The organism is Neptunomonas sp. (assembly GCF_016744175.1).
Classification (GTDB): domain Bacteria; phylum Pseudomonadota; class Gammaproteobacteria; order Pseudomonadales; family Balneatricaceae; genus Neptunomonas.
The window spans coordinates 1-44,013 of sequence record NZ_JADGEV010000032.1; the positions used below are offsets into that span (position 1 = coordinate 1).

Annotated in this window: 35 protein-coding genes; 12 read left to right on the plus strand and 23 right to left on the minus strand. The window is 42.4% G+C overall.

The annotated features are described in order from the left end of the window. Both ppnN and cobB read right to left on the minus strand, forming a co-directional pair. Positions 1 to 1,289: nucleotide 5'-monophosphate nucleosidase PpnN (gene ppnN, locus QZZ55_RS13985; RefSeq protein WP_293267955.1), on the minus strand; the 1,289-nt coding region annotated here is incomplete at its 3' end. 123 nt (positions 1,290 to 1,412) lie between these two features. After that, the gene (gene cobB / locus QZZ55_RS13990; protein ID WP_293267956.1) at positions 1,413 to 2,117 is read right to left on the minus strand and encodes a Sir2 family NAD+-dependent deacetylase; all 705 of its coding nucleotides are present in this window, start codon (positions 2,115 to 2,117) and stop codon (positions 1,413 to 1,415) included. A 108-nt stretch (positions 2,118 to 2,225) separates the two neighbouring features. On the opposite strand from cobB, the gene QZZ55_RS13995 reads away from it, so the two are divergent. The 4 genes from QZZ55_RS13995 (at position 2,226) to QZZ55_RS14010 (ending at position 7,124) form a co-directional block, all read left to right on the plus strand. Continuing rightward, on the plus strand, positions 2,226 to 3,611 hold the full coding sequence (locus QZZ55_RS13995; RefSeq protein ID WP_293267957.1) for a PhoH family protein: 1,386 nt from the start codon (positions 2,226 to 2,228) through the stop codon (positions 3,609 to 3,611). Between the two features lie 103 nt (positions 3,612 to 3,714). Continuing rightward, a complete protein-coding gene (locus QZZ55_RS14000; protein WP_293267958.1) occupies positions 3,715 to 4,554 on the plus strand; it encodes a GGDEF domain-containing protein in 840 nt (279 codons plus the stop codon). Next, complete coding sequence (gene yidD / locus QZZ55_RS14005; RefSeq protein WP_293267959.1) at positions 4,555 to 4,830, plus strand: membrane protein insertion efficiency factor YidD; 276 nt, start codon at positions 4,555 to 4,557, stop codon at positions 4,828 to 4,830. It abuts the gene before it with no gap. 95 nt (positions 4,831 to 4,925) lie between these two features. Further along, on the plus strand, positions 4,926 to 7,124 hold the full coding sequence (locus tag QZZ55_RS14010; RefSeq protein WP_293267960.1) for a hypothetical protein: 2,199 nt from the start codon (positions 4,926 to 4,928) through the stop codon (positions 7,122 to 7,124). A 50-nt stretch (positions 7,125 to 7,174) separates the two neighbouring features. On the opposite strand, the gene QZZ55_RS14015 is transcribed toward QZZ55_RS14010, so the two are convergent. Beyond that, positions 7,175 to 7,978 carry a mechanosensitive ion channel domain-containing protein gene (locus QZZ55_RS14015; RefSeq protein WP_293267992.1) on the minus strand — a complete coding sequence of 268 codons (804 nt, stop codon included), beginning with the start codon at positions 7,976 to 7,978 and terminating at the stop codon, positions 7,175 to 7,177. A gap of 214 nt (positions 7,979 to 8,192) precedes the next feature. Between QZZ55_RS14015 and QZZ55_RS14020 the strand changes: the two genes are divergently transcribed. Continuing rightward, positions 8,193 to 8,765, plus strand: coding sequence for a TIGR04211 family SH3 domain-containing protein (locus tag QZZ55_RS14020; protein ID WP_293267961.1), 573 nt, complete (start codon positions 8,193 to 8,195; stop codon positions 8,763 to 8,765). A gap of 82 nt (positions 8,766 to 8,847) precedes the next feature. Here QZZ55_RS14020 and mqo read toward each other — a convergent pair whose 3' ends face one another. Next, positions 8,848 to 10,329: a malate dehydrogenase (quinone) gene (gene mqo, locus QZZ55_RS14025; protein ID WP_293267962.1), complete on the minus strand. Its 1,482-nt coding sequence runs from the start codon at positions 10,327 to 10,329 to the stop codon at positions 8,848 to 8,850. Between the two features lie 546 nt (positions 10,330 to 10,875). Here mqo and QZZ55_RS14030 point away from each other — a divergent pair. Further along, positions 10,876 to 11,118: a GrxA family glutaredoxin gene (locus tag QZZ55_RS14030; protein WP_293267963.1), complete on the plus strand. Its 243-nt coding sequence runs from the start codon at positions 10,876 to 10,878 to the stop codon at positions 11,116 to 11,118. Positions 11,119 to 11,334: 216 nt separating this feature from the next. On the opposite strand, the gene recD is transcribed toward QZZ55_RS14030, so the two are convergent. The 4 genes from recD to QZZ55_RS14050 are packed head-to-tail and all read right to left on the minus strand — an operon-like array spanning position 11,335 to position 20,311. Next, on the minus strand, positions 11,335 to 13,188 hold the full coding sequence (gene recD, locus QZZ55_RS14035; RefSeq protein WP_293267964.1) for an exodeoxyribonuclease V subunit alpha: 1,854 nt from the start codon (positions 13,186 to 13,188) through the stop codon (positions 11,335 to 11,337). Then, a complete protein-coding gene (gene recB / locus QZZ55_RS14040; protein ID WP_293267965.1) occupies positions 13,185 to 16,730 on the minus strand; it encodes an exodeoxyribonuclease V subunit beta in 3,546 nt (1,181 codons plus the stop codon). The genes recD and recB overlap by 4 nt, the downstream gene beginning before the upstream one ends. Continuing rightward, entirely contained in the window at positions 16,720 to 20,049 is a 3,330-nt protein-coding gene (recC, locus tag QZZ55_RS14045; protein ID WP_293267966.1) for an exodeoxyribonuclease V subunit gamma, read from the minus strand. The genes recB and recC overlap by 11 nt, the downstream gene beginning before the upstream one ends. 31 nt (positions 20,050 to 20,080) lie before the next feature. Then, positions 20,081 to 20,311, minus strand: a complete 231-nt coding sequence (locus QZZ55_RS14050) for a hypothetical protein (RefSeq protein WP_293267967.1) — start codon at positions 20,309 to 20,311, stop codon at positions 20,081 to 20,083. A gap of 191 nt (positions 20,312 to 20,502) precedes the next feature. Between QZZ55_RS14050 and ptsP the strand changes: the two genes are divergently transcribed. Both ptsP and QZZ55_RS14060 read left to right on the plus strand, forming a co-directional pair. Continuing rightward, a complete protein-coding gene (gene ptsP / locus QZZ55_RS14055) occupies positions 20,503 to 22,752 on the plus strand; it encodes a phosphoenolpyruvate--protein phosphotransferase (protein ID WP_293267968.1) in 2,250 nt (749 codons plus the stop codon). 158 nt (positions 22,753 to 22,910) lie between these two features. Then, entirely contained in the window at positions 22,911 to 23,327 is a 417-nt protein-coding gene (locus QZZ55_RS14060; RefSeq protein WP_293267969.1) for a hypothetical protein, read from the plus strand. A gap of 3 nt (positions 23,328 to 23,330) precedes the next feature. On the opposite strand, the gene QZZ55_RS14065 is transcribed toward QZZ55_RS14060, so the two are convergent. Then, complete coding sequence (locus tag QZZ55_RS14065; protein WP_293267970.1) at positions 23,331 to 24,500, minus strand: MFS transporter; 1,170 nt, start codon at positions 24,498 to 24,500, stop codon at positions 23,331 to 23,333. 280 nt (positions 24,501 to 24,780) lie between these two features. Here QZZ55_RS14065 and QZZ55_RS14070 point away from each other — a divergent pair, with 280 nt between their 5' ends. Then, on the plus strand, positions 24,781 to 25,584 hold the full coding sequence (locus tag QZZ55_RS14070; RefSeq protein WP_293267971.1) for a response regulator: 804 nt from the start codon (positions 24,781 to 24,783) through the stop codon (positions 25,582 to 25,584). 77 nt (positions 25,585 to 25,661) lie between these two features. On the opposite strand, the gene QZZ55_RS14075 is transcribed toward QZZ55_RS14070, so the two are convergent. The 8 genes from QZZ55_RS14075 to QZZ55_RS14110 form a co-directional block, all read right to left on the minus strand. Then, the gene (locus QZZ55_RS14075; protein WP_293267972.1) at positions 25,662 to 27,389 is read right to left on the minus strand and encodes a methyl-accepting chemotaxis protein; all 1,728 of its coding nucleotides are present in this window, start codon (positions 27,387 to 27,389) and stop codon (positions 25,662 to 25,664) included. A 252-nt stretch (positions 27,390 to 27,641) separates the two neighbouring features. After that, positions 27,642 to 28,364, minus strand: coding sequence for a SprT family zinc-dependent metalloprotease (locus tag QZZ55_RS14080; protein ID WP_293267973.1), 723 nt, complete (start codon positions 28,362 to 28,364; stop codon positions 27,642 to 27,644). Further along, a complete protein-coding gene (locus QZZ55_RS14085; protein ID WP_293267974.1) occupies positions 28,361 to 30,391 on the minus strand; it encodes a transglutaminaseTgpA domain-containing protein in 2,031 nt (676 codons plus the stop codon). Before QZZ55_RS14085 ends, QZZ55_RS14080 begins: the two co-directional genes overlap by 4 nt. Positions 30,392 to 30,393: 2 nt before the next feature. After that, positions 30,394 to 31,347, minus strand: coding sequence for a DUF58 domain-containing protein (locus tag QZZ55_RS14090; protein ID WP_293267975.1), 954 nt, complete (start codon positions 31,345 to 31,347; stop codon positions 30,394 to 30,396). Positions 31,348 to 31,349: 2 nt separating this feature from the next. Continuing rightward, positions 31,350 to 32,258: a MoxR family ATPase gene (locus QZZ55_RS14095; RefSeq protein WP_293267976.1), complete on the minus strand. Its 909-nt coding sequence runs from the start codon at positions 32,256 to 32,258 to the stop codon at positions 31,350 to 31,352. A 150-nt stretch (positions 32,259 to 32,408) separates the two neighbouring features. Continuing rightward, positions 32,409 to 32,891 carry a peptidylprolyl isomerase gene (locus QZZ55_RS14100; RefSeq protein ID WP_293267977.1) on the minus strand — a complete coding sequence of 161 codons (483 nt, stop codon included), beginning with the start codon at positions 32,889 to 32,891 and terminating at the stop codon, positions 32,409 to 32,411. A gap of 603 nt (positions 32,892 to 33,494) precedes the next feature. Next, the gene (locus QZZ55_RS14105) at positions 33,495 to 34,784 is read right to left on the minus strand and encodes a M18 family aminopeptidase (protein ID WP_293267978.1); all 1,290 of its coding nucleotides are present in this window, start codon (positions 34,782 to 34,784) and stop codon (positions 33,495 to 33,497) included. After that, a complete protein-coding gene (locus QZZ55_RS14110) occupies positions 34,777 to 35,304 on the minus strand; it encodes an FKBP-type peptidyl-prolyl cis-trans isomerase (RefSeq protein WP_293267979.1) in 528 nt (175 codons plus the stop codon). Before QZZ55_RS14110 ends, QZZ55_RS14105 begins: the two co-directional genes overlap by 8 nt. 147 nt (positions 35,305 to 35,451) lie before the next feature. Here QZZ55_RS14110 and QZZ55_RS14115 point away from each other — a divergent pair, with 147 nt between their 5' ends. From QZZ55_RS14115 to rpsA, 3 genes are all read left to right on the plus strand, one after another. Beyond that, the gene (locus tag QZZ55_RS14115; protein WP_293267980.1) at positions 35,452 to 37,527 is read left to right on the plus strand and encodes a carboxy terminal-processing peptidase; all 2,076 of its coding nucleotides are present in this window, start codon (positions 35,452 to 35,454) and stop codon (positions 37,525 to 37,527) included. 18 nt (positions 37,528 to 37,545) lie between these two features. After that, entirely contained in the window at positions 37,546 to 38,319 is a 774-nt protein-coding gene (locus tag QZZ55_RS14120) for a hypothetical protein (RefSeq protein ID WP_293267981.1), read from the plus strand. A gap of 180 nt (positions 38,320 to 38,499) precedes the next feature. Continuing rightward, entirely contained in the window at positions 38,500 to 40,182 is a 1,683-nt protein-coding gene (gene rpsA, locus QZZ55_RS14125; RefSeq protein WP_293267982.1) for a 30S ribosomal protein S1, read from the plus strand. 112 nt (positions 40,183 to 40,294) lie between these two features. Here rpsA and QZZ55_RS14130 read toward each other — a convergent pair whose 3' ends face one another. The 6 genes from QZZ55_RS14130 to QZZ55_RS14155 all read right to left on the minus strand — a co-directional run. After that, complete coding sequence (locus tag QZZ55_RS14130; protein WP_293267983.1) at positions 40,295 to 40,738, minus strand: YcgN family cysteine cluster protein; 444 nt, start codon at positions 40,736 to 40,738, stop codon at positions 40,295 to 40,297. Beyond that, the gene (locus QZZ55_RS14135) at positions 40,738 to 41,025 is read right to left on the minus strand and encodes a YcgL domain-containing protein (RefSeq protein WP_293267984.1); all 288 of its coding nucleotides are present in this window, start codon (positions 41,023 to 41,025) and stop codon (positions 40,738 to 40,740) included. Before QZZ55_RS14135 ends, QZZ55_RS14130 begins: the two co-directional genes overlap by 1 nt. A gap of 6 nt (positions 41,026 to 41,031) precedes the next feature. Next, positions 41,032 to 42,210 carry a ribonuclease D gene (gene rnd / locus QZZ55_RS14140; protein WP_293267985.1) on the minus strand — a complete coding sequence of 393 codons (1,179 nt, stop codon included), beginning with the start codon at positions 42,208 to 42,210 and terminating at the stop codon, positions 41,032 to 41,034. A gap of 9 nt (positions 42,211 to 42,219) precedes the next feature. After that, positions 42,220 to 42,816, minus strand: coding sequence for a recombination mediator RecR (gene recR / locus QZZ55_RS14145; protein WP_293267986.1), 597 nt, complete (start codon positions 42,814 to 42,816; stop codon positions 42,220 to 42,222). Between the two features lie 3 nt (positions 42,817 to 42,819). Next, positions 42,820 to 43,146, minus strand: a complete 327-nt coding sequence (locus QZZ55_RS14150) for a YbaB/EbfC family nucleoid-associated protein (RefSeq protein WP_293267987.1) — start codon at positions 43,144 to 43,146, stop codon at positions 42,820 to 42,822. A gap of 17 nt (positions 43,147 to 43,163) precedes the next feature. After that, a partial coding sequence (locus QZZ55_RS14155; protein ID WP_293267988.1) for a DNA polymerase III subunit gamma/tau C-terminal domain-containing protein occupies positions 43,164 to 44,013 on the minus strand: 850 nt, incomplete at its 5' end.

Consider the following 44,013-nt stretch of genomic DNA (forward strand, 5'->3'; position numbering starts at 1 on the left):
TGATCCAGTGACTGCATAATATCTGTATCCCCTGCCAACTCAAAAGGACCATGTTCCTCAATAGCCAATACGCCTGGTTCTTTTACATTACCGGCCACCACACCAGAGAGCGCCTTCCTAAGCTGAGCTGCCAAAATATAATCTGGCTGGCCTTGCCTAAGGTTTAATTGCGCCATTTCTTCATGTGTAGGCTCAAAAGGTTGCTGAAATTCATGAGGTATATATAACTGCCAGTTGTAATGGTAAGACTCGTCGGTTTTCTTACGATAGGCGAGCACCTTATCTAACCCCTCACTGATTTTTACAGCAACACCATGAGGATCCCCTACTACAATCTCATACCGCTCTGCAGCACGCTCCCCTATTGTGGCCTTAATGAAACGGTCCACCGTTTCAAAATACGCCTCACTACCCGCAGGGCCTGTAAATACAAGAGGGAAAGGAACATTCCTATTTTTAGGATGCAGCAGAATCCCTAACATATAGAGAATTTCTTCTGCTGTACCCGCGCCCCCAGGAAAGACGATGATACCGTGGCCTAATCGAACAAAAGCCTCAAGTCGCTTCTCTATATCCGGTAATGTAACCAGTTCATTGACAATGGGATTAGGCGACTCAGCGGCAATAATTCCCGGCTCTGTTAGTCCAATATAACGCGGTCTTTCTTTACGTTGCTTTGCATGCGCTATGGTTGCCCCTTTCATAGGACCTTTCATTGCACCAGGACCACATCCCGTACAAATATCAAAGGATCGTAAGCCCAGTTCATAGCCTACTTCTTTGGTATAGTCATATTCGGCACGCTGAATTGAATGCCCTCCCCAACACACCACTAAATTGGGCTTAATATGCGGCCTCATGGCCGAAGCATGACGTAAAATATGAAATACTGTATTGGTTATGCGCTCAGACTCAGTTAAACCATCACAACACTGATCAAGCTCATCGCCTACATATAACAGGTCACGAAGCACCGTAAAAAGATGCTCACGAATACCTTGTATAATCTCCCCATCAACAAACGCAGAAGCTGGCGCATTAATCAGCTCTAGTTGAACACCTCTGTGTTTATGTTTAATACGAATATCGAACTCACGAAAGCGATGTAGCACAGTGCGAGTACTATCCAGTTCACTTCCCGTATTTAATACCGCCAAACAACACTGGCGAAATAAGCGATATAAACCTCCTTGGCTCATATCTTGTAATTTAGCAACCTCATGTGGAGAGAGAGTATCCATGCTCTCCAAGGGCGTTACACTTGCATTGATAAAATGTTCAGTGATCATAGACGCCACCCATCCTCAAAAATAAAATCGGAGCAAACACTGCTCTTTATACATCAACATAGTTCACTTTTTATTACAGGTATATCTATAAATAACAAAAACTTATATTTTCTATGCTTTATTTTAGCCTAGTAACTCATCAACAAAGTGTGGTACCTGCTCACTTGCTGGGCCGTAAAAATGAGCTTTAAAATGAGATTCTTTACGTGAAGGCTCTAAATTAATTTCGACCGTATCGGCACCGGCCTCATTAGCCACTTCTACAAAACCCGCTGCTGGATAAACATGACCGGAAGTGCCAATGGATAAAAATAAGTCACATTGACTCAGAGCAGCATATATCTGATTCATTTGCATGGGTTCCTCACCAAACCAAACAATATCAGGCCGTAATGTCCCCTGTAATCCGCAGCAAACACACTTATCTAAAGGACCAATATTACGGCTAACTGAAGACACGAAACCTGTCTGACGACAGCGCACATTAAGTAATTCGCCATGCATATGAATAAGCGCTTCACTTCCTGCTCGCTCATGCAAATTATCAACATTTTGTGTCACAAGGAGAAAATTATCCTTAAAATTATCCTCCAATCTTACAAGTGCTTTATGTGCTGCATTCGGTTGAATGGCATCACTCAACAGTTGCTCGCGCCGGCTATTATAAAACCGATGCACTAACTCAGGGTCTCGGTGGAAACCCTCAGGAGTCGCCACATCTTCTATATGGTGATCTTCCCATAGCCCATCACTCGCCCTAAACGTACGAATTCCTGATTCAGCAGATATCCCCGCCCCCGTTAGAATAACAACTGATTGATATCCCATGTACTTCTCCAGAAAAGTTGACCACAAACGCCGAACATTAGACTATCATGAATATTGAAGGTCTATTAAGTTTGTCATTCTCTGTTTCGGCTATAAAAGGATAGAGCCATGAGCGCAACAAAACTCTATATTCTCGACACTAACGTTCTGCTACATGACCCTAAATGTCTATACGAATTTAAAGAGCAAGATGTAGCAATTCCAATGACCGTTCTTGAAGAACTCGATGATATCAAGGATCGCAAAAAAAACGTCGCACAAGAAGCACGCTATGCTATTAGAGCTATTGATGACATTTTAACCACCGCAACTTCACCATCACAAATAACTAAGGGTGTTCAAATCCCCCTCCCTGGAAAAGATCGTGAAGAGAGGCTTGGTAAGCTCAGTATTTTCCCAGATCATGAACTCACCGCACGACCCGGCTTTTTAACCAGCAACAAAAAAGATAATCTCATTATCAATTGCGCTTTACACCTCCAATCTACTACAACTCATCGGGAAGTTGTCCTCGTCACGAAAGACATCAACATGCGCTTAAAAGCATTAGGCGCAGGCCTTGAACGTGTTGAAGATTATCGTACAGATCAATTGGTATCTGATATTGACTTACTGCCCGCTGGCCACACTCATTTAGATGGAACATTCTGGGAGAAGGTAGATAAAGTAAAAAGCGTTCAGGAAAATGGCCGTACATTCCACTATGTTGATAAGTCCTTAATACCTGATGCATATATTAGTGAATATATCTTTGATGATTCTAAAGACTTTGCAGCCAGAGTTGTTGCCATTAACGACAATGAAATAGTGTTGCTTGATTTAGGCTACGAACACTTAATGCAACAAACCTGCTGGGGTATTTCACCCATTAATATCTTTCAGGCCTTTGCTATGCAGTCTGTTTTAGATCCAAGCATTGACTTAGCAATTCTGAATGGAGCAGCAGGCTCAGGTAAAACATTCATCGCCTTAGCTAGTGCGCTCGAAATGGTTATTGAAGATAAACGTTATAATAAAATTATTGTTACACGTTCAACACCGCCAGTTGCAGAAGATATTGGTTTTTTGCCTGGAACTGAAGAGGAAAAAATGACACCGTGGATGAGTGCGATTAATGATAATTTGGAAGCGATGCACGAAAGTGATGAACGCCCATTAAGCAGTGTAAAATATACTATTGAAAAGGCCAACATCCAGTTCAAGTCCTTAAACTTTATTCGAGGAAGGAGCATTCAGGATGCGGTTGTCATCATTGATGAAGCTCAGAATTTAACGCCATCGCAACTAAAAACGATCCTTACACGCTCAGGTAAAGGAACCAAGATGATCTGCTTGGGTAACTTGGCGCAGATCGACTCCAACTATTTGACCCCTCTTACATCAGGACTAACGTACATTGTCGAACGATTTAAAGGCTTTGATGGTGCAGCCAACGTTCACTTTGAAGGCATCTTCCGCTCACGGCTAGCTGAGTACGCTGAAGAGAATTTATAACAACCCAAGTTGCTGGAGATAAACTCCAGCAACTTCTTCTTATATGTTCATTCCATTTATTAACTCGTATTATGGAAGCATAAAGCAAACACATGGATTTTATATGAGCATTGACACCACATTAGCTGAGCACTCTTCAAACCCGTTAGTTGAGTACAACCCGAATGCCATTCTCGTTGTTGATAATATGAAAATAGCATATGCCAACGAAGCTGCCGGTCATGTCTTTCATACGCAAGTATCTGATCTCACAAACCTGGTTTTTGAAAGCTTAAATCAATCAGAAGAAAGCCTGAGTGCTTTAATACAACATACTCAACAAGCAATCGAATCGAAAAGCTCACACCGGCATCATTTGTCACTCATGAGCGGAGCAGGAATTCGACATTACGAAGCAACCTTTACTTTTTCTCAAGAGATGGTATACATCTTCTTTCAAGATATTAGCTCTCAAGTACAAACAGAGAGCGCACTTCAATCACAAGCAACACACGACCCTTTAACAGGCCTGTTCAATAGACAGCAGCTATTTTTAATGGGGGCTCAAGACATTGCGCGATCTAAACGTTATAAAAACTCAGTATCAATTCTTGTTGTCACCATCGACAATATGCGCCACATCAACCAAAGCTACGGTTATGCGGTGGGTGATCATGTTTTGATCAACATAGCTCGCTCTTTGAAAGACATTTTGAGAGAATCCGATTATGCTGCAAGGTTAGATAATAAGAGCTTTGTTATCTGCCTTATTGATGCAACCCTAGCACAAATAGAAATCGTCACTCAGCGGATTCAAACAGCCGTTACTAATCGAGATATTACGATTGCAGACAGCACTATTCCTGTGGAAATAACCTACGGTGGAGCGGAGCTAGATAGTGAAATCGACCATCAATTTGATGATTTTCTTTTACGTGCGGAAAAAAATTGTACCGAGAGATGAATGGTTAAAAAAGCTATAACTGCAATCTTAACGGGCCTGATTCGTATTTACCAATATGCTATCAGTCCTTTTTTGGGTAGTAACTGTCGTTTCTACCCTAGCTGCTCACATTACATGCTTGAAGCAATTGAAACACATGGTCTATTCAAAGGACTAGGACTTGGCTGTCGTAGGATCCTTAAGTGCCACCCATGGCATGAAGGAGGTATTGACCAAGTCCCCCCCGCCTGTGGTTGCCATAGTAATGAGCAATCAGAGCTTCATACAAAGAAATAGTATTGAAGCCTTCTCATAAAAACACGCTACAATCAGACTATATTTAAGCAAGCACTACCTTCAACAATAGAGCATTTTTTGAAAGGCACATTTTGATGTTTTCGCCCTTAGCTGTCATCTCAACTGTTATTCTTTATATGCTAATGCTATTTGTAGTTGCTCTATTGGTTGAAAGAAGAATTGCCAAAACGGGAACCCCGCTTAAAAGCCCTTGGATTTACGCCCTATCCCTCGCTGTCTTTCATACTTCATGGACATTTTATGGAAGTGTTGGTTTTGCGAGCACCTCAGGCTTACTATTTTTGGGTATATACGTAGGAGCACTTATTGGGATTATCTTCTGGTGGGTCACGCTACGAAAAATGGTCGCCATTAAAGAAACGTTCCGTATCACAAGCATTGCCGATTTCATATCAACTCGGTATCGACGTTCGCAGCGTATTGCAGGGTTAGTAACTCTCATTGCATTAATCGGTATCCTTCCCTATATCGCATTACAGCTAAAAGCCATTGCAAACTCATTTGATATCATCACACATGAACAAGGCTCGAGCTGGGAGTATAGTGGCCTTCTAGCCACACTGTTAATGACAGCTTTTACCATAATGTTTGGTGTAAGGAGGCTGGACCCCACAGAACGCCATCAAGGAATGATTGTAGCGCTGGTCGTTGAAAGTATTGTAAAGCTAGCGGCCTTTGCCTGTGTCGGTCTTTTTGTGTGCTTTATTCTTTACGACGGCTTTGCAGATATTAATGCCCGCATTATCGACGCTGACCTTTCACATATAACGCAGTTTGACGCAACTGAAAATAGCGCAAGTATGTGGCTAACACTCATTGTATTAAGCTTTGCAGGCATCTTTCTTTTACCCCGACAATTCCATGTAGCTGTTATAGAGAACACTGACCAACAGCACATAAAAACTGCGATGTGGTTATTTCCTCTTTATATAATTGCTATAAATATATTTGTTGTCCCCCTAGCAGCCGCAGGCCTGTTAAGCGGGTTACCCTCCGAATCAGCAGACTTCTTTGTCTTACTTTTACCACAACAAGCGGGCTATGACGGCCTCACCATGTTTGCATTTATCGGAGGGTTTTCAGCAGCTACCGGCATGATCATTATTACGACTATGACGTTGGCAACCATGGTCTCTAACCATCTAGTATTACCGGTCATTGAATCGGTTACATCAGCCCAACCATTACGAGCCTATTTATTACAAATCCGCTGGGTGTTGGTTGGTTTAATTCTTGTTTGCAGCTATTGGTTTGAACGAGAATTCAGTGATTCTTACATCTTAGTGGCCATCGGCCTACTATCATTTGCTGCCATTTTACAATTTGCACCTGCAGTTTTTGGTGGGATGTTTTGGCAAAAAGCTAACAGTGGAGGTGCGTTTGCAGGCTTACTCGCAGGCTTTTTTCTCTGGTGCTATACATTAGGTCTGCCTACATTTATCAAACAAGGCTGGCTAAATCCAGAGATTCTAACCCACGGTCCGTGGGGTATTGAGCTATTAAAACCTGAAGCTCTTTTAGGACTCGACGGGCTTCATCCTCTGACCCATAGTGTTATCTGGACTCTGTTGTTCAACGTTAGCTTTTATATTATTGGCTCTCTTATTTACCAACCCCATAAAGATGAAAGAACCCTCACTACTGAGTTTATGGCCGCGTTACAGCCGCTAAAATCTGGCCACAAAGCACGCCCAACAGGATTAGATGCTTATATAACGCTGAGCATAAAAATTGAAGAGGCTAAAAGTTTACTTTCGCAATACCTCACCACAGATAAAGCAAAAGAGTCTGTCTATACCATTGCAGAAGACCTTCAAGTACATGGCCAGACACATATCACAATTATTGAGCTTATTGAATTTCATCGCATGTTAGAGCACTTATTGGCAGGCTCCATTGGTGCTGCAAGCGCGCATAGCGCACTAGAACAAACTATCCGTTATTCAGAACGTGAATCCGGTGACTTAAAAGCGCTACATAGCCACATTGTGAACGAGTTAGGCACACAAAGCTTAGCCAAAAATAAAAATGACGATTTTGAAGATTCACTACCCAATGGTTTCGGTATGCTTTCAGACCTGCAAGCCCAAATCGACACCTTAGAAGAGACGGTTTACAACCAGCAAGAAGAGATCACAACGCTCGAAACCAAGCTTGAAAATCGTCATGAAGAAATCTTCAAGTATAGAATGGAAGCACAGCGGGCTAATCAGGAAAATGAAGAGTTACGAGGACAACTGACTCAACTACCTCGTAACCCATCAATGAAATAATTCGTATAATGATAACCGCGAAATTCGCCTTTGAATTATGTACCAGCTATTCAGCTTTGCTTATGTACATGCACATCCATTTGCGGAAACGGAATAGAAATACCCGCTTCATCAAAGCGCAACTTAACTTTTTCATTGGTGTCCCAAAGAACACTCCAATAATCAGCTGTTTTGACCCAAGGACGCACAACAAAATTCACACTGCTGTCTGCCAGCTCTGAAACCGCGATAACACTTTCTGGTTCTGGTAAAACACGCTCATCCTCAGCAAGAATCTCTGCCAGTAGCTGTTTAGCTTGCAAGAGGTTCGCTTCATACCCTATACCAAACACCATGTCGACACGGCGGGTATCACGTTTCGAATAGTTTGTAATCACACCACTATAGATAGGCCCGTTTGGCACAATAACTTCGCGATTATCACCAGTACGCATCACTGTACTAAAGATAGAAATGCTTTCTACTACTCCAGAAACACCTGCGGCTTCAACAAAATCCCCTTCTCGAAACGGACGAAACACAACCAGTAAAACTCCTGCTGCAAAATTCTTTAGAGAGTCTTGCAAAGATAATCCAATCGCTAAGCCTGCGGCACCCACAATCGCAATCAAAGAAGACGTATTTACACCTAACTGATCAAGAGATGCAACAATGACAAAAAGCAGTAATAAAGAACTTAAGATAGACGATACAAAGTTAATTAACATGTTGTCCATTTTGGACTTTTTTAATAACTTTTTAACAAGTCTCATTACTAGGCCAATAACAATTCGCCCGACAATGAATACAGCAAGTGCCGTTATAATATTAATACCCCAAGGTAAAACGTATTCATTCTGAATATTAATTAACATCTTTGGATCGAGAAATTTTTCCACCTATGACTCCTTCGTCTAATTGGCCTTATACAAGTAGGGCGGCATTATCCCGCTGTAGAGTTAAAAAACCTACCTTTAAAGGAACTTTAATCTAGATTTTCAATCGTATTTTATACAAAATCGTTTACTATAGGTTCTCCTCAGAGATACTCATACAACACATTCATCCGAGACAAAGGCTCTCTGAATAATGAAGAAATATATACTTGCTGCTGCACTTATCTCAGCGACAATGCCCGCTCTTGCAGAAAAAGGTCATATCGCTGATGATGTTTTTGTTTTCGTTCATGGCGGACCTAGCAATCAGTACAAAATTTCTGGTCGCGTTCGAAGTGGGTCATCGATAAATATTCTCAGAAAAAGTTCTGATGGAAAATTTATCCAGATTCGAACATCATCAGGCAAAACAGGCTGGGTTGATGCAAATAATGTTGATAATGGAGACAGCATCCAAATTCGAGTTCCTAAACTTGAATCAGCATTAGATACGAGCCAAGTGCTTGTAAAAGAGCAATCCACTGAGATCCAAACCCTTAGAGGTGAGCTGGATACCTTTAAAACTGAAAATGGCACCTATTCAGATCAACTCACTAAGCTGAATACTGAAATTAAAGATTTAAACCGCCAAATAGACAATATGGATGAGAGCAATCTTATGCGTTGGTTTACATATGGTGGATTAGTTGCTCTAGGAGGGGTTTTATTAGGTTTACTGGTACCTTATTTACCTAAAAAGAAAAAACGTCGTGATGATTGGCTGTAGTTAGCCAATAAGACTCTGAGCATAAAAAAGCCGACTATTGTCGGCTTTTTTTATGTACGGCATTCAGCAAAAAATACCTAAGCTAATCAAGCTCCAACGTTGAAAGTGTATATTGGCGTACACTTTTCAATAACTCAGGATTATCGGGTAGGGATTCTCCAAAAGAGGGAACCATCTCCTTCATTTTACTTTGCCACTCTGGCGAAGCCATGCGCTCAGGGAAACAGCTCCCAACAATGTCTATCATTGTATTGACTGCTGTTGATGCACCTGGAGAAGCACCCAGTAAAGCAGCTAAAGTATGGTCTGCCGAGGTAATTACCTCAGTGCCAAATTCTAACTTCCCGCCCTTCTCTTCATCCTTTTTAATAATCTGAACTCGCTGGCCCGCTTCAGCCAATTCCCAGTCATCATTCTGAGCATCAGGATAGAAGTTACGAAGCGAATCAACACGTTCTTCGTGAGACTGCATCGCCTCGCTAATCAGATAACGTGTAAGATCCATATTGTTCTTACCAACAGACAGCATTGACACTAGGTTATTAATACGGAGGCTTTTTGGTAAATCAAGCATAGAACCTTGCTTTAGGAATTTAGTAGTAAAGCCAGCGAAAGGCCCAAACAACAGTGCTTTTTGCCCACTAATAATACGCGTATCCAAATGTGGGACTGACATTGGAGGGGCACCAATAGGTGCTAAACCATAAACTTTGGCCAAATGCTTATCAACAATTGCAGGCTTTTTACACACTAACCACTGGCCACTAACGGGGAACCCACCATAACCATCGCCTTCAGCAATACCTGATAACTGTAACAAAGGTAGTGCACCACCACCGGCCCCTAAAAACACAAAACGAGAAGAAATCGTTCGCTCAGCACCTGTTTTAGAGTTTTTCAACTCAACATTCCACAACCCATCGTCTTGTTGCTCAAGATCTGTTACAGAATGGCTAAGCATTAGCTCAAAGTTGTCTTGCTGCTCAAGATGTGTCGACATATTACGTGCTAATGACCCAAAGTCTACATCTGCACCATAACGAACTCGCGTCCCTGCTATAGGTTCCATAGGATCGCGGTTTTCAAGAATCAGGGGCATCCATTCACGTAGTACACGAGGATCTTCGCTATATTCCATGTCGGAAAATTGTGGGGACTGACTAAGCGCTTCATAACGCTTACGCAAAAATTCAACATTATCTTCGCCCCAAACAAAACTCTGGTGAGGCGTAGCATGGATAAAGTTTTCTGGTTTTGGCAAAGCACCTTGCTTAACTAAGTAAGACCAAAACTGTAGGCTGACTTCAAACGCGGAATTGATGGCAAAAGCTTTACGAGTATCAATGCTACCATCAGCTTGTTGAGGCGTATAATTAAGTTCGCAATAGGCTGCATGCCCTGTACCGGCATTATTCCAACCATCTGTGCTCTCATGAGCAACATGGCCCAAACGCTCTACCATTACGATATTTATATTAGGGTCAAGCTGTTTCAAAAGCATACCCAAGGTAGTGCTCATTGCACCTGCACCTACTAACAATACATCTGCCGATTTTGCTATCATTTTGATCTTCACCATTTCAAATATAAATATGGGATCTGAAAATCACACCTGGCAGTACTGGCTCTCATAAGCAATTCACTCGGGAACCACACTGTAATGAAACTTTTGGTTTCATCAACAACCGGATGCCTGCCCCAGCATTTTCGTGCCGACTAAAAACATATGAATGTGACAATTTGTCATTCACATGGGACATATTGGCGCGAATTATACGGATTCTTTACAAAAAGTCTTGAAGAATTAGGTCTAGAGTACTGATCAATTCGTAGTATACCTAGCACCAACATACTCATTTTCAACAACCAATCATTCTTGTTAACCTATTAGATTTGTTTACTTTTTCACCAACATTGAATAATTAGTAGATATAACGGTTAAACTAATTAACAAAGAGGATGTCTACAATGTTATCCACAGATTTTGTGGAAGATATAACGACACCTTATGATTAATTTTTCTTATCTATGCTATAGCCATATATAATTAGAAAACATTACTGATGTAGTGTTTCATAATGTTATCAATACTCAACAACAGGATATAGCTATGGAACGTGTCACCATTTTCGGTAAAGAAGGATGTGGTTTTTGCAAAAGAGCAAAGCAGCTTTGTGAAATGAAAGATTTGAACTTCAAATATTTAGACATCCATCAAGAAAATATTAGCCAAGCTGATCTTGAGAAAACGATTGGAAAGCCTGTAGTCACTGTTCCACAGATATTTATAGGACAGGAGTACATTGGTGGTTACACCGAATTTTCAAACAAAGTTGCCGAATTAGGCCTTTAGGGTCTACAGTTATATACAAGAACTGATGAATGAGAAGAGCTATATGATTATTTTAAGCACACTTGCCATCGCCATCATCGCTGTGTACGCAGGGAATATTTTACTAACAGCTAAACGGAACACTGAGATGCGCCCGATTAAGATCCGCTCAGATGACAACCGGACAAAACGTCGCCGCTAAACACCTCCTCATGGCGTTAATGGGGTATCTTTTTGCTATTGGGTATCCCAGACTCTTGCAGCAAGACCACTCATTCTTGTGGTCGGCTTTTCAATGGAAGAAATAATGGTCTTCAACGAGCCATAAAGTGCACAATGTTTCTTTGCTCGGGTAATTCCGGTGTATACCAGTTCACGTCTTATTACCTTGGCTTCTTCGGCTAGAACAAGAGTTACATCGTCAAACTCTGAACCTTGGCTTTTATGTACCGTCATAGCGAACACAGTTTCATGCTGAGGTAACCGACTCGTTGAATAAGAAACCAACTCTCCTCCTTGTTCAAACCATACCTTTAGCTGTTGAGTCTCTGCATCTTCTAAAGCAATCCCAATATCGCCATTATATAAACGCAAAGAACGGTCATTACGTGTAATCATAACAGGGCGCCCAGGGTACCAGCGCCCATTCAAACTGATAAGACCACGGCTTTGTGCTTCTTTCTCAAAATTGTTATTTAAAGCCTCAACGCCAAAAGTACCTTTGCGTAAGCCACACAGAATACGAAAAGCTGAAAACTCTTTCAGTACATCTGTTGGCTCAAAGCCGCTAGCAACAGCTCTCAAGTATCTCTTGTACTTATCCAACATATGTTGGATCAACTGATCATTACCACCTATAGATACGGGTATTCGCTGTAAGTCTTCATACCCTGCGGCAAGAACAGTTTTAAGCTGCTCAGAGTCTCCCATGTTCACAGCACTAGCAAGAGCGCCGATACCACTGTCTTTAGAGAAACGGTAACTATGTTTCAAGAAAGCAACTGAATCCGCAAATGGCTGAACTCTTGTTGCCTTCGCAACGGGTAACTGGCATGTTTGATATAACAAAGCAGCCATAGACTCACTGCCAACTAAGCCTATAGGAATAGAGCACAAATCTCCTAAGACACTCCCCGCCTCTACTGACGCTAACTGCTCTTTATCTCCAATGAGAATAAGCCGTGCATGCTCAGGCAAGGCTGCCAATAAACTCGCCATAAGAGGCAAATCAATCATGGACGCTTCATCAACTACCAGCAAATCAAGATGCAGCGGGTTATCTGCATTATATTTAAAAGTGCTCTGCCCCGGCCTAGCTCCTAACAAGCGGTGTAATGTCGTTCCTTGATCAGGAATCAATTTTTTAATCCCCTCGCTCACTGCAAGTGAATCGCGCGCCATACTGATCGATTCTGATAAGCGTGCCGCAGCTTTCCCCGTGGGCGCTGCTAAACAAATAACGGGGGCACTATCTTGATTATTATGGACTTGCATTTGCAGATAGATGGCTAACATTCGTGTAATTGTCGTAGTTTTTCCGGTGCCGGGCCCGCCACTAATAATAGCTAGTGATTGTAAAACAGCGGTAGCTGCTGCAATTCGTTGCCCATCAGGTTTAAAATCACCTAGCTCACTCTGAACAATGCTATTTTCACCAAAAAGACCATCTAACTTTTCTTTTAATAAGACCGCATTAACGTCAACTAACTTAGCTCTAAGCAGTAAATCTTTTGCTACTTGGCACTCATAGCGCCAATATCGATAAAGATATAAGCGTCTCTTATCCAAGACCAATGGCGTTAAATGCTGACCATTACCTAAGATTTTACTGTCTAATAGTTCTTCTACAGGTTGTGAGGATACGATCTGAAGTGCTTCTTCGCGCAGAACCACAGGCCAAGCAGACCAGATAGTCTCTAAATTCTTTAGATTAATGCAGACATGCCCTTCGCCCAATTGCTGACTAACAAGGGCCGCTAATAAGGCCAAATTTTTTGATAGCTGAGGTTTTTGTTGCACAAGCCAATTAGAAAAATGGATATCCAATGGCCGTAAAAAACCCTGTGTAAGTAGGTCCTCAAGTAATCTCATACACAACCCTTGTTAAACAACCTATCCAGAGCATCTATCAAAGCATAATCAGGTTTAGTATAAAAAACGCCCTGCTGCGTATCAGATAGATTCATTCCACGAATAAACAGATAGTAAACTCCGCCAATGTCAGTTTCATAGTCATAATTTGGTAAGCGATTTTTAAGCAATCGATGCAACGCCAATGTATAAAGAACATATTGTAAATCATATCGATGCTCTATCATCGCTTGCTCCATTGCCGCTTGATTATAATCCTCTGCGCTATACCCCAAATGGTTAGATTTATAATCGACGATATAATATTTGCCCGCATGACGCATGGTTAGATCGACATAGCCTTTTAGCATGCCTTGTAATTCCTCAAACTGCAGCTCTCCAGCACGCACAGCCAATGGATCATACTGACGCAATAACTGATTTAACTGAGTCGCACTAATTCTTGTAAAAGGTAATACAAATTCCATCTCAACCAAGCGATCCTGCAGGTTAATATCCTTTAAGCAACAGCCTGCCTGAAGCAGAGGAACTTGGAGCGTTTGCAATACAAACTCTGATAAAACAGGTTGCCATACAGATTCAAAACCACTCAATAGCAAATGCTTCTCTAACACCTCATCAAGTTCAAGAGCTGTAACACTCACAAAATCAATTTCTTCAAATAAGGTATGTAAAAAAGTACCGGCTGTCGCACCACGGTGAAACGTGAATATGTTAAACACGCCTGTTAAGTCTTCTTCTATAGAATCTTGCTCTTCTAATACTTCAAGATCTAATGTCACTTCAGTAATGGGTTCTCGTGTATGGAACCGACTCAGTGCCGAATAACTAGTTACACGCCAATCCCGCTGAATTGAGCCCAAAAATTCTCTGGAAGTAGGTGTTTTTGACTCGGGCTCTTCATCAGAAAAAAGATCCTGCGTCCCTTGGTCTTGAATAGGCACGGGAACAGGCTGAACATTCAATGCGGGATAATCAACAGCAAATAAGTCAACGGCCATTGTAATATCTGGCTCCTTCCCCATTAATAGATAGCCCAATGCACTACTCACCGTTTTTCCTTGCTTGCTATTACGGTAACGAATATCGCTGACTCCTAAATAGCACGCATGCACCGCACGTGTGATCGCCACATAGAGTAAGCGCAAGTCCTCGGCTAAACGCTCTTTTTCAACCTGAGCATCAACATTCTCATCGGGCGCTAAACTTAAAACGGTATGCCCTTCTTCATTATGGAACAACGATGAGGTGCTTTCTCTATACCGGCAAATAAAGGGTAAATATACTAACTCATACTCCAACCCTTTAGATTTATGGATAGTAATTATTGTTACGCGAGAACGATCACTTTCGAGATGCAGTTGCTGTTCTGCTGAGTTTTGATTAGGACTAGCGAGGTGTTCAGCTAACCATCGAATAATACCCATCAAACCTTCTACTTCTTGGCTCGCCTGTTGTAACAATTCACCTAGATGTAGCAGGTCAGTCAAACGACGCTCACCGTCAACAGCCGCAAGTATTCGACAAGATAAGCCTCGAGTTGCCAACATGTTATGCAGCATGGGCAAAACACCTAAACGTTGCCAGTGCTCACGATACTGCTGAAACTCTTCCACCAGCGCTTCCCACTCCAACTCACTTTGGCATAAGTGGTCTAGTTCCGACATATCTAGATGGAACAGCCCTGTTGCCAATGCTGTACGCATCGTGCGCTCGTCTGTAGGCTCAGCAATCGCTTGTAAAATATAAAAGAGTTCACGTGCCTCAACAGTACTAAATACACTTTCACGGCTCGATAAGAAAACCGAATCCACACCACAGCTACGTAATGCTTGCTGGATCTCTTTGGCTTCTTTACGGTCACGAACGAGCACAGCAATATCTGCAGGCAGAACAGGCCGCTCTCCTATCCGGTAAAGCCCAGAAGATAAAACAGACCCTATATGCTGAGCACAGCCCAATGCATAGCGCTTCAGATAATCAGCAACACTAAGAGCGTCTTCTGTCAGCCAAAAATTTAACGATGATTGAACGTCCCCATTACATGTAAAAGGCGTTTTATCAGCCTGAACTGATGCCTTTGCCGTATAAAAAGGAATATCCTGGTCATAAATAAATGGAGACTGCACATAAGAAAATAAAGCATTCACTGCCGTAACCATCGCCGTTGAGGAGCGCCAGTTGGTATCCAGTGTGTAATGAGCAGAAACCTGCTTACGCGCCTGCATATAAGTAAAGATATCAGCCCCGCGAAACGCATAAATAGATTGCTTAGGATCACCAATCATCAGTAAGGCAGAAGGTGCTGCCGGATAGATTTGATTAAAGATTGCATATTGCAACGGATCCGTATCCTGAAACTCATCAATCATAGCAATTGGATACTGTTTACGAATAGCATCCGCCAAGCGCTTACCATCACTTTTACGTAATGCGTAGGCTAATTGCGTTAACAGGTCATCGAATGCCAGTAGCTGGTGACGCGCTTTTTCTGCCTGTAAACGTCGTTTCACTTCACCAATGGCCTGAGAAGTCACTACTGCTTTTACGGGCACACGCACATCAAATAAAACATCAACCTGCTGAAAGATGGGGTGGCTAGGAGGTGGGCCTTTAGGGCAATCTTCAGTAATCACTGAGTTACGAAAGTAGTTCAACTTATCCCAAGGTACATGTACCATTTCACCTTGTGCATAAGCCGACACCGCTTCTAACCAATTGGGTAAGTTACGCTTACTGTAACGCCTCTTATTAATACCTGAAGCATCAATTAAAGGGGCTATATCTGAAACAGACTCTAGCCAGACTTGTTTAAACGAATTTAGAGCCTTGTTTTCAGCCTGCCAACCTTGCTGAAGATCGAACTGACTATAGTCAGGCTGCTGTACAAGCTCTGGTATTGCTAAAAACCCTCGAATGGCAGGCAGTAACATCTCAGGTGTTTTGAACTGCTGCAGCATAAGTGCAGCTAAATCATCAGGGGCCTGATAAAAAGCATCTCGCCAGTAATCAAGAAGTGCCTGGCGGATAAGTGGAGCATCATCCGTTGTTAACTCCTGATTAAAGAGAGCACCACTTTCAAAGGCATGCTGTTTAAGCATACGCTGGCAAAAACCATGAATAGTAAAAATTGCCGCCTGATCCATTTCAGCCGCAGCAAGCTCTAGTAACCTTGCTTTATCCTGATGCTGTGTAGTCTGCTCCAACAGACGGGACAATAACGGATCAGCTGTCTCTCCACTCATAAAGGCTTTACGTGCTTCTCGTATTCTCTGCCTAATTCGATCTCTCAGTTCTTGGGTGGCTGCTTCTGTAAACGTTACCACCAAAATCTGCTCAACGCCCAGAGGAGTCTGTAGTTCTTGATTGCTGGACTCATCGACTAACACATCAACTTCGCTCTTTACTCCAGCGCCAAGCCCTAATAGCAGACGCAAATATAACGCCGCTAAAGTGTACGTTTTACCCGTACCTGCACTCGCTTCAATCAGACATTGGCCTTTTATTGGAAGTGTAATCGGGTCAAGAAGTTTAATGGTCATCTTTATCCACTTCTAAGTGGTTCATCATTTCGCCAAATAGTTGCTCGGAATATGCAAAGATGCCGGGTGCTACCATTCGCCACTCTGGGTAAACCCTGCGCACATATGGGTTGTTGCAGTCTCCACCACGATCACTTTCAAAACGGATTTGAGCATCTTTTCGTGCTTTTTCTTCGTCCTTTTGACGCAAGCTTAACCATTTCCAAGCAGGCTCCGGTAGCCAGTTAAGCGGCAAACGCTGCCCCTCTAAGTACACACGGATCAAGCCACTTAACTGCGCATGTGCTACATCAGCAGCCAGCGGCTTAAAGCTAAACTGCTCACTCAATCCGCGGTACACCGTACGCTCAAAGAAACCTGCGGCACAACTCGCTAAATGTTGAACCCACGTCATGAAGCGATGCCTTCCTGAGACTTTGGACACATCATATTTCAATACACCAGTTGAGTAAGCATCAGTAATCCACCCTTGTAATTGTAAACCAAGCTTTATCTGATCAAACGCAAGCTTTACTTCCAGTCGACGAGGTTTCCCTTGCATCAAGGGCTTCATTTTTTCGTAAAGGTCGTCGATATCATGAGCTCTTTTAGATAGCTCCAAATCACCTGCTTTTCCAACAGGGAGTATTCCTGACTTTCGGATATATTGTGCTGTTGTTTCTAAACCATCACCACGCACAGCCGCCTGTAATAATGATTTTCGCATGGTGTAATCAGTCAATGGCTCCAAACTAAAAGGCTCTTCATCTGACAGCACCAGTTCATCATCACGGAAATAAATCTGCATTCTTTTCTGGAAAAAATATTGAATGGGGTGTCGATAAAAAGCGACCAAATCATCTAATTCAAGCAAATCACACTCAACTTCAGATAACTTCCCTTTAATAAAGCTTTCTACTTTCGGTTGTATATTTTGAGGAATAGCCCAACGAGCGTTATAACTAAATAAGCTATCAGCAGCTTCGTCAAAATAAGCATGACTGTAAGCGGTTAATGGGTGCTCTATTAATATATGTTCTTGAACTGAGCCACCCTTCGAGGAACTATCTAGTCCCTCTATTCGGTATGCCTGATCACAAAATTCCAATACTTCACTGACTAGCACCGACGGCACACGTTTAGAATTATCAGCGATCGATCGGCCAACGTAACTAATATAGAGTGCTTCACGAGCAGACAGTAAAGCTTCAAGAAATAGATAACGATCATCATCTCTGCGTGACCGGTCTCCTTTGCGAGGGTGATCAACCATGAGATCAAACCCCATCGGCGGCAAGGAACGCGGGTAGTCACTATCATTCATACCGAGCAAGCAAACAACTTTAAACGGTATAGCTCGCATGGGCATGAGAGTACAAAAATTAATTTGGCCCGATAAAAACCGTTGTGACGATCGCTGGCTCGTCAATTGCTCATGAAGGCAGTCTCGTAATATAGCGACATCTATTTTTTGCTCATACGCCACTTCCTGAAAAGTTTCCCGTAACGACTCAAGTGCTCGATAAATTAACTCCAGAGCCTCATGGTCACGTTCATCGGGCAAGTACATTGCACTAAGCACCTCCTGGATCTGAACAATCCAGTCGCCCAATAAATGCTCACCGGTAAAGCTATTACGGTATTCATTTAAAGACGCTAAAAAAGATGACAACTGTCCCAGTGCCGTGGCAGACAACCCGGCGACCCCTTCATAAGGAGCAATGCCATTCCAAACAGTATCAGTTTCACCTAGTGCATAACCGCTAAAAAGGCGATCCATGCCAAAATGCCAACTATTTTGCTCAAAAAACGCGCCTCCTATATCTGCACGAGACGTTTTATCTAATCCCCAATGAATACCGGTTTCACTAATCCAGTAACGGATGTTTTCAAAATCTTCCTGCTCCAATTCGAGACGCCGCAAGGTAGCAGGCAGCTCTAATAATTCAATGACTTCAGAGACAGTAAAACGACTATTATTAATCCCAATAAGCTGCAGGAAGCTGCTTATCAAAGGAATTTCCTGCTCAGCAGAACGGTCAGAAATGGAGTAAGGAAAAAAATGTTTATGTTCAGCGTTACCAAAAACAGCATCTATGTACGGAGCGTAATACGCCACATCAGGCATCATCACAATAATATCGCGCGGTTTCAGCTCCGCATCATCCTCGAACATAGCTAATAACTGATCTTGTAACACTTCCACTTCACGCAATGCACTGTGAGAACAATGTAACTGAATACTTTTATCGTTCTCAGAGAGGGTCAATGGTAAAAGATCAGAATCGGTAGCGTCTTGAGTTGAGCGTTCATTATTAGGTTGATCAGTAACAGATCCTCGATTATTGAGATCTAAGATATCTGTCTGTAGCGCCCCCAAAAGCGTCATATAGCCTGGCGCATTAAACAAGCCAACTTCTGGCAACTCCATCTGCTGTATAAGGTGAAGGTAGTCCCGCCCCAGCTTACCCATTGATGCTAATAATGGGTGTCCTACTTGATAATGTTCAAGCGCCGCGGGGTTATGGCCTCCCTCAGCCTTGGATAGCCACATACGGTTCAACCTAGCCAAATAGCCGGGGTCGACAATATCTCCCCAATAATGTCGGCACGGGTTAGCCAACATCAAATGGACATCAATTTTTTGCCCTAATGCTGCCAGTGCTTCAATATAGTTTTGTGGTAGCGCTGAAATACCAAAAACAAAAATTCGTTGCGGCAACCCGGTAAGAGATGCTTGCTTGTCGTTAAGTGCACTAATAAATGTTTCGTACATATTGGCTCGATGCCAATGCGGTAACTCTCGACTATCTGTATCCGCTACAATGGCACGCCATAAAATAGGTTGCCAACGCTGATCATCTCTACTAGCAGGTTGGTCATCGCCCTGCTCCCACGCAGCAATCCAGTCAGGACGATACACAAGGTACTGATCATAAAGATCAGCCACGCGCGCGCACAGATGATAAAGGCGCAGCGGTTCATCATCTTGATTGAGGTACTGTTTAAGTATAGAGAACTGATCATCACTAAGATGCTCTGGAAGTATTCTCATTAAGACCCATGTGATTGCAGCCTTATTGTATGCAGAACGCTCTGGTACATCATCTAGCGCGGCAACGAAAACCTTCCATAAAAAGCTAGCAGGCAGCGGAAATTCTATATTTGCGGCAATACCCAAACGGTCAGCCAGCTCTAGTTTTAACCACTGCGCCATGCCCGGGCTTTGAACAAGAATTTGATCAGCAATAAATGGATCAGATTGAGGATCGCTTTTGATCATCTCCACCAGCACATCACGCAGGGTATCCAACGCGTTTGAGTGATAAATCCTTAGCATGAGTCTACCCTGTATTGTTTATAGGTTATCCCTACCCTACTGGTTGCGCCTCAGAGATTACCCCCTCAGTATCATCAATATTCAGATGTTTATCGACAAACACGAACCCACCATCAGTGGTCCATACATCTTTTCCTTGCTCAACCCTAATAACACCATTAAAACGCTTACCGAGGTAAGTTACCGCATCTTCTAATGTATCGATGTCGCATAGCATTACACCGCCACGATCATCTTCCGTAGAAAACAGAAAACTTTTCACTTGAATCTCCTGCTTTTGTTATCAAAAAAGCTCATACGAAGCGTAAATAGTGGTATGAATAAATGCATATATCCTACTCATACAGAATACAGCATCTTACTGGAACTCAATTCCAGCAGCCATTGATAAATAAATGTTTTATGTGCGATTATAAGTTCTTCTCCCTGTCAGAATCCATACAGGACGTATGCATGCAGCACTCATTGGCAACCTTAACAACACTTGTTCAAGAGATATCTGACGCCGAAAATGCAATGACTGCAATGCAAACAATTGTAGCGCGCCTCAGCCAATTGATGGACGTGCCAGTGTGTAGCCTATACCTCAAATCACCTGCGCGCTCTAAACTTATCTTAGCGGCAACACAAGGCTTATCAAAGAGCTCTGTAGGCAAAATAAAATTAGGATTAGATGAAGGTTTAGTGGGCGTTATTGCCTCAACTAAACACTCCTTCAACCTTGCAGATGCACCCTCACACGACAAGTTTTTACTTTTTCCAGAAGCCCAAGAAGCACCTTACAAACAGTTTATGGGTGTACCTCTCATCCATCTGCGCCAATTAATCGGTGTTATTGTTGTACAAGGAAAAACAAACAAGCCCTTCTCCCAAGAAGCTGAAGCATTCCTTATAACAATTGCATCTCAGTTAGCAGCAACACTTTACAACATCCAAAAATCAGGTGAGTGGATACCAAAGCGACGGCCAGGAAAACTCTATAAACGCTTTAACGGCATTGTTAGCTCATCAGGCGTAGGGATTGGTGAGCTGGTCCATATCAATACGCATATAGACTTAAAGGTCGAACCCGATAAAGCCGCTTCTAACCTAGAAGCTGAGCAGGATATATTTGAAACAGCCTTACAAAAGGTTATTGACGATTTAGAGCATGGTGCCAATAAAATAAAAAAGGATTTACCAGAAGATATTGTTTCTCTTTTTTCTGTCTACCGGATGATGCTTGAAAGCCCAGAACTAAAAGACGGCATTTTAGAAAGAATCCAGTCGGGCAACAGTGCCATGTGGTCTGTCAGGGAAACTGCATTTGAATTAGCCACTGTATTTGAAATGGCAGATGATCCTTACATGAAAGTGAGAGGGGAAGATGTCAAAAACATAGCCATCAAGCTTATGACACAAATGGCTAAGCGCGAAAGAACAACCTCACCGGATAGCCGAACTCCGATCATTATTGCCGGAGACTTAATCAGCATCACAGATTTGTCTGAGTATAACTCTTCTCAGATCCAGGGCATTATCAGCACGTCAGGTTCAGCACTATCTCACACCTCTATTGTGGCAAATGCACTAGGTCTTCCTGCGGTCATGGGTGTTTCTGAGCTTAACCTCAAACGCTACCGAGGCCAACTTAGCGTAGTTGATGGCAACCGCGGTGAAGTTGTTATATCGCCGCCCAAAGAGATGGTTAGAGAGTATCGCCTACTTGCTAAACACGAGCAGCAGTTCAACAAAAAATTAGCAAAGTATAAAGATTTACCCGCCGTCACCCTCGATGGATTTCATGTCACACTGCACACAAATACCGGCTTACTAGCCGATGTCTCGCCTGGTCTGCAAAATGGAGCTGAGGGTGTTGGACTGTACCGTTCTGAAATCCCATTTATGGTACACGACAGCTTTCCTACAGAAGAAGAGCAATATCTTGTCTACAAAGAAGTAATAGATGCCTATAGCCCTCGCCCTGTATCGATGCGTACTTTAGATATTGGTGGAGATAAGCAGCTTCCATATTTTTCATTCAAAGAAGAAAACCCCTACTTAGGCTGGAGAGGTATCCGTTTTACGCTAGATAATACCGCTCTACAAGTAACGCAAATTCGCGCTATGCTCCGCGCAGCACATGGCCGTGACAACCTTCAAATTCTCGTTCCTATGGTCAGCAGAATCGACGAGATAAAAGCAATAAAGGACCTTATTCAACAATCCTTACTTGAACTCAATAAAGAAGGGAAACAAGTTAGCAAGCCTAAATTAGGCATTATGATAGAAGTACCCTCGGCTATGTTGCTTTTGGATAAAGTCGCACCTTATGTTGACTTCGTCTCCATAGGCTCAAATGATTTAACCCAGTACCTACTTGCAGTAGACCGTAATAACCCAAAAGTTTCGGGCTTATTTGATCACCTTCATCCTGCGGTTCTTGTTGCACTCCAGATGATCAAAAGCAAGTGTTCAGAATTAAATTTACCCGTTTCTTTGTGCGGTGAAATGGCTGCTGACCCTGCTTCTGTACTCTTACTCATTGCTATGGGATTTGATCGACTCAGTCTAAGCGCGCATAAAATCCCCAAAATAAAATGGCTTATACGCCAACTCAAGAGAGAAGACTTATTAAAACTATTGATCAAAGCAAACGCAGCTGAAGGAGAGGTTGAAATACGTAAGTTACTTTCTAAAAAAATCAAAGAGCTTGGCCTGTAACCATAATAGTTTCACACACCCTCTCAAAACCAGTAGTCTATTTTTTTGTTTTTTCCAGAAAATTTAAAACTTTTTTTATAGAAAGACTCTATATCTATGGATGGTGTAGGTTTTTTTCATTAAGATGAAGGTATATTTAACTGCAGTCAGGTAGTATCGTGCAGCCAAAAACAACTATATCTACTGATAACATCTATAAATTCTACGCCCTCACGGGACTACTCTCCACAATAACTCTCATAGTTCTTTTCTTTCAATTAACCGAGGAATACAACACCCGGGTTTTTGATCGTTATATTAAAGCGTCTGTTCTTGAAGGGATCAGAGCACCAACACTCGAACAGAAAGTTACTCTTCAAGTTATTGAACGCCAATCCGACTTAGATGCATCAAATAAGCAGTTTTATTCAATTACATTGGGCGTGCTGATTGGCTGGAGTCTTTTATCAATGATTATTGGATTCTGGCAGTGGCACACCAAAATCCAACCTATACATAATGAAATAAACCGCCATGAGCTAATAAAACTAAAGCATGAAATAGTACGTTTAAAGAAAGGCCCGCACCCTTTTTAAAACCTAAGATGCAGTTTGTTTGATTCTTTTTGAAAAGAAAACAACAACCAGCATAGCCCAAACTACTACAGGTATCATGAGAGCATTCATAGTCTCCCACCCCATGCTAACCTCCAGCCAGCCGGCACTTAATGCTGATATAGTAACCATACCAAATACTAAAAATTCGTTTGTAGCTTGAGTTTTAGCGCGTTCCTGTTCAACGTAGGCCCCTGTTACAAGGCTAGTCGCACTTATAAACATAAAGTTCCATCCCAAGCCCAACAAGAATAAAGCACTCCAAAAATGCCATTCTGTTTTTCCATTAAGGTTAATAAAAATACACGCCAACATTATTACCCCTCCCAAGAGCATCATAGGAGTGGTTCCAAAGCGCTGAATTAATCTTCCAGTAAAGAAAGAAGGCAAGAACATGCCTAATACATGCCATTCGATGACCCAAGCGGTTTGTGGAAACGAAAAACCACAGCGAGCCATTGCCAAAGGAGTTGCTGTCATTAATAAGTTCATAACTGTATAACTCACCATACCGACCACAACAGCCACTATAAAAACTGGTTGCGTAGCAATCTCAAATAATGGCCGCTGCCCTTCCTTATTCGCCACCGAGTTACTAGTGCTGGGAATAGACACCCCCATTAGCAACAACAACGCGATTACATACAGTCCAACCAAACCAACAAAAGAACCGACAAACTCTTGGCTAATCCAATCTCGGCTTTCGACAGCTAACGCAGGACCTATAATAGCGGCCAAGACGCCACCAAACATAACCATCGATATCGCTCTATTTTTATGCTCAGGCTCACAGGCCTCGACAGCAGCAAAGCGGTATAAAGTACCAAATCCAATCCCGACACCTAACAATGTCGTACCAACACAAAAAAAGAAGAAACTTTGATACATCAACGCTACGGCAGAAACAATCGCTCCAATAATGCCGACCGAGTTCCCTAAATAGAAACCATTCCGACGCCCAATACGCTGCATTATTAAAGAAGCAGGAATGGTAGCCAACATCAACCCAACAAACTGCATCGCAATAGGTAAAGTGATAAGCGCATCCGAAGGAGACAAGGACTGCCCTATCAGTCCATTTACAGAAATTAACAGTACGTTACCTGTGCCTAATAACGCTTGGCATAACGACAACAACACGACACTGCGATTCATTTAATCTCCTGATAACATGCTTTATTTGGTCGACAGTATGGCAATAGGCAAACCTATCAGCAATCATAAATCCAATTATGTAATTCCTATTGAGCGCGATTTAAAGACTCCAAAATTTAGTACACCTTTAGTATCAACTCCAACAAACCCAAGCAATTTCTTACCAAAAAATCCACTAAATTATTTGAGTATCAATCACTACCTCATTACGCAAAACTCCAAAACGGGTGCTAAACTTATCCATTAAGAATACTCGATTACTGTCATATAGAGACTCAATATGAATTTTTCGGAATTGTTTGTACTCATCATTGAACCATCTAGAGTACAAAGGACCATTATTATTAACCACTTGAAAAGTTTTGGCATAGACAACATTGACGAGTTTAGTGATGGGCGCTCAGCTTTAAATGCAATCCGCCTACAAACTCCCGATATTGTACTATCGTCTATGCACCTTCCCGACATGACAGGGACAGATGTCGTTAATGAAATGCGACAAGACCCTAACCTTAACGAAATTACTTTTTTGCTTGTGTCATCGGAAACTCACTATCGATACCTAGAGCCGATAAGACAAGCAGGTGCGATTGCTATTTTGCCTAAACCTTTTTCTCGCCAAGATTTAGGCGTAGCCCTACAAAGCACATTACATTATCTAACCGATCTCGATACACCGGATGAAGACAAAACAGAAGCATTTGAAAGCCTGCAGATATTGCTTGTTGATGACAGCAAAGTATCACGTAAATATTTACATAAGATTCTGGATAATTTAGGCATTCACGCGGTTATTGAAGCAGCGGATGGAGCAGAAGCTCTAAAAACACTCAACCAGCAAACCTTTGATCTTATTATCTCAGATTATAATATGCCCCATGTCGACGGCAGGGAGATGGTTGAATATATCCGCTCTCATGGAGAGCAACCTTCCATCCCAATAATGATGGTCACATCCGAGCAAAACAAGAGCCAGCTAGCGGCTATCCAGAGCGCAGGAGTATCAGCGCTGTGCGCAAAACCTCTTTCGTATGATGTCATGAAACAAATGATTGAACAGCTTGTACTAAATAACGAGCATTAACACTGATCCTAAAAACTCATTAATTACCACAAAAAAAAGCGTAACATATCGTTACGCTTTTCATTGCTATTACTCATCTACTCCTCCAATAAAGTCTCTGGATTGAAGCCCATAATTAATGACCCCCAGTGCTGTCCATTGATATAAATAGGGATAGACAAGTCATTTAGCACTTCTCCTGTATCACGAATAAAAGTTTGTAATAGGAATGGTGCTGTATGTGTTGCTCTACGTACTTCAGCACGATTACCTGCAAAAATACGGCGGTGGCGACTCTTAGCATTATCTATTGAAAAGTCACCCGTCAGCGCATGAGAAACTTTGCTGTGATGAGCGGGCACATAACCATTTTTATCAACAGCAATGGCATAAATAAACTCAGGCCGTTCGCTAATGAAACTGTCGAATAATGGACGAAGAGCCGCTTCATATGCCGTCACATAGCTCACATCAAACTGCTCCGGTTTTTGCCCCTCGTTAGTACGCTTATAATTAGTATCAAAGATATTTTGACCATTTTCAGATAATAGAGCGATAGCATCAGTTGTTAAACTCACCCATCGTCGGCCGGCGGTAATCATACTTTCGAAGCCACCATATCCAATATTAAAGCGCGAAAGCAGCTCTTGAGTTTCTTCTGTTGCTAACTCCAGTTCGTTTGAATGTATTTGAGACTCATCCATCTCATGCTTTATTTCATGAGCGATGCTGGTAATTTCCGTGACATGATCATTAGATTGTTTGTTCGTATTGGAAAGCTGATCAATTGCCGTACTAATTCCTGCCAACTCACTACTGACTAACTCAAAATCTTCTATTAAACGTGTAAACTGTAAGTTCGTGTTTTCAATAAAGCCTTCGGTATTAAGCACATAGCTTTGTATGTTATCTGCACTGTTACGGGTATATTCAACCAGCCCGCCCATTTCATCTATATTTTTATCGATCTCTCGGGTGGCAACACTTACTTTTTTTGAAAGACTGCGAACCTCATCTGCCACAACGGCGAATCCCCGGCCAGCATCGCCTGCTCTTGCCGCTTCAATAGAAGCATTAAGTGCAAGCAAGTTTGTCTGCTCAGAGAACTCCTGCACCATTGTTAAAATATTAGTAATATTATTTGAGTTTTCACTTAACTTTTGAACAGTATCTTGAAAACTACTAACCAACTCACGTATTGACCGGACTTGATCTAGCACCTTCATTAACTCATTTCCGGAGTTTCGTACATCGTTCATGTTAGAGCTGTTATGCTCATTAAGCATACCGGTACTTTTAGCAACCCCATCAATTGCACCCGTCGCTTCTTGACTTGATACAAATACCAATTGAGCTTGCTCTTCTTGCCGGGTTACTGAAACGGATGCTTGCGATAATATTTTTTGTAAGCGAGTAGCACTCAACGCAACACTGACACTTCTTCGCCTTGACTCAGAAATCATTTTTTTCAAGCTTTCTGAAAATTGATTATAACTGTCCGCCATATCAGCAATTTCATCATAAGTCTCTGACGGAAGTGTCGCGGAAATATCACCATCATTTTCTTTAATTTGTTTCAATACATGAGTAATGGAAAGTATGGGGCGCAAAAATAAATGGCGCATATAGAAAATACTAAACAACATAACCGCACCAGCTATAAGCATGGACGCAAAACTATAAGTTTTAAACTCTTCTAACTTTTCAACCAGCTGCGCCGTAGTCTTATCATCCAAACCAAGTCCAATAATTAACTGGCTAAACTCATTTATATAAGAGTAACCAATTGTTAATAATATAAGGTAAGGGGTAAGAAGAAAAAGCACATTCCCTATTACCTTTTTCGTTAAAGAATTAAAAAACATACGCTCAATCGTTTTATATAACACGTGCTTAATCTCGTTTAATTATTATTAGTTACGACCTCATCAACAAATATGAACAAAAAGTTAATGTTAAAACAAGTGTAGCAGAGCTTTTCAGTAAGAATTCAGTGTTTCGACAAGTTAAGACTAAAAATGCATCTACCACTACTTAAGTACCATCAGGCACCACAGATATAGCCCTGTGAAAAAGCATCACCGCCACCGAAGCCACACACCTCTTTCTTTAAAATAATTACGCCACTGTTTATAATGCGGGCAATGAAGATTCACTTTTTGCCAAAAAAAAGGAGAGTGATTAAACTCTTCAAGATGACATAGCTCATGAATTATGACGTAATCTATCGCTGCAGAGTCAGCCATCATTAGACGCCAATTTAAAATTATTTCTCCCTTTGCTGAACAACGCCCCCACATACTTTTATAGTTTCCTATACACACCGTCGCTGGATAAAGGCCTATTTTTTTAGCTATTTCAAAGGTACGCGGGATTAAATAATCTTCAGCAACATTAACTAGCCATTGCTGCAAGAGCTCATCTATTACATTTGCGAGTGGCCGGCGAGTGTGCACATTGAGATTTACCTCAAAACATTCATGCTCAAAACAAACAGCACTCCTCGCTTTGCTCTTTCTCATAATGACAGGGAATTCATGCCCTCGAAATGTAACATTGCCCGAGTCGTGTGGGTTAATTTGATAACTATCCTGCCTTATTAACTGTTTTGATAGGTGTCTTACTATCCAAGAGTAACGCTGCTTTATTAACCCTTGAATCCAAAGATCTGGCGTACCAGCAGGCACACGGACAGTTACTTTTCCCTGTTTAATCTCAACAGACGCAGTTCTGCGACGCGGACTATGCACAACAACCGGTACAAACTCCTGTCCATCGACAACAATAGGACAGTAGGTCAACTGAACGCCTCATAATACTCTGATTTATTCAGCCGTTTAATATTTCCTCTTAATTTTCGCCCTAACGAGAGAAACACTTTCGTGTCATTCTCATTTTGGAATTCTGGTGTGGTATACCGCATTTGATGATAAAGATCGCTCCACTGTCTTAACTGAAATTCAAGCTCGGGAATTACCACCGTTATGCGCTGACTATACCCGGCTACTGTTTCATCTAGTCCGCGTGCCAACGTTATAGAGACTCCAGCTAAGGCAGCTGATATGGCAACTACTTCTTGGTCAAGCTCATTCACTTCACGATAAGGCGTTTTTAATAGCCTCCAAATGACAAATGAAAGAACAGCACCAACAGGAATGAAAAGGAGTAAAAGCATTTTCAATATACTGATTTTACCAAACCAGTCCTGTAAAAGATTACTTTGCACTTCATGATAACCTAGTACCCACTTATGCCAGCTATAGTTCAAAGCATCATAACGAAGGTTCCATTTTTTTAGCCATTGAAAGTTTTGCTGGAGTCGATAAATAGCCAGTGAATCTTCTGCCATAAATTCCGGCGCGTCAGAAAATAACTGATCAAAAGGCAATGACACTCTTTCCGGCGCAACCGCCGCAGTCGGATCCAACCTCACCCAACCTTTACCGTCTAACCACACCTCCACCCATGCATGAGCTTCATATTGTCGTATCAACATATACTTTTCATAAGGGTTCCACTCCCCCCCTAAGTACCCGGCTACTACGCGAGTTGGTATACCTGCCAACCTAAGGGAATAAGCAGTGGCGTTTGCAAAGTGCTCACAAAAGCCTTCTTGAGTAGAAAATAAAAACTGGTCTACTCGGTCTCCCGAAAGCCTTTGAGGGGACAAGGTATAACTAAATTCTTTGTTAAAACGTTCCCAAAGTGCTGAAATTTTCTGCTCTGCTGATAACCCTGCTCTTGTCCATTCATTCACCATTTTCCTCGTCATAGGGTTCCCCCTACTCGGTACATCTAAATACAGAGACCTGTTAATCAAAGCCCTACCATCATAACTACGTGATAAATCAGCTTTAGCCTGATAGAACAACCTTTCAAAAACAGGCGAAGCCGCTCTAAAGGTTCCATCTCTCAACCGGAGAACTCCTGGGGAAGGATTACCACTCGGATAGTCCAAAGCAAATAACCATGTGTTAGCAGAAGGCTCAGCGATCACTTGATAATCAACAAGGTTTGTTTTAGTCGTGTTTACCTGCCTATTTCCAACACTTTCTTTTTCCATAGACCAGCGCGTGCCATCAAACTTAGAATAAGTCATCACTCGCCAATAACGCTGCGAATTTACTGGAGGGGCATCAGTAGAAAAACTAACGCGAAATGCAGCCTCTCCAGACCGAGCCAACTGACTGATGTTTCCTGGCTGCATAGAATCAGACAACCCCGTTTTTGCAACTGAGTTTTGAAACTGCATACTCCATAAGGGGGCTATTCTTGGAAAAATCAAAAACAAGATGAGCATCAAAGGAACAGATTGAAGCAGTATCAACATGCTTTTCTTCAGAGGGTAAAAGAATTCCGCTGTTTCATTCGACTGATGCATCACAATGAGTGCTGAAAAAACAACGGTAAGGGATGCCCCACCATAAATAGCCGCGGCAATTGATTGATTAAATAAAAATCCAACCGCCGCAATAAAACAAGCTACAAGCACTAGCACCCAGCCGTCGCGTCGTGTCCGTAACTCCAATACTTTTAGAATGGAACCCGCTATTAGTAACGAAGAGAGACCTGCTAAGCCTTTACTTGCTGAAGCATAAAGAAGCACGCCAACAATAACACCTAACACGACCAGTCTTCTTCCCCAGATGGAAAGCTCAGGGAGCTGGCGAACAAGGCCAACCCCAACCCAAGCAATAACACTCACCGCAATAACGGTTAACCAAAGGGGGACATAAGCCACTTGAGGTGCAATAACGACTAATAACATGATCATTAGCCATTTTTTTGAGGACGAAGATAATAACGAAATAGATTGTTGAATAGGCATAATTACGCCTCTATTCCGTATAAAGCTAATTTTTTTAACACCTGATTGTTATGCCTATCTCCTATGGAAGGCTCCAACTCCACATCAGGTAACCGCAATCCATATGGAGTGTGTTTTGACGACAGTTCTAACGCCCAGTAGCTCATACACGATAAGCGCTGCTCTATTGTTAATTCTGGCCATGCGCCCCAATCAAGCCACAATTCATCACTGGAGCTGCCCTGATATTCCTTCACTTGTAAACCAAATCCTTTAGCATAGGCTTTCCAGGCAATACTATTTTTAGGCGCACCTGGGTAATAAGGTTTCAATGCCTCATACTCTTCGTCACCATGAACACCCACCAAATTATTATGACCATCACTCCCTGTAGAAGATGCTAACGCCCCCCCTACTATCGGTTGCGGATATACCAATACAGTTTGGTCAAAACGGAGCCAACTCCACGCTTGAAACAAACCAAGCGGAAATAAAGAGTTAATATGAACCAGCTCTGCACGCTGCCAACCCCGTTGTGAACAGAGATAGGGGACCTCAACATTTTTCGGTACATTAGCAACGACATTCACTGTCTGAATCTCATGATGAGAAAATCGCAGGCATAATTGATGCATATCGCGCTCAGAATTCAGTTGATAGCGAAAATATGCCCTTTCTCCTGAAAAAGCGGGTTCTGTCGTTAAAGCAGATATATTCAACCCTGATAAGTTTGCATAAGTGTGCAATATAGCCGTGATAAATAACGACAACAGCATAAAACACACGGCATAAGCCAAGTTATTTTGATAGTTAACTGCTAATAATAGAATCAAAAGCACTACAATTAAATAAGCCGCTCCTGCATAGGTAGGCAAAATAAATATACGATTCTGAGTTAGTTTAACGGTTCGCTGCGCAGGATAGCGGTTAACCAACCAAGATTTTATTTTGCCTGTGACGCGCTTATTTTTTCTCATTTTTAACCCAGCACATCTACCTGAGAAAGTATATTGTGAGCAGAACCCGACTCACTATCACCTCTCATTAATAAACGATGCTCTACCACGGGCGAAAATACCTGCTGAACATCATCTGGCATTAAGAAATCACGCCCTGACATATAAGCCCAGGCTTTGGCTGCTTGTATAAGCGCCAATGCTCCACGCGGTGAAATACCTAAAACAACCTCGTCTGAATCCCGGCTAAATTGTGCCAAACGCTGTATATACCCCAACACAGCATCAGAAACGGACACTTGAGCACACGCATTCTGTAATTGAGTCAATAATGTACTGTCTATGCAAACCGGTAACTGCTCAATATCTCGTCGAGTATCTCCGTGCTTTAACAACTCTCTTTCGGTATGAGGGTCAGGATACCCTAAGGAGATACGCATTAAAAAACGGTCAAGTTGTGACTCTGGCAAAGGAAATGTACCAAATTGGCTAATAGGGTTCTGTGTTGCTATTACGAAAAATGGCGCGGGAAGCTTTCGTGTAACCCCCTCTGATGACACTTGCCCTTCCTCCATCGCTTCAAGTAATGCACTTTGAGTTTTGGCTGTAGAACGGTTTATCTCATCAGCCAATAAAAGTTGAGTGAAAATAGGGCCTGGGTGATAGGTAAAACAGCTTGTTTTTTGATCAAATATTGCCCCACCTAAAATATCAGCCGGCAGCATGTCGCTCGTGAACTGCACTCTGCGATAGTCCAAACCAAAGACATGAGCAAGTGTTTGAGCTAACGTGGTTTTACCCATTCCTGGAAGGTCTTCAATAAGCAAATGCCCTTTTGCCAACATACATGCAACAGCTAGCCTGACAACTTCATCTTTTCCTAAAACAACTGAAGATACGACACTAACCAGTTGTTCAATTCTGTCACGCATAATTAACCCCTATCTGATGCATAAATATTAAGTACAGCGCTTTATCATTCTCAATTAAAACTAAGTGTAGTGCTATCTAGGAGGCAAAGCCTGAAAAATTAGACAAAAAAAACGCAGCTTCAGCTGCGTTTTCTTCGATCACAACAAGGCTTAGTGATGATGACCACCTTCACCATGTACATGTCCGTGAGAAACCTCTTCCTCAGTTGCAGCACGTACTTCCATCACCTCTACAGCAAAGGTCAAGGTCTGTCCTGCTAGAGGGTGATTACCGTCTAAAGTAATACCGTCTTCTTCTACATTCATTACAGTCACTGGTTGTTCACCCCATGGGGCCTGCGCCATAAACTGCATACCAGGCTGAATATCTTCTACACCCTGAAAATTTTCGTGGTCAACTTTCTGTACGAGCTCGTCACGCAATGGGCCGTATGCCTGTTCAGGCTCAACGGTTACTTCCAACTTGTCACCAACCTGCTTGCCTAACAACGCATTTTCCAAACCTGGGATAATATTACTCGCACCACCCAAGTAAGCTAAAGGCTCTTGACCCTGGGAAGAATCCAGCACTTCACCTTCGCTATTTGTCAGTGTGTAATGAATGGTAACAGCTGAATTTTCAGCAATCTGCATGAGAAACTCCAAAGAAAAAATTAATAGATAAACGGAGGCCCAGAATATGTCGTCAGATCATCAACAAACCCAAAATATCCGTATTTAAATCAGGCGTAATCCTAACCCGCAGGTGTACAAACGTCCAGCTTGATACAGCTGATATGACCTATCAAAAGCAGGAAATTAAGACAACTTTTAATTACTATATAAAAAATAGTGGTTTTAACGTCAATAAATAGGAATTTTTCCTATCCTAATGCCAGTAATTTTTTAGTAATATGGACTTGATAGATTGATATAGGAATTTTTTGTTATGGATAACATCTGCCCAGACTGCCAAAGCTTAATACAAAATAAGCACATAAAATCACATGAATTTTTGTCATTGATAAGCACGCTACCTAATAGCCAGCTATATAAGTGCACGTCATGCAGCGCATATCTGCATTGCTACGATCATCTATGGGAAGTATTGATTGAAGGTTACTATGGAAACATACCCGAAACTCCACCACTGGAGCAGCACGCACACGCGACAGGTTAATCTCCCCCCCTACATTTACAGTAATAAAAAGCCGCTTTTGTAAAGCGGCTTTTTGTTTGGTGAGATACCGCGGTATTTTATACCTGTTCTAATTCATAAAACCGATTAAACACACGGATAGTATTAATAAGGTCTTCGGTACCCGCCAGCTCCCTAATAGAATGCATGGCCCACTGAGGTACGCCAATATCAAGGGTTCTCACACCAATTTCTGCCGAGGTAATGGGCCCAATAGTACTGCCACACCCCATGTCTGAGCGCACTACAAACTCTTGAACAGGAACATTATCCAAAGCAGCTAACACACGAAACTGTGAACTAGTTACATCTGACGTCGCATAGCGCTGATTAGCATTAATTTTGATTACCGGCCCTTTGTTAATGATTGGTCCATGGTTAGCATCATGCTTTTCAGAGAAATTAGGATGAATAGCATGTGCATTATCAGCAGATATCATCATTGAACGTGCGAGCATTCTATTCCGATTTTCCGGCTCAGGCAGAAGCCGTTCAAACAACTGCTCTAACATTGGCCCCTGAGCACCTGCTGCACTCATACTGCCAACTTCCTCATGATCATTGCATACCAATACAACGCCTTCCTCACTCTTGGACTCAAGCAACGCTTCCATTCCCATAAAGCAACTCAGCAAATTATCCAATCTCGCTGAGGTAAGGAACTCTTGCTCTAATCCAACTAAGGCTGCTGGCTGCGTATCATATAAAGACAACTCATAATCCAAGACACGAGAAACATGCTTGCCTGAGTTCTCTAACTGCCTTTTCAATAGGCCTCTAAAGTCAGGCTTTTCATCAGCTTGCCCCATGACAGGCGGTAAAAAAGTCTGCGCATTAATCGCACGCCCGCTATTTGCCTCGCGATCTAAATGAATAGCCAAGCTAGGAATCACTGCAACAGGATCCACAAAATTGACTAGCGCATCACTCAATTGACCAACGTCATCTATAAAGCTGACGCGGCCCGCTATTGAAAGATCCCTATCAAACCAGGGAGCCAATAAAACACCCCCATAAACTTCAACACCTAATTGAAAGTAACCATGTTTATGTATCTCAGGGTTAGGCTTAATCCGCAAACACGGTGAGTCGGTATGAGCACCAATCATCCTAAAACCTGACTCAGCTAATAGACGTGCTTTTGGCATTCTCCAAGCAACTATCGATGAATCATTTCGTGTCACCATATAGCGCCCACCCGCTTCTAGATGCCAACAGTCTTTCTCATCAAGCATTTGATAACCGGCCTCCATAAAACGGCTAACCATCTGCTGAACAGCATGAAATGGGGTTGGCGAGCTATTCAGAAAACTCATTAGGTTTTTCAGTGTGTTTTGATTTTTATTCATTTCCTGTCCCATTTGTTTCCAAAATCTCAAGTAACTCTACTTTAAAAACGAGCGTAGAATTTGCCGGTATATCTGTTGAAGGGCTGGTCGCACCGTAAGCATATTTAGAAGGGATATACAGCATCCAAACATCGCCTTGCCTCATTTTCAACAAAGCTTGTTGCCAGCCTCTAATCACTTTTTTGAGGGGGAATGTAGAAGGCTGTCCTCTCTTATAAGAACTATCGAAGACACTACCACTAACAAGCGTACCTTCATAATTAACGACAACTGAGCTTAGAAAGGTTGGTTGCTTTCCTGATCCATTTTTTAAAATTTTGTATTGCACACCTGAAGGCAACACCATCACACCATCTTGCTTGAGATTTTCTTGTAAAAAGCTCTTACCTGCTTTGCTCGCATCATCATTCAGTGCTTTTTCCATCAGCTGTTGGCGAAAAGCCTCTTTTTCTGGGTCCTCTCCACAACCGCTGAGTACAAAACCAGAAACCAGCATTAACGAAACAAGTAGTAATTTCATTTTTTACCTTAACTTATAAATAAATGATTAGAGTGATAATTTTACATTAGCCAGACCGATAGCTACACTCAGATTTAGGTGATCAGTGGAACAATTAATTAATCTACCTGTCATAACATTAATTAAAACAAAAGCAGATTAGATAATATGTTGAAAGGTTTACGAAGCTCCCTCGCAGTATGTTTGCTAACGCCCTTGGTTGCATTTGCCGCTACCGACATTACGCAACTGCGCCCAGAAGCAGTACATCAGCAAACTATTAAGGATATTATCAGCTCACTAAATATCGGCCATTATAATAAAATTAATGTAGATGATACTCTGTCCAGCGACTTGCTGGATAAATATTTAACAGAACTTGATCCTTCTCGAAGTTATTTTTCCCAAGCAGATATTACTGAATTTGAAGTATTTCGTTACCAAATGGATGACTCAATCCTTGCAGGTGATCTAGATAGCGCATATGCCATTTTCAACAGGCAACAGCAACGAGTTGTTGAACGCTTGAGTTGGACCATTGATCGCTTAAACGACAGCACGCCCTTCAACTTCACGCTAAATGAAACGTTAGACACTGATAGAAAAGATGATCAATGGCTCACATCTCAAAAAGAGATGAATGACCTTTGGCGAAAACGCATTAAAAGCTCCATTTTAAATTTAATGCTCGCTGATAAGTCTGAGCAAGAAGCCAAACAAACACTGATAAAACGGTACTCCAACCAGCTAAAACGCCTCAAACAAAATAAAAGCGAAGATGTCTTTCAGCGTTTTGCAAATGTGTTCACTAAACATTTTGATCCGCACACTTCATATTTTTCACCTCGAAGCTCTGAAAACTTCAAAATCAACATGAGCTTATCGCTTGAGGGCATTGGGGCTGTTCTACAAAATGAAAACGAATTCACTAAAATTGTACGCCTTGTTCCAGCAGGTCCTGCCGACAAAACCGGTCAATTAAAGCCCGCTGATTTAATTGTAGGTGTAGGTCAAGGTGACGATGGTGAAGTTGAAGATGTAGTTGGGTGGCGCTTAGATGATGTCGTCGATCTTATCCGAGGCCCCAAAGACTCAATTGTTAAACTAGAAATAATCCCTTCGGACAGTGAAGACAAAGCGGGCCGCAAAACTATTTCGATCAAACGCAGCACCGTTGCGCTTGAAGAACAAGCAGCTCAAAAGCGTATTCTCGACATTCAATACAACAATAAGGATTATAAGCTTGGTGTCATTGATATTCCGGCTTTTTATATCGATTTCGCAGCTCTACAGCGTGGTGATGCAAATTACAAAAGCACTACACGCGATGTAGAAAAGCTTATTTTGGAACTCCAATCTGAAGCCGTTGACGGATTAATAATTGACCTACGAAATAATGGTGGCGGGTCCTTACGTGAAGCGAATGAATTAGTTGGCTTGTTTATTGATCGCGGACCAACTGTCCAGATCAGAGACCCTAATGGACGCGTTGATATCCTTGGTGATTTCAATCCAAAAATTGCTTATAACGGCCCACTAGCAGTTGTTGTTAATCGCTTAAGTGCATCTGCATCTGAAATATTTGCTGGTGCAATACAAGACTACCAAAGAGGTATTATTGTTGGTAACCAAACATTTGGAAAAGGGACAGTACAAACCTTGCAGTCACTAGTGCATGGGCAGCTTAAGCTCACTCATGCTAAGTTTTATCGTATTTCAGGTGAAAGCACCCAGCATAAAGGTGTCATTCCAGACATCTCTTTCCCAGAAATATATGACACCACTGAAATAGGTGAAAGTGCATTGGATGGAGCCCTTCCTTGGGACCAAGTAAAAGAAGCTCGTCATGGGATGTACAAAGGCATTTCATCTTTCAAAAACGAGCTTGAAAAACGCCACGCACTTCGCACCAACAATCAGCCTGATTTCAACTTTTTACGCGAGCAAATAGTCCGTCAATCAGAAGCCAAGAAAGATGATGAGTTTCCGCTGAATGAGATAAAGTTACTCGCAAAACGTGACCAAGCCGAAAAGTGGCAAGTTGATGCAGAAAACAGACGACGCGTAGCAAAAGGGCAACAACCCATCGCACAGCTTACTGACCTTGAAGACCTCTTAAAGAAAGATGAAAAAGGGCGTCCAATATCAGCAGAATCAGAAGCCATTCTCCAAGAAAGCGGCAGAATTCTACTGGACATGGTAGATCTTGAGAAACAGCTTATCAGCACCTATAACCCACAGTAACACAGGGTCGACCCCAGCATGGCTCGCAAAAAATCAATAGTGCTTACAGCTACCCTATCCTTAGTCCTTACGGGTTTAGGGATAGGTGGTTTCATGGTTTACAAAAAAATGGATGCCCAACACATGGAAAATAGCCAAGAGTTGGAACGATTTGGCTATGAAATGGTAGCAACATCCCGGAGCATTGAAACAACAGGAAAGCTAGGAGTAACCCAGTTACCCCCAACTTTCGACCTCGATAAATTAACCCCTACTCAAAAAGTCATTCATGCGCTAATTCGAGATAAAGATGACCTTCTCGATGAAAACAAAGTATTACAAAATGACATTGAAAAACTTGAAGCCAAAATTCAAGAATTAACCGACTACAAAGAACTCAATGAACACTTTGCACCACAGAAGCTAAAAGATGAATTGAGATCAGTGGAGCGTCAATTAAAAGCTTTTTTAATACGCAGTCCTGATGCTGAACGCTTCAGCACAATGCAAATAGAAATAATGTCTGCTGCTGGTGCGGCAGAATACAAAGCATACATTACACGTAACCGCTTAATGCTCTCAGAAGATATGAAACTAGCCGTTATCAGTGATTTTTTACCTGCTTATGCATTTTGTGTCGGCGATGGTGTTGAAGTTGCAGCTAATTCAAGATCAGAAGAGCGAAAACTAGCGAGCTTTTTTCGAACCGAAGACTCTTCATCTTTACCCGAAGCATTATTTCAAGATTTATCTTCCGTTATTGGTCCATGCCAACTCTCTGTACGCAAGAAACTTGATAGCGACAAAGCATAAGTTCAAATACATCTACCTACTGCCTGCTGGTTAATGTACAATGTGCGCTCAAATTTCTCTAATGTGTTACTGCTTGCCAGCAATACTGTTGCACATTATATAATCTGACCCTGTAAGCTGGCGTTACAGGTTACGTGCCGAACTTTTTACCCCCTCGGCCACAATATATAGGACACTTTCATGAGCGAAAGCTTTGCAGAACTGTTTGAAGAATCCCTTCTTAATGTAGACATGAAACCAGGTACGCTTGTTATCGGTGAAGTAATCGATATCGATAGCGACTGGGTTACAGTTAACGCTGGTCTTAAATCTGAAGCTGTTATTCCTCGCGTACAGTTCTTAAACGACGCTAACGAGCTGGAAATAAAAATCGGCGATAGCGTTAAAGTTTCTCTGGAAGCAGTAGAAGATGGTTTTGGTGAAACAAAACTTTCTCGCGAAAAAGCTAAACGCGCTGAAGCTTGGGAAGTACTTGAAGCTAAATTTGAAGCTGAAGAAACTGTTACCGGTGTTATCAACGGTAAGGTTAAAGGTGGATTCACTGTTAGCATCAACAACATCCAAGGTTTCTTACCTGGTTCTTTGGTAGATGTTCGCCCTGTTCGCGATATCGACCACCTAGAAGGTAAAGAACTAGAATTCAAATTGATCAAACTGGACCAGAAGCGCAACAACGTTGTTGTTTCTCGTCGTGCAGTTCTTCAAGAAGCCAACAGCGCTCAGCGCGATGAAATCTTGGCAGCTCTAGAAGAAGGCCAAGTTGCTAAAGGTTTCGTTAAGAACCTAACCAACTACGGTGCGTTCATTGATCTAGGCGGTGTTGACGGTCTGTTGCATATCACAGACATGGCTTGGAAGCGTATTTCTCACCCAAGCGAAATGCTGAACCCTGGTGACGAGATCTCTGTTAAGATCATTAAATTCGACAAAGAAACTGGTCGTATTTCACTAGGTCTGAAACAGCTTTCTGAAGATCCGTGGGAAGCTATTAAAAACCGTTACCCTGCTGGAACTAAGTGCAACGCACGCATCACTAACCTAACTGACTACGGTTGCTTCGCTTCTATCGAAGACGGCGTTGAAGGTCTGGTTCACGTTTCAGAAATGTCTTGGACTAACAAAAACATCCACCCATCTAAAGTTGTTCAGATTGGTGAAGCTGTTGAAGTTATGATTCTTGATGTTGATGAAGAGCGTCGTCGTATTTCTCTAGGTATCAAGCAGTGCACAGTTAACCCATGGGTTGCTTTCGCTGAACAGTACGCTACAAACGACAAAGTATCTGGTCAGATCAAAACTATTACTGACTTCGGTATCTTCGTTGGCCTAGAAAACGACCTTGATGGTCTAGTTCACATGTCTGACATTAGCTGGGAAGGCGATGCTGAAGCAGCGCTACGTCAGTTCAAGAAAGGCGACGAAGTTGAAGCAGTTATCCTGTCTATCGACGCAGAAAAAGAGCGTATCTCTCTTGGCGTTAAACAGCTAGATAGCGATCCTTTTGCTGAATACGCTGCAGCTAACGACAAAAACACTATCGTTAAAGGTACTGTTAAGTCTGTAGACGCTAAAGGCGCTGTTATTGAATTAGCAGAAGGCATTGAAGGTACATTGAAAGTTTCTGAAATCAGCACGGACCGTGTTGAAGATGCAACTACTGTACTAAAAGAAGGTGATGAAGTTGAAGCGAAGATCACTAACATTGATCGTCGCAGCCGTGCAATCACACTATCTATCAAAGCTAAAGACCAAGCTGATGAGAAAGCCGCTATTGCTGCTGTTCGTACTCAGGAAGTCGAAACTGCTGGTCCAACCACTATCGGTGACTTGATCAAAGCTCAAATGGCTAACAAAAACAACTAATTCGTTGTTTTGAAAGCATTAAAAAGGAGCACTCAGTGCTCCTTTTTTATTACCTAATTTTCAGTTCTACAATAATTGTCACATACAATTCAACAGCAACAATCAATCATTCCTACTCGTCTAGCAATACATAATCGATCAGCTGATCTTCACTAATTTCATTATCCTTGACTGCATAAACATGAAGCACTGAAGCCCCAGCATTAATGACCGAATTTTCTTCACCAGACATCAGAGGATGCCACTCAGGCAATTCCTGCCCTTCATGTATCAACCTATAAGCACACGTAGGCGGCAACCAATGAAAACTCTCTACATCCTCGGGACGCAACTTCACACAACTAGGAACTAACTGACTACGTTTTTCATACTGCGTGCAACGACAGTTATCAAAGTCCAAGAGATTACAGACAACAGTCGTATAAAAAACCTCTTCAGTATCTTCATCTTCAATTTTATGCAGACAACACAGTGCACAGCCATCACACAACGACTCCCACTCAGTTGTCGTCATCTCAGTCAAAGACTTAGTCCGCCAGAAAACTTCCTGCGCCACTAGCGCACACCCGTTTCAGGCCGATTAGGGTAAAGGTCCAGCATATAGTCTTCTTTAGGAGGCGGCATCTGTAGATAAAACCCCTGGGCCTTTATACCCTCAAGCATTTTTTCAACATCGACTCTTGCCAGCTTACGTCCAGGCAACATCGGCATATCCATTAGATGTGAAGGTGTCCCAAACATTTGAATTAATGCTTCAGGAACCTTCTTCAATTCGTCTTTTTTATCGACATAAAGGTACATTTCATCTTTAAGCGGACTTTTATAAATAGTGCAAATAATCATTTAATACTAACCATTTTTATCAAACTGTTTCAGCTGATCCAACAGCGCCAAACCAACCACTTCACGCCGCCAGCCATTAAGCTCATTGGGCAACTGGTATTCATAGGTTTCTAAACCACTGCGCACCAATGCTTCTAAATCTTTCTTGCGCAACAAAACTTCTTGAGCCATACCCATTTTTTCTGCTATTTCACGTGCTACAGCCTTTAACTTTTTAAGGCGCTTATTCCAAATAATGGGTAGTGGACGGTTAATCGGCAGCACTGGAGTTTCATCTAAACTCGCTTGCGCATTAGCCAATATTGCGAGAACCGCCTCACCCTCCTCACGCACAACTTTATGGCGAATATCTTCGGTACGACCGAGCTCGTATGCATTGCGCGGCCACTTTTGGATAATAGAGAGAATGGTCTGGTTACGAAGCACCCAGTTACGCGGTGTATCTCTTAATCTACATTGCTGCTCACGCCACATTGATACATCACGTAAAGCCGCCAATTTAACATCGGACAACCCCCACATCTGACTAAAGCGCCGATAGTATTCGTGCCCTTCCGGATCCTGATCCAATGCATTTTTAAGCGCTACTTCTGACTCCTCAGCAAACCAAGCGTAACGACTATGGCGCTCTAGCTCAGCTGTTTGCATTTTGCAAATAGCAGGCAAGTAAGCAACATCTAGCGCTGCATATACTTCTTGTTCAGGGCTTAAAGGGCGCTTAAGCCAATCGGATGTCGTTTCACCTTTACCAATTTGAATATCCAATGTGTGCTCAACTAAGCGCTGCAAGCCCATTGTAAAGCCCCAACCGACAAATGCAGCGGCGAGCTGGGTATCAAAAATAGGATTCGGCAACACACCCAGAGAATGGTAAAACAGTTCTAAATCTTCACTACCCGCATGAATAATTTTTAAAACATCAGGGTTTGTGAAGACATCAGCCAACGGAGAAAAATCATCTATGCTCAACGGGTCAACAAGGTAACAATGCTGATCATCGGCTATCTGAATCAAACCCGGAATGGGATAAAAAGTATCAATCCGCTGAAACTCTGTATCCAGCGCTATCATCGGTAACGCCTGCCAACGAGCACAACATTCAACAAGCGACTCATTGGTTGATATATGAATAGGCTTTTGAGCCGAGGCCTCTAATACTGGCCAGTCATAGCTATCCTTCTTCATGCATTAGCCTCACAGCAGGCGCCGCCCGGCCAATGCATGCGCCAAGGTCCCACCGTCAACATATTCAAGTTCACCACCCACAGGCACTCCGTGAGCAATACGTGTCACTTTTAGCTCAGCGCGCTTAAGCTGCTCTGCAATATAGTGAGCAGTAGCATCCCCTTCCACCGTCGGATTTGTCGCGATAATGACTTCTTTGATCTCACCTTGAGTTATTCGCTCAAGTAACTGACTAATACCAATATCGTCAGGACCAACACCATCTATCGGAGACAAATGGCCTCCAAGTACAAAATAGACTCCTGCAAAGCTATTTGTTTGTTCGATAGCCACAACGTCCATTGGAGATTCAAGCACACACAGAGAACTTCGATCACGGCTTAACGATGCACACAACTCACAAATGTCAGTCTCGCTAAGCGTCCTACATTGCTGACACTCAGATACTTCTTCGGCCGCCTGCGCAAGCGCTGCTGATAACTCGAGCGCAGCATTTCGGTCTCGCTCAAGCAAGTGAAACGCCATTCGTTGAGCGCTTTTAGGCCCAACGCCTGGCAAACAACGCAACGCAGTAACGAGCTGCTGTATTAAAGGACTAAATGACATCGCTTAAAACGGCATGTTAAAACCAGGAGGCATAGCCATACCTCCGGTCACACTGGCCATTTTTTCTTGTGATTGCGTTTCTACTTTACGCACTGCATCATTAATTGCCGCAGCTATTAAATCCTCAAGAATATCTTTATCTTCTTCTAATAAACTATCGTCAATAGACACACCTTTCACATCATGGCGGCCATTCATTACTATTTTGACTAAACCTGCACCAGACTCGCCATTCACTTCCAAATTAGCCACTTCTGCTTGCGCTTTCTGCAGATCTTCCTGCATCTTCTGCGCTTGCTTCATAAGATTGCCCATGCCACCTTTCATCATCTTTTTTACCTCACTTCTTACGTGTCAATTGGGAAAATGGATTCACGATCTATCGTGCCATTAAAATGTGATACCAGCGCCTGGACTGTATTATCGTCTTCAAACGCCGCAACAGCGATAACCAAACGCTCGGCTTTTAGTCGAGCAAAGTACTGACTTGGCGTTTCGCGCGTTTGTACTGCTTTGATAAATTCTACATCAACTGAGGTATTAAAATAATGGCAAAGTGCATCCTGAATACGCAGCTTTTGTACATCATCAAGTACCGCATCTTGTTCGGCACGATAGTTAAATACTATTTGTTTATCAGACACCGCTTCCAGTGATAAGTTACTGGCTATATTCGCAGTCATGCCTGTTAAACCAACGTGCCCTAAAAGCACCACCCAATCTTCTAATTTACAATCAGCTAAATTGTGCGAAATATCAGAAGACACCTCCGCTAACACTGCAGAAGCCTTAATAACTGACGCTGATGCTTCTAATTCTATTACTTTCGTCGCAGGAGCTATTTGCTCATCTGGCCGAGCAAATAGCTCAGGTGCCGACTTAAACTCTTCCTTCTTTCCTGACTCTGACGCAGGCTTATTCGCCACAAGTGCAAGTTCGTGCTCTTGCTCCAACTTTTCCTGGCCATTTTCAGCAGGCTTAGTGAGTTGGCCTAAAGACTTTTTTGCCGGGTTTTCCTCTTCATCAGCGTCATCTGCAGGTATGTCATATTCATCATACGGAGGAGGTTCCAAGTCTGAAGACTTCACAAGCGCTGGAGCTGGAGCTGGAGCTGGAGCTGGAGCTGGAGCTGGAGCTGGAGCTGGAGCTGGAGCTGGAGCTGGAGCTGGAGCTGGAGCTGGAGCTGGAGCTGGAGCT

Bases quoted from the DNA above. Each gene is read 5' to 3' on its own strand.
- QZZ55_RS14105 (WP_293267978.1), bottom strand. From the start codon at position 34,784: ATGAATAAAAATCAAAACACACTGAAAAACCTAATGAGTTTTCTGAAT.
- QZZ55_RS14020 (WP_293267961.1), top strand. From the start codon at position 8,193: ATGAAGAAATATATACTTGCTGCTGCACTTATCTCAGCGACAATGCCC.
- QZZ55_RS14065 (WP_293267970.1), bottom strand. From the start codon at position 24,500: ATGAATCGCAGTGTCGTGTTGTTGTCGTTATGCCAAGCGTTATTAGGC.
- recB (WP_293267965.1), bottom strand. From the start codon at position 16,730: ATGACCATTAAACTTCTTGACCCGATTACACTTCCAATAAAAGGCCAA.
- QZZ55_RS14115 (WP_293267980.1), top strand. From the start codon at position 35,452: ATGTTGAAAGGTTTACGAAGCTCCCTCGCAGTATGTTTGCTAACGCCC.
- QZZ55_RS14010 (WP_293267960.1), top strand. From the start codon at position 4,926: ATGTTTTCGCCCTTAGCTGTCATCTCAACTGTTATTCTTTATATGCTA.
- QZZ55_RS13995 (WP_293267957.1), top strand. From the start codon at position 2,226: ATGAGCGCAACAAAACTCTATATTCTCGACACTAACGTTCTGCTACAT.
- QZZ55_RS14135 (WP_293267984.1), bottom strand. From the start codon at position 41,025: ATGATTATTTGCACTATTTATAAAAGTCCGCTTAAAGATGAAATGTAC.
- yidD (WP_293267959.1), top strand. From the start codon at position 4,555: ATGGTTAAAAAAGCTATAACTGCAATCTTAACGGGCCTGATTCGTATT.
- QZZ55_RS14100 (WP_293267977.1), bottom strand. From the start codon at position 32,891: ATGCAGATTGCTGAAAATTCAGCTGTTACCATTCATTACACACTGACA.
- ptsP (WP_293267968.1), top strand. From the start codon at position 20,503: ATGCAGCACTCATTGGCAACCTTAACAACACTTGTTCAAGAGATATCT.
- QZZ55_RS14095 (WP_293267976.1), bottom strand. From the start codon at position 32,258: ATGCGTGACAGAATTGAACAACTGGTTAGTGTCGTATCTTCAGTTGTT.
- recC (WP_293267966.1), bottom strand. From the start codon at position 20,049: ATGCTAAGGATTTATCACTCAAACGCGTTGGATACCCTGCGTGATGTG.
- QZZ55_RS14085 (WP_293267974.1), bottom strand. From the start codon at position 30,391: ATGCCTATTCAACAATCTATTTCGTTATTATCTTCGTCCTCAAAAAAA.
- QZZ55_RS14090 (WP_293267975.1), bottom strand. From the start codon at position 31,347: ATGAGAAAAAATAAGCGCGTCACAGGCAAAATAAAATCTTGGTTGGTT.
- cobB (WP_293267956.1), bottom strand. From the start codon at position 2,117: ATGGGATATCAATCAGTTGTTATTCTAACGGGGGCGGGGATATCTGCT.
- QZZ55_RS14110 (WP_293267979.1), bottom strand. From the start codon at position 35,304: ATGAAATTACTACTTGTTTCGTTAATGCTGGTTTCTGGTTTTGTACTC.
- mqo (WP_293267962.1), bottom strand. From the start codon at position 10,329: ATGATAGCAAAATCGGCAGATGTATTGTTAGTAGGTGCAGGTGCAATG.
- QZZ55_RS14030 (WP_293267963.1), top strand. From the start codon at position 10,876: ATGGAACGTGTCACCATTTTCGGTAAAGAAGGATGTGGTTTTTGCAAA.
- QZZ55_RS14070 (WP_293267971.1), top strand. From the start codon at position 24,781: ATGAATTTTTCGGAATTGTTTGTACTCATCATTGAACCATCTAGAGTA.
- QZZ55_RS14015 (WP_293267992.1), bottom strand. From the start codon at position 7,978: ATGTTAATTAATATTCAGAATGAATACGTTTTACCTTGGGGTATTAAT.
- recR (WP_293267986.1), bottom strand. From the start codon at position 42,816: ATGTCATTTAGTCCTTTAATACAGCAGCTCGTTACTGCGTTGCGTTGT.
- rpsA (WP_293267982.1), top strand. From the start codon at position 38,500: ATGAGCGAAAGCTTTGCAGAACTGTTTGAAGAATCCCTTCTTAATGTA.
- QZZ55_RS14000 (WP_293267958.1), top strand. From the start codon at position 3,715: ATGAGCATTGACACCACATTAGCTGAGCACTCTTCAAACCCGTTAGTT.
- rnd (WP_293267985.1), bottom strand. From the start codon at position 42,210: ATGAAGAAGGATAGCTATGACTGGCCAGTATTAGAGGCCTCGGCTCAA.
- QZZ55_RS14120 (WP_293267981.1), top strand. From the start codon at position 37,546: ATGGCTCGCAAAAAATCAATAGTGCTTACAGCTACCCTATCCTTAGTC.
- QZZ55_RS14150 (WP_293267987.1), bottom strand. From the start codon at position 43,146: ATGATGAAAGGTGGCATGGGCAATCTTATGAAGCAAGCGCAGAAGATG.
- recD (WP_293267964.1), bottom strand. From the start codon at position 13,188: ATGAGATTACTTGAGGACCTACTTACACAGGGTTTTTTACGGCCATTG.